General features: G+C 68.9%; 48 protein-coding genes. 35 read left to right on the forward strand and 13 right to left on the reverse strand.

Going from position 1 to position 48,018, the window contains the following annotated elements; translation table 11 throughout:
* Positions 1–126: 126 nt before the first annotated feature.
* The 8 genes from ACTIFJ_RS03180 to ACTIFJ_RS03215 all read left to right on the forward strand — a co-directional run bounded on the left by ACTIFJ_RS03180 (position 127) and on the right by ACTIFJ_RS03215 (position 7,723).
* Positions 127–1,257: a YihY/virulence factor BrkB family protein gene (locus tag ACTIFJ_RS03180; RefSeq protein ID WP_439532638.1), complete on the forward strand. Its 1,131-nt coding sequence runs from the start codon at positions 127–129 to the stop codon at positions 1,255–1,257.
* Positions 1,258–1,301: 44 nt separating this feature from the next.
* Positions 1,302–2,243, forward strand: a complete 942-nt coding sequence (locus ACTIFJ_RS03185) for a cation diffusion facilitator family transporter (RefSeq protein WP_439532639.1) — start codon at positions 1,302–1,304, stop codon at positions 2,241–2,243.
* A gap of 62 nt (positions 2,244–2,305) precedes the next feature.
* Positions 2,306–3,079, forward strand: coding sequence for an enoyl-CoA hydratase-related protein (locus tag ACTIFJ_RS03190; protein WP_439532640.1), 774 nt, complete (start codon positions 2,306–2,308; stop codon positions 3,077–3,079).
* Between the two features lie 60 nt (positions 3,080–3,139).
* Positions 3,140–3,802, forward strand: coding sequence for an ATP phosphoribosyltransferase (hisG, locus tag ACTIFJ_RS03195; RefSeq protein WP_439532641.1), 663 nt, complete (start codon positions 3,140–3,142; stop codon positions 3,800–3,802).
* Positions 3,786–5,072 (forward strand): histidinol dehydrogenase, encoded by a 1,287-nt coding sequence (gene hisD / locus ACTIFJ_RS03200; protein ID WP_439532685.1) that lies wholly within the window; start codon positions 3,786–3,788, stop codon positions 5,070–5,072. The genes hisG and hisD overlap by 17 nt, the downstream gene beginning before the upstream one ends.
* Positions 5,073–5,112: 40 nt before the next feature.
* Positions 5,113–6,027: a hydroxymethylbilane synthase gene (hemC, locus tag ACTIFJ_RS03205; RefSeq protein ID WP_439532642.1), complete on the forward strand. Its 915-nt coding sequence runs from the start codon at positions 5,113–5,115 to the stop codon at positions 6,025–6,027.
* Between the two features lie 4 nt (positions 6,028–6,031).
* Positions 6,032–6,694 (forward strand): uroporphyrinogen-III synthase, encoded by a 663-nt coding sequence (locus ACTIFJ_RS03210; protein ID WP_439532643.1) that lies wholly within the window; start codon positions 6,032–6,034, stop codon positions 6,692–6,694.
* A 9-nt stretch (positions 6,695–6,703) separates the two neighbouring features.
* Positions 6,704–7,723 (forward strand): COG4223 family protein, encoded by a 1,020-nt coding sequence (locus ACTIFJ_RS03215; RefSeq protein WP_439532644.1) that lies wholly within the window; start codon positions 6,704–6,706, stop codon positions 7,721–7,723.
* Between the two features lie 6 nt (positions 7,724–7,729).
* Here the strand turns inward: ACTIFJ_RS03215 and ACTIFJ_RS03220 are convergent, their stop codons facing one another.
* Together ACTIFJ_RS03220 and ACTIFJ_RS03225 are read right to left on the reverse strand one after the other, a co-directional pair.
* Positions 7,730–8,428, reverse strand: a complete 699-nt coding sequence (locus ACTIFJ_RS03220) for a YggS family pyridoxal phosphate-dependent enzyme (protein ID WP_439532645.1) — start codon at positions 8,426–8,428, stop codon at positions 7,730–7,732.
* Complete coding sequence (locus ACTIFJ_RS03225; protein WP_439532646.1) at positions 8,403–9,116, reverse strand: hypothetical protein; 714 nt, start codon at positions 9,114–9,116, stop codon at positions 8,403–8,405. Before ACTIFJ_RS03225 ends, ACTIFJ_RS03220 begins: the two co-directional genes overlap by 26 nt.
* Positions 9,117–9,355: 239 nt before the next feature.
* On the opposite strand from ACTIFJ_RS03225, the gene ACTIFJ_RS03230 reads away from it, so the two are divergent.
* From ACTIFJ_RS03230 to holA, 4 genes are read left to right on the forward strand one after another with little or no spacing between them, the layout of a single operon-like run.
* Complete coding sequence (locus ACTIFJ_RS03230) at positions 9,356–9,793, forward strand: DUF3576 domain-containing protein (protein WP_439532647.1); 438 nt, start codon at positions 9,356–9,358, stop codon at positions 9,791–9,793.
* A 9-nt stretch (positions 9,794–9,802) separates the two neighbouring features.
* Positions 9,803–12,313 (forward strand): leucine--tRNA ligase, encoded by a 2,511-nt coding sequence (gene leuS / locus ACTIFJ_RS03235; RefSeq protein WP_439532648.1) that lies wholly within the window; start codon positions 9,803–9,805, stop codon positions 12,311–12,313.
* Positions 12,303–12,806 carry an LPS assembly lipoprotein LptE gene (lptE, locus tag ACTIFJ_RS03240; protein WP_439532649.1) on the forward strand — a complete coding sequence of 168 codons (504 nt, stop codon included), beginning with the start codon at positions 12,303–12,305 and terminating at the stop codon, positions 12,804–12,806. The genes leuS and lptE overlap by 11 nt, the downstream gene beginning before the upstream one ends.
* A gap of 6 nt (positions 12,807–12,812) precedes the next feature.
* Positions 12,813–13,820, forward strand: a complete 1,008-nt coding sequence (gene holA, locus ACTIFJ_RS03245; RefSeq protein WP_439532650.1) for a DNA polymerase III subunit delta — start codon at positions 12,813–12,815, stop codon at positions 13,818–13,820.
* Here the strand turns inward: holA and ACTIFJ_RS03250 are convergent, their stop codons facing one another.
* From ACTIFJ_RS03250 to ACTIFJ_RS03275, 6 genes are read right to left on the reverse strand one after another with little or no spacing between them, the layout of a single operon-like run.
* Positions 13,821–14,681: a ParB/RepB/Spo0J family partition protein gene (locus tag ACTIFJ_RS03250; protein ID WP_439532651.1), complete on the reverse strand. Its 861-nt coding sequence runs from the start codon at positions 14,679–14,681 to the stop codon at positions 13,821–13,823. It abuts the gene before it with no gap.
* Entirely contained in the window at positions 14,674–15,459 is a 786-nt protein-coding gene (locus tag ACTIFJ_RS03255; protein ID WP_439532652.1) for a ParA family protein, read from the reverse strand. Before ACTIFJ_RS03255 ends, ACTIFJ_RS03250 begins: the two co-directional genes overlap by 8 nt.
* Entirely contained in the window at positions 15,456–16,070 is a 615-nt protein-coding gene (gene rsmG / locus ACTIFJ_RS03260; protein ID WP_439532653.1) for a 16S rRNA (guanine(527)-N(7))-methyltransferase RsmG, read from the reverse strand. Before rsmG ends, ACTIFJ_RS03255 begins: the two co-directional genes overlap by 4 nt.
* The gene (gene mnmG, locus ACTIFJ_RS03265; protein WP_439532654.1) at positions 16,067–17,905 is read right to left on the reverse strand and encodes a tRNA uridine-5-carboxymethylaminomethyl(34) synthesis enzyme MnmG; all 1,839 of its coding nucleotides are present in this window, start codon (positions 17,903–17,905) and stop codon (positions 16,067–16,069) included. The genes rsmG and mnmG overlap by 4 nt, the downstream gene beginning before the upstream one ends.
* Positions 17,906–17,947: 42 nt before the next feature.
* Complete coding sequence (mnmE, locus tag ACTIFJ_RS03270; protein WP_439532655.1) at positions 17,948–19,243, reverse strand: tRNA uridine-5-carboxymethylaminomethyl(34) synthesis GTPase MnmE; 1,296 nt, start codon at positions 19,241–19,243, stop codon at positions 17,948–17,950.
* A gap of 3 nt (positions 19,244–19,246) precedes the next feature.
* A complete protein-coding gene (locus tag ACTIFJ_RS03275) occupies positions 19,247–19,483 on the reverse strand; it encodes a DUF6489 family protein (protein WP_439532656.1) in 237 nt (78 codons plus the stop codon).
* Positions 19,484–19,763: 280 nt separating this feature from the next.
* Here ACTIFJ_RS03275 and ACTIFJ_RS03280 point away from each other — a divergent pair, with 280 nt between their 5' ends.
* The 3 genes from ACTIFJ_RS03280 to ACTIFJ_RS03290 are packed head-to-tail and all read left to right on the forward strand — an operon-like array spanning position 19,764 to position 22,796.
* A complete protein-coding gene (locus tag ACTIFJ_RS03280; RefSeq protein ID WP_439532657.1) occupies positions 19,764–20,732 on the forward strand; it encodes a quinone oxidoreductase family protein in 969 nt (322 codons plus the stop codon).
* A gap of 55 nt (positions 20,733–20,787) precedes the next feature.
* Complete coding sequence (gene tsaD / locus ACTIFJ_RS03285) at positions 20,788–21,825, forward strand: tRNA (adenosine(37)-N6)-threonylcarbamoyltransferase complex transferase subunit TsaD (protein WP_439532658.1); 1,038 nt, start codon at positions 20,788–20,790, stop codon at positions 21,823–21,825.
* The gene (locus tag ACTIFJ_RS03290) at positions 21,822–22,796 is read left to right on the forward strand and encodes an NAD(P)H-dependent glycerol-3-phosphate dehydrogenase (RefSeq protein WP_439532659.1); all 975 of its coding nucleotides are present in this window, start codon (positions 21,822–21,824) and stop codon (positions 22,794–22,796) included. The genes tsaD and ACTIFJ_RS03290 overlap by 4 nt, the downstream gene beginning before the upstream one ends.
* Positions 22,797–22,806: 10 nt before the next feature.
* Here the strand turns inward: ACTIFJ_RS03290 and ACTIFJ_RS03295 are convergent, their stop codons facing one another.
* Positions 22,807–22,968, reverse strand: coding sequence for a DUF1674 domain-containing protein (locus tag ACTIFJ_RS03295; protein ID WP_439532660.1), 162 nt, complete (start codon positions 22,966–22,968; stop codon positions 22,807–22,809).
* 128 nt (positions 22,969–23,096) lie between these two features.
* Here ACTIFJ_RS03295 and ACTIFJ_RS03300 point away from each other — a divergent pair, with 128 nt between their 5' ends.
* The 6 genes from ACTIFJ_RS03300 to ACTIFJ_RS03325 all read left to right on the forward strand — a co-directional run bounded on the left by ACTIFJ_RS03300 (position 23,097) and on the right by ACTIFJ_RS03325 (position 30,632).
* Positions 23,097–24,395 carry an RsmB/NOP family class I SAM-dependent RNA methyltransferase gene (locus ACTIFJ_RS03300; RefSeq protein ID WP_439532686.1) on the forward strand — a complete coding sequence of 433 codons (1,299 nt, stop codon included), beginning with the start codon at positions 23,097–23,099 and terminating at the stop codon, positions 24,393–24,395.
* A complete protein-coding gene (locus ACTIFJ_RS03305; protein WP_439532661.1) occupies positions 24,395–25,030 on the forward strand; it encodes a YoaK family protein in 636 nt (211 codons plus the stop codon). The genes ACTIFJ_RS03300 and ACTIFJ_RS03305 overlap by 1 nt, the downstream gene beginning before the upstream one ends.
* A gap of 68 nt (positions 25,031–25,098) precedes the next feature.
* On the forward strand, positions 25,099–25,758 hold the full coding sequence (rpe, locus tag ACTIFJ_RS03310) for a ribulose-phosphate 3-epimerase (protein ID WP_439532662.1): 660 nt from the start codon (positions 25,099–25,101) through the stop codon (positions 25,756–25,758).
* 2 nt (positions 25,759–25,760) lie between these two features.
* A complete protein-coding gene (locus tag ACTIFJ_RS03315; RefSeq protein ID WP_439532663.1) occupies positions 25,761–27,506 on the forward strand; it encodes a heparinase II/III family protein in 1,746 nt (581 codons plus the stop codon).
* 16 nt (positions 27,507–27,522) lie between these two features.
* Complete coding sequence (gene purH, locus ACTIFJ_RS03320; RefSeq protein ID WP_439532664.1) at positions 27,523–29,112, forward strand: bifunctional phosphoribosylaminoimidazolecarboxamide formyltransferase/IMP cyclohydrolase; 1,590 nt, start codon at positions 27,523–27,525, stop codon at positions 29,110–29,112.
* A 44-nt stretch (positions 29,113–29,156) separates the two neighbouring features.
* Positions 29,157–30,632: a hypothetical protein gene (locus ACTIFJ_RS03325; RefSeq protein WP_439532665.1), complete on the forward strand. Its 1,476-nt coding sequence runs from the start codon at positions 29,157–29,159 to the stop codon at positions 30,630–30,632.
* 97 nt (positions 30,633–30,729) lie between these two features.
* On the opposite strand, the gene ACTIFJ_RS03330 is transcribed toward ACTIFJ_RS03325, so the two are convergent.
* Positions 30,730–32,385 carry an NAD+ synthase gene (locus ACTIFJ_RS03330; protein ID WP_439532666.1) on the reverse strand — a complete coding sequence of 552 codons (1,656 nt, stop codon included), beginning with the start codon at positions 32,383–32,385 and terminating at the stop codon, positions 30,730–30,732.
* A gap of 223 nt (positions 32,386–32,608) precedes the next feature.
* On the opposite strand from ACTIFJ_RS03330, the gene plsY reads away from it, so the two are divergent.
* From plsY to ACTIFJ_RS03400, 14 genes are all read left to right on the forward strand, one after another.
* Positions 32,609–33,196, forward strand: coding sequence for a glycerol-3-phosphate 1-O-acyltransferase PlsY (gene plsY / locus ACTIFJ_RS03335; RefSeq protein WP_439532667.1), 588 nt, complete (start codon positions 32,609–32,611; stop codon positions 33,194–33,196).
* Positions 33,193–34,296: a DNA-processing protein DprA gene (gene dprA, locus ACTIFJ_RS03340; RefSeq protein WP_439532668.1), complete on the forward strand. Its 1,104-nt coding sequence runs from the start codon at positions 33,193–33,195 to the stop codon at positions 34,294–34,296. The genes plsY and dprA overlap by 4 nt, the downstream gene beginning before the upstream one ends.
* A 98-nt stretch (positions 34,297–34,394) precedes the next feature.
* Positions 34,395–36,989, forward strand: coding sequence for a type I DNA topoisomerase (gene topA, locus ACTIFJ_RS03345; RefSeq protein WP_439532669.1), 2,595 nt, complete (start codon positions 34,395–34,397; stop codon positions 36,987–36,989).
* A 284-nt stretch (positions 36,990–37,273) separates the two neighbouring features.
* Positions 37,274–38,113: a helix-turn-helix domain-containing protein gene (locus ACTIFJ_RS03350; RefSeq protein WP_439532670.1), complete on the forward strand. Its 840-nt coding sequence runs from the start codon at positions 37,274–37,276 to the stop codon at positions 38,111–38,113.
* Between the two features lie 72 nt (positions 38,114–38,185).
* Positions 38,186–38,653, forward strand: a complete 468-nt coding sequence (locus tag ACTIFJ_RS03355; RefSeq protein WP_439532671.1) for an SUF system Fe-S cluster assembly regulator — start codon at positions 38,186–38,188, stop codon at positions 38,651–38,653.
* Between the two features lie 5 nt (positions 38,654–38,658).
* A complete protein-coding gene (gene sufB, locus ACTIFJ_RS03360; protein WP_439532687.1) occupies positions 38,659–40,149 on the forward strand; it encodes a Fe-S cluster assembly protein SufB in 1,491 nt (496 codons plus the stop codon).
* Positions 40,149–40,589 (forward strand): hypothetical protein, encoded by a 441-nt coding sequence (locus ACTIFJ_RS03365; RefSeq protein WP_439532672.1) that lies wholly within the window; start codon positions 40,149–40,151, stop codon positions 40,587–40,589. The genes sufB and ACTIFJ_RS03365 overlap by 1 nt, the downstream gene beginning before the upstream one ends.
* Positions 40,590–40,595: 6 nt before the next feature.
* Positions 40,596–41,384: a Fe-S cluster assembly ATPase SufC gene (sufC, locus tag ACTIFJ_RS03370; RefSeq protein WP_439532673.1), complete on the forward strand. Its 789-nt coding sequence runs from the start codon at positions 40,596–40,598 to the stop codon at positions 41,382–41,384.
* The gene (locus tag ACTIFJ_RS03375) at positions 41,381–42,208 is read left to right on the forward strand and encodes a SufD family Fe-S cluster assembly protein (protein WP_439532674.1); all 828 of its coding nucleotides are present in this window, start codon (positions 41,381–41,383) and stop codon (positions 42,206–42,208) included. Before sufC ends, ACTIFJ_RS03375 begins: the two co-directional genes overlap by 4 nt.
* On the forward strand, positions 42,208–43,425 hold the full coding sequence (locus ACTIFJ_RS03380) for an aminotransferase class V-fold PLP-dependent enzyme (protein WP_439532675.1): 1,218 nt from the start codon (positions 42,208–42,210) through the stop codon (positions 43,423–43,425). Before ACTIFJ_RS03375 ends, ACTIFJ_RS03380 begins: the two co-directional genes overlap by 1 nt.
* On the forward strand, positions 43,422–43,880 hold the full coding sequence (locus ACTIFJ_RS03385; protein ID WP_439532676.1) for a DUF59 domain-containing protein: 459 nt from the start codon (positions 43,422–43,424) through the stop codon (positions 43,878–43,880). The genes ACTIFJ_RS03380 and ACTIFJ_RS03385 overlap by 4 nt, the downstream gene beginning before the upstream one ends.
* Complete coding sequence (locus tag ACTIFJ_RS03390) at positions 43,880–44,236, forward strand: HesB/IscA family protein (protein ID WP_439532677.1); 357 nt, start codon at positions 43,880–43,882, stop codon at positions 44,234–44,236. The genes ACTIFJ_RS03385 and ACTIFJ_RS03390 overlap by 1 nt, the downstream gene beginning before the upstream one ends.
* A gap of 11 nt (positions 44,237–44,247) precedes the next feature.
* Positions 44,248–45,423: an FAD-binding domain-containing protein gene (locus ACTIFJ_RS03395; protein WP_439532678.1), complete on the forward strand. Its 1,176-nt coding sequence runs from the start codon at positions 44,248–44,250 to the stop codon at positions 45,421–45,423.
* 23 nt (positions 45,424–45,446) lie between these two features.
* Positions 45,447–45,671 carry a DUF6726 family protein gene (locus ACTIFJ_RS03400; RefSeq protein WP_439532679.1) on the forward strand — a complete coding sequence of 75 codons (225 nt, stop codon included), beginning with the start codon at positions 45,447–45,449 and terminating at the stop codon, positions 45,669–45,671.
* Here ACTIFJ_RS03400 and ACTIFJ_RS03405 read toward each other — a convergent pair.
* From ACTIFJ_RS03405 to ACTIFJ_RS03415, 3 genes are all read right to left on the reverse strand, one after another.
* Positions 45,658–46,248 carry a VOC family protein gene (locus ACTIFJ_RS03405; protein WP_439532680.1) on the reverse strand — a complete coding sequence of 197 codons (591 nt, stop codon included), beginning with the start codon at positions 46,246–46,248 and terminating at the stop codon, positions 45,658–45,660. The genes ACTIFJ_RS03400 and ACTIFJ_RS03405 overlap by 14 nt on opposite strands.
* A gap of 11 nt (positions 46,249–46,259) precedes the next feature.
* Positions 46,260–46,811, reverse strand: a complete 552-nt coding sequence (locus tag ACTIFJ_RS03410; RefSeq protein WP_439532681.1) for a SixA phosphatase family protein — start codon at positions 46,809–46,811, stop codon at positions 46,260–46,262.
* Positions 46,808–48,018 (reverse strand): helicase C-terminal domain-containing protein (locus ACTIFJ_RS03415; protein WP_439532682.1); only part of this gene is annotated, 1,211 nt, incomplete at its 5' end. The genes ACTIFJ_RS03410 and ACTIFJ_RS03415, both read right to left, overlap by 4 nt.

Genomic DNA, 48,018 nt, shown 5'->3' on the forward strand with positions numbered 1-48,018 from the left:
CACCGATGCGCGCGGCTTCACTGCGACCCAGCTCGAGATCGGGCTGACCCGGACCTTGAGCCTGCTCAGCGCGACTGGTTCGTTCGGCGGTTCGAATGTCACGCTGCGCTATTCGCGGGATTATTGATGCGCGGCGTCGACCGTCTCGCAGGCACCCGTCACTCCCGGTCCTGGTGGCAGCGCTTCGGCTGGGTGTTCACCTGGCTGCCGATGCTCATCGCCGTCGCCACCCGGGCATGGCTGAAGGCCGGCGAAAACAACAAGAAACAGCCTCGGGACGATCAGGCTGACGCCCCCCGGAGCCCCGAGGAAACCATCGCGCTGGGCGTGATGGCAGAGTCGCCGATCGATTATTCGCGCGCTGCCTGGATGGCCATTCTCCTTCGCGTCTGGGTCAAGAACGGCGAGCTGAATCTCAGCCTGATGTCGGCGGGCGTGGCCTTTTATGCCTTTCTGTCGTTCGTGCCGCTGCTCGCGGCGCTGGTGCTGAGCTATGGGCTGGTTGCCGATCCCGCCACCGTGTCCCGACACATGGCGACAATCATCGATCTCGTGCCGGAAGAAGCGGCGCGGCTGATCTATGAGCAGCTGGTCGCGCTGACCACGACCGCCGCCAGCCGGAGCGGCTTCGGCCTGCTTCTGGCGCTGGCCGTCTCGATCTACGGCGCATCGCGGGCGTCCCGCGCGATGATCACCGCGCTCAATGTCATCTACCAGCAGCAGGACAAGCGCGGCATCATCCGCACGACGGCCATTTCCACCATCCTGATTATCGGCGCGGTCCTCACCGGCATCGTCGGCGTGCTGGCGGCATCGATGCTCGGCTATGCCCAGGACTTGTTGCGCAGCTTTGGCCCCACGGCGATCACCCTGGGCCGCACCGTCACCTGGCTGATCGCCGGCGGCCTGTGCTGTTTCGCCATCGGCGCCATGTACCGCTTTGCGCCGGATCGGGCCGACGCCAACTGGCGCTGGCTCAGCGTGGGGTCGATCGCCGCCACCTTCCTCTGGCTGGCCGCAACGATCGGCTTCGGCATCTATGCGGCGCGCTTTGGCGATTACAACGCCACCTATGGCTCGCTGGGCGCGGTCGTCATCCTGCTGATGTGGCTGTTCGTCTCCGCCTATGCGATCCTCATCGGCGGGCTGATCAACGCCGAGACGGAACGGCAGACCGCGCGCGACTCCACCACCGGCCTGCCTCGCCCGATGGGGGCTCGCGGTGCGGTCGTCGCCGACATGAGCGCGGCGCAGTAACGCCCGGGTTTTTACCGCGCGCCGATCGATGCTAAGCAGGCCGCATGGGCGGTCACCATCATCATGAGCACGGGCACGGCCACCACGCGCATGCCGCGCTCGATCACGGTGCGGCGTTCCGGATCGGCATCATCCTCAATCTCGGCTATGTCGTGCTGGAGGCGGGCTTCGGCCTGGTCAGCGGCTCCATGGCCTTGCTGGCCGATGCCGGACATAATCTGTCGGACGTGCTCGGCCTGGCGCTGGCCTGGGGCGCCGCCGTAATCTCGAAGCGGCCGCCGAGCGAGCGTTTCACCTTCGGCCTGAAGCGCTCGACGATCCTCGCCGCCCTCGCCAATGCCGCCCTGCTGCTGGTGGCGTGCGGCGCCATCGCCTTTGAGTCGGTGCACCGATTCTTCGATCCGCGTCCGGTGCCGGGCGGCACGGTGATGATCGTCGCCGGGATCGGGGTGGTCATCAACCTTGGAACGGCGCTGCTGTTTGCCCGGGGGCGGCATGGCGACCTCAACATTCGCGGCGCCTATTTGCACATGATGGCCGATGCCGGCATTTCGGCAGCCGTCGTCGTGTCGGGCCTGCTGATCCTGCAGTTCGGCTGGCAATGGCTGGATTCGGTGATCAGCCTGCTTGTCGTTGCGGTGATCCTGCGCGGCACCTGGAACCTGCTGACCGAATCCGTGGCCGCCGCGCTCGACGCCGTGCCTCGCCATATCGATCCGGCCGAGGTCAGTGCGTTTCTCGCCTCCCAGCCCGGCATCGTCGAGGTCCATCACCTGCACATCTGGCAGATGGGCACCACCGATGTCGCCTTGACCGCGCACCTGGTGGCGCCGGCCGGCCATCCCGGCGACGCCGCGCTCCGGACCCTCACCCATCAACTCGAGCACCGCTTCGGTATCGGCCACGCCACGATCCAGATCGAATCGGGCGAGTCCCGGCATTGTCCGTCACCCTGCGCCATCGGTGACGCTGTCTCCGCAAGCTGAGGTGATGCTTGCGGCGACCCGTCGTCTCTGGCACCCCCTGCCGATCAGGAGGACATGCCGACATGACTGAAAAGACCCTCATCATCGAACAGCACGATGCCGTGACGCTGGTGCGCCTCAACCGGCCGCAGGCGCTCAACGCGCTCAACTCGGCCGTCCTGGCCGAGTTGATCGACGCCTTTGCTGCCTATGATGCCGATCCCGCGCAGCGCTGCCTGGTGCTCACCGGCTCGGAAAAGGCCTTTGCCGCCGGCGCCGACATCAAGGAAATGAGCAGCCAGTCGTTCGCCGCCATGTATGGCAGCAACTTCTTCGCCGGCTATGACCGGGTCACCGCCACCCGCAAGCCGTGGATCGCGGCGGTATCCGGCTTCGCGCTGGGCGGCGGCTGCGAGCTGGCGATGATGGCCGATTTCATCATTGCCGCCGATACCGCCAAGTTCGGCCAGCCCGAGATCAAGCTGGCGGTGATGCCCGGCATGGGCGGCTCGCAGCGGCTGGTCCGCGCCATCGGCAAGGCCAAGGCGATGGAGATGTGCCTGACCGGGCGGATGATGGCGGCGGCCGAGGCCGAGGCTGCCGGCCTCGTCGCGCGCGTCGTCCCCGCCGCCGAAATGCTCGACGAAGCGCTGAAGACTGCCGCCACCATCGCCGCCATGGCGCCGCTAGCGGCCATTGCCACCAAGGAATCGGTCAATGCGGCGTTCGAGATGACGCTGGCGGCAGGCATCGGCTATGAGCGGCGCCTGTTTCACTCGCTGTTCGGTTCGGCCGACCAGAAGGAAGGCATGGCCGCGTTCGTCGAGAAAAGGCCTGGCGTCTTCACCGGCCAATAGTTCACAGCCATGTTCGGGCTGCTGGCCAAGCGGTCGCGCCTGCGCTAAGCGCGCGGGGTCATGGCCAGACCGCTCACCCTCGCCCTTCCCAAGGGCCGCATCCTCAAGGAGGCGCTGCCGCTGCTCGCCCGCGCCGGTATCGTCCCCGAGCCCGATTTCTCGGATGAGGGCAGCCGCAAGCTGATGTTCGCCACGTCGCAGCCCGATGTGCGCATCATCCGCGTCCGCAGCTTCGATGCGGCCACCTTTGTCGCCTTCGGCGCCGCGGACATCGGCATCGCCGGCAATGACGTGCTGCTCGAGTTCGATTTTTCGGAGATCTACGCGCCGGTCGATCTCGGCATCGGCCATTGCCGGTTGTCCGTCGCCCAGCCAGCGACGCTGGACCGGGACATGAGCGGCATCTCCGCCGTGCGCGTTGCCACCAAATATCCGGGCCTGACCCGCCGCCACTTCGCCGCGCGCGGCATCCAGGCCGAGTGCGTCAAGCTCAACGGCGCGATGGAGCTGGCACCGCTGACCGGCCTGGCGCCGCGCATCGTCGACCTTGTCTCCACCGGCCGCACACTGGCCGAAAACGGGCTGGTCGAGATCGAGGTGATTGCCCGGATCACCTCGCGGCTGATCGTCAATCGCGCCGCCTGGAAAACGCATGCAGCGGTCGTGCCGCTGGTCGAGCGGCTGCGGGCGCTGGTGGAGACCGACCGTGCCGCTGCGGCTTGACGCCACCGCGGCGGATTTTCCGGCCCGCTTCGCCGCGCTTGTCGCCGATGTCCGCGCCGGCGGCGCCGATGTCGCGGCTGACGTCGCTGCCATCATTGCCCGCGTCCGTGCCGAGGGCGATGCGGCTGTCGCCGACCTGACGCGGCGCTACGACCATGTCGACCTCGACGAGATCGGCTGGGAGATCGAGGCCCCGGCGCTCGACGCCGCGCTTGACGGCCTGCCGGCCGACCTGCGCGCCGCGCTCGACCTTGCGGCGCGCCGCATCCGGGATTTCCATGACCGCCAGAAGCCTGCCAGTAACGACGCCGTCGACGCGCTCGGGGTTCGCACCGGCGTCCGCTGGGGCCCGGTGGATGCCGCCGGCCTTTATGTGCCCGGCGGCCGCGCCGCCTATCCGTCGTCGGTGCTGATGAACGCGATTCCGGCCGTGGTGGCCGGCGTCGAAACGCTGGTGGTGGTCACGCCGACGCCGGGCGGCACCCCCAATCCGCTCGTGCTCGCCGCCGCTCGCCTTGCCGGTGTCGACCGGGTGTTCCGAATCGGCGGCGCCCAGGCGATCGCTGCGCTGGCCTTCGGCACCGCGCGCATCCCCAAGGTCGATGTCATTACCGGCCCCGGCAATGCCTGGGTCGCCGAGGCCAAGCGCCTGCTCTATGGCACGGTGGGCATCGACATGGTCGCCGGCCCGTCCGAAGTGGTGATCCTGTCGGACGGCCGCAACGATCCGGCCTGGCTCGCCGCCGCCCTGCTGGCCCCGGCCGAGCACGCTCCCGTCCCCCAGTCGACCCTCCACCCCCCCCGCGCCGCCGCGGCCGAGGCGGTCATCACTGCCGTCGAGGCGCAGCTGGCAACGTTGTCGACCGCCACCGTGGCCCGCGCCAGCTGGGACCGCTACGGCGCCATCATCCTGGTGCCGGCGCTCGCTGACGCCGTGCCGCTGCTCAACACGCTTGCCGCCGAGCATGCCCAGCTGATGATCGAGGACCCGGAACCGATCTTCGCCCGGCTGCGCCATGCCGGCTCGGTGTTTCTCGGCCGCCACACGCCCGAGGCGGTCGGCGACTATCTCGCCGGCCCCAACCATGTGCTGCCGACCGGCCGCCGCGCCCGCTTCGCCTCGGGCCTGTCGGTCGTCGACTTCATGAAGCGCACTACCTTCCTCGATTGCTCGGCGCAGGGCCTCGCGGCCATCGGCCCGGCCGGCGCGCTGCTGGCCGATACCGAAGGCCTGCCCGCTCACGCCGCCTCGATCCGGTTGCGCCTTTGACAAGCCTTGCGAAACGCCGGGCGCCAGCACAAGGAAGATCATGACTTTCAGGCTTGGAACCCGAGGATCGCCGCTTGCGCTGGCACAGGCCAACATGACCGCGGCCGCGCTCAAGGCCGCGCATGGCTGGGACGATGACGGGGTCGAAATCGTTGTCATCAGCACCCAGGGCGACCGCGTGCTCGATCGACCATTGGCCGAGATCGGCGGCAAGGCGCTGTGGACCAAGGAGCTCGATGCCGCACTTCTGGATGGCCGCATCGATTGCGGCGTCCATTCGATGAAGGATGTCGAGACCCAGCTGCGCGACGGCATTGCGCTGGTCGCCATGCTGCCGCGCGCCGATGTCCGTGAGCGGCTGCTCGGCGCCGCGTCGATTGCCGACCTGCCCGAGGGCGCGATTGTCGGCACCTCCAGCCCGCGCCGGGCCGCCCAGCTGAAGGCGATCCGGCCGGATCTACGCACCGAGGTGCTGCGCGGCAATGTCGCGACGCGTATGGCCAAGGTAGAGAGCGGCGCCATCGACGCGACGCTGCTGGCCGCCGCCGGGCTTGACCGGCTGGGCGTCCGCGCCGGCCATCCGGTGTCGCTGGACGAGATGCTGCCGGCCAGCGCCCAGGGCGCCGTGGGCATTACCGCCCGCGCCGATGATGCCCGGGCCGCCGCGCTGCTGGCAGCGATCGACCACGCTGACACCCATGCGGCGGTGTTGCTCGAACGCGGCTTTCTCGCGGCGCTCAACGGCACCTGCCACAGCCCGGTCGCGGCGCTGGCCCAGTTCGAGGGCGATATCGTCCATTTCCGCGCTGAAATTCTCGCCGAGGATGGCAGCGAACGCTGCGTCGGCGCCCTTGCCGTCCCCCATGCCCATGCCGCCGACGAGATCGCGGCGCTGGCGGCCCGGCTGCTGGGCGAGGCCTCGCCGGCTGTCCGCGCGCTGTTTCAGCCGGCCTGAGGCGATGGCCCGGGTGCTGCTGACCCGGCCGCAGCCCGGCGCCGACGCCACGGCAGCGGCACTGCTGGCTGCCGGCCATGAGCCGGTCGTCTGCCCATTGATGGCCTATGTGCCCTGCCCCTGGTCTCCGCCCGACGCCATGCCGGACGCGGTGCTGCTGACCAGCGCCGCCGCCGTCCGCCATGCCGGCCCGGCTATCTTGCCGTTCCGAGCGCTTCCTGCCCTGTGTGTCGGCGCCCAAACCACGCGCGCCGCGCTGAGCGCCGGCTGGGACCGTGCCGAGACGGCCGGGCCGGATCTGGAAACGCTGTACCGCGCCGTCGCCGCCCGCGCGCCTCTGCGATTGTTACACCTGGCCGGCAAACACCGCGCCAAGGCCGTGGTCCCGGCCGGCTTGTCGATCGACACGCGCACGGTCTACGCGGCGCAACTGCTGCCGCTCGACGATCCCGGCGCCGTCGACGCGGCCATGCTGTTCAGTCCGCGCAGCGCCCGCCACTTTGCCGAGCAATGGGACAGCCTCTCCCGCCCGCGCGCGGCGCTGGCGCTGCTCGCCATCAGCGCCGCCGCGGCCGAGGCCGCCGGCCCGGGCTGGCGCGACGTGATTGTCAGCGACCAGCCCGATGAGGCAGCGCTGCTGGTGGCGCTCGCCCGCCTGTCGCTGTAGAGGATGGCGATGGACCCGAGCTTTGATCGCGGCGAAGTGGATCGCGCCAGCCTGGAGGCGACCGAGCGTCTCCGCCAGCGCCTCGCCGAGGAACGCAAGACCCGCCCCGGCGGCGCCCGCAGCCGGACGATGCTGCCCTGGGTTTTCGTTGGCGGCCTGCTGGTTTTCCTCGCCGGGATGATCGCCAATCCCTGGTTCGAGGCGCGTGTCCGCGACCAGCTGCCCTTCACCCCGTCCGCGCCGCCGGCCCCTGTCGTCGCCGAGGTCGAGGCCTTGCGCGACCGGTTGGCGCTGCTGGAAGCGCGTCCCCAGCCATCCGAGGACGCCCCGCCGCCCAATGAGCGTCTCGCCCGCACCGAAGCCCGGGTCGAGACCAGCACGGACCTGCTGGCCCGGGAGGCCGATCGCATCGACCGGCTGACCGCCGATCTCGCCACCCTGAACGCCCGGCTTGAAGCCGACCGGGTCCGCGACGAAGCCGCCACCACGGCGATCCTGTCGGCGGCCGACCGCGCCGAGGGCATGCTCGCGGTAATGCTCGCCCGGCGCGCCCTCGAAGAAGGCCGGCCGCTCGGCGCCATCGACGCGGCGCTCCGCCGGGCCTTCGAGGTGCGCTATCCGGCCGCCGTCAATGCGCTGGCGGCCTATGGCGCCAACCCTGTTCGTCTGGCGCAGCTGCGCCAGGATCTGGAGACCATGGCCGGCCTGGAGGGCGCGGCCGGAGGCCGTGGCCGCAGCTGGTGGGACATTTTCGGCACCCGCGTTTCGCGGCTGATCAGCCCCGCGGAAGGCCCGGATATCCCGGCATCGCGCAGCGCCGCCGACGCGGCCCTGGCCCGCGGCGATGTCCGTACCGCCGCCGGCCTGCTCCGGCGCCTGCCCGCCCCGCGCCCGGCCGCGCTGCAGCGCTGGCTGGTCGCTGCCGACCGCTATGCCACGGCCGAAGAGGCGCTGCGGACGCTGGAGACCGCCGCCCTCATCCCGCGCGCCTCGATGATCGAACTGGCGCCGTCGCCGCCGGCTTCCTGAGGCGGTTCAGTCGCGCGTGCCGAACAGCGCGCTGCCGATGCGGACCATGGTGCTGCCCAGCTGGATAGCGGTCTCGAAGTCGCCCGACATGCCCATCGAGCATTCACTCAGCCCGAGCGCGCGCGTCATCTTGTGGAGCAGCGCAAAATAGGGTGCCGGATCGAGATCGGCCGGCGGAATCGCCATCAGCCCGCGAATGTCCAGCCCGGCTTCCCGGGCTGTCGCCACCAGCGCCGGCACCTCGGCGATCGCGCAGCCGCCCTTCTGCGGCTCATCGCCGATATTGACCTGGACGAGGCACCATGGCCGCCGGCCCTGCGTATCCATCGCGGCGGCCAGCGCCTTGATCAGCGACGGCCGGTCGACCGTGTGAATCACGTCGAACAGCGCCACCGCCTCGGCCGCCTTGTTGGACTGCAACTGGCCGATCAGGTGAAGCTCCAGATCCGGCGTCGCCTCGCGCAGCGCCGGCCACTTCGCCTGGCTTTCCTGCACCCGGTTCTCGCCGAAACGCCTCTGGCCAGCCGCGATCAGCGGTGCAATGGCATCGGCATCGAAGGTCTTGCTGACGGCGACGAGGCGGGCGCTGCCCGGCGCGCGCCTGGCGCCGGCACAGGCGGCGGCGATGCGGGCCTGCACCTCGGCAAGACGATCAGCGGCGGTCAATGACGGAGATTGATCAGAAGGCGATGTTGGTGCCGACATAGACCGACTGGTCGGCCCGGTCGATATCGACCAGCGACGGCGTTTCGGTGCCGAGACGGTAGCGAACGCCGCCGGTGACCGAAAGGCGAGGCGCGACCATATAAGCGCCGCCCAGCGCCACCGAGTAGCGGCGCTCCAGCGGCGAGAAGGCCAGGACCGAACGGTCCTCGGCAGTGCCCTGCAGGCTGGTCCGCCAGTTCTTGCCACCATAGCTCAGGCCGACATCGACGGCATCGCGCTCGTTGCCGATGATCCCGTTGCCTGTCGCCACTTCCGAATGGCTGAAGGCGGTGTTGAGGGCAAAGCCCTTCCAGCCGACCGACACATCGACATTATAGGCGCGTGGCGTCACCACCATCGGCTCGGTTGAGGCAAGCGTACGGGCACGTTCAGGCGTCGCCGCCGCCACGCGGGTCGCCACGCCCAGCGACAGCGCCTTGCGATTCTCGGTCTGGCCGGACGGGGTGAAGCGGAACGCGCGCTCGACCGTCTGGGTGCGCGCCGAGGCGGCCCCCGCGCCGGGCACGGTGAAGCTGAAATTGGTCGGATCGGTGACACTGGCCTGGAACGGCGACAGTGCCGGCGTCTCGAGCGTGAACTTGGACTTGGCCGGCGCCTTGGCCGCCAGCACCGGCGCGGCGAAGAGGCTGGCGCACAGCAGCACTGCGGCAGGCAAAGCCTGCGCCACAGCGCTCCGGGTAGCGCGCGAATCGCTCTTCCTCGTCATGGAATCGTGACTAGCAGTGGTTTTTGCGACCGCCCACCCTTTTGTGCCCGGCAAACATCTCCAGCCTTTCATAAATTCGGCAGCTGTGTCCTGTTGTGCACACTATCTGCACCCCGGCTGCCGGCAGCGATCAGCAAGGCTTGGCGTTACCCTTCCGGCACGCCTATAAGCAGCGACTATTTCCTGCCGAAAGCTGCAAAATGCGTCGCCTTCCCCATGTCGTGCTCGGACTTGCCCTGTTGGCCTCGCTTGCTGCCTGCAACAAGGGGCGCAAGCCCCGGATGAACATCGTCGAGGCGCCCGCCCGGGTCGCCACCATCGGGGTCAACGCCTATCTGTGGCGCGCCGCGCTCGACACATTGTCGTTCATGCCGATCGCCCAGGTCGATTCGAATGGCGGCGTCATTGTCACGGACTGGTACAGCACGCCGCAGGCACCCAACGAGCGCGTCAAGGTGACCGTCTCGATCCTTGATACCGAGCTTCGTGCCGATGCGCTGCAGGTTGCAACCATCCGCCAGACGCTGGCCGGGTCGGGCTGGATCGATGCCCCGGTGCGCGCCGGCACTGTCCAGAAGCTCGAGGAAGTGATCCTCGGCCGCGCCCGCGACCTGCGCCGCTCGCAACTTTCCGGCTGATCATCGGGCATGACGACAAAATTCGATCACAAGGGCGCCGAACAGCGCTGGCAACAGGCATGGGACAATGCCGGCAGCTTCCGCGCCGATGACAATTCGCCCAAGCCAAAAACCTATGTCCTTGAAATGTTTCCCTATCCCTCGGGCCGCATTCATATCGGCCATGTCCGCAACTACACGATGGGTGATGTCATCGCGCGCACGCGCCGCGCCCAGGGCTTTGAAGTGCTGCACCCGATGGGCTGGGATGCGTTCGGCATGCCGGCCGAAAATGCCGCGATGGAGCGCAACATCCATCCCGGCGACTGGACCCGTGCCAATATCGCCGCGATGCGCGCCCAGCTGCAGCGGCTCGGCTTCGCGCTCGACTGGAGCCGCGAGTTGGCCACCTGCGAGCCCGACTATTATGGCCATGAACAGGCGCTGTTTCTCGACCTGCTGGCCGGGGGCCTCGTCTACCGCAAGGAATCGGCGGTCAACTGGGATCCGGTCGACCATACGGTGCTGGCCAACGAGCAGGTGATCGATGGCCGCGGCTGGCGCTCGGGCGCGCTGGTCGAGCGCCGCCGCCTCAGCCAATGGTTCCTGAAGATAACCGACTTCGCCGAGGCGCTGCTCGACGGCCTGGGCAGCCTTGAGGCCTGGCCCGAGAAGGTCCGGCTGATGCAGGAGAACTGGATCGGCAAGTCGCAGGGGCTGCGCTTCCGCTTCGCCCTCGAAGGCCGGGACGACGGTTTCGACGTCTTCACCACCCGCCCCGACACGCTGTTCGGTGCCAGCTTTGCCGCGATCGCTGCCGAGCATCCGCTGGCGCTGGAACTGGCCGAGACGCGGCCGGAGCTCGCCGCCTTCATCGCCGAATGCCGCGCCGGCGGCACCGCCACGGCCGATATCGAGACCCAGGAGAAGATGGGCTTCGACACCGGCCTGTCGGTCATCCATCCGCTCGATCCGTCGCGCCGCCTGCCGGTGTTCGTCGCCAATTTCGTGTTGATGGACTATGGCACCGGCGCGCTGTTCGGCTGCCCGGCGCATGACCAGCGCGATCTCGATTTCGCCCGCAAATACCAGCTCCCCGTGCCGCGGGTCGTGGCGCCACTGGGCGAAGAGGCCGTGGGCATCGGCGACGAGGCGTATGTCGGCCCCGGCCGGATGATCAATTCGCGCTTCCTCGACGGCCTGTCGAGCGATGAGGCCAGGGTGGCGGTCATCGCCCGCGCCGAGGCCGAGGGCTGGGGTGAGGGCATCACCCAGTACAGGCTGCGGGACTGGGGCGTTTCCCGCCAGCGCTACTGGGGCACACCGATCCCGATCATCCATTGTGAATCCTGCGGAGCCGTGCCGGTGCCACGCGAGGATCTCCCGGTCCGGCTGCCCGAGGATGTCAGCTTCGATGTCCCCGGCAACCCGCTCGACCGTCACCCGACCTGGAAGCATGTCCCCTGCCCCGGTTGCGGCAGCCCGGCCCGGCGCGAGACCGACACGCTTGATACATTCGTCAATTCCTCCTGGTATTTCATCCGATTCGCCAGCGCCCCCGCCGATCGGCCGTTCGACCGCGCTGTGGCCGAGCAATGGCTGCCGGTGGCGCAATATATCGGCGGCGTCGAGCATGCGATCCTGCACCTGCTCTATGCGCGCTTCTGGACCCGGGCGTTGGCCCATATCGGCCATCTGTCGGTAGCCGAGCCCTTTGCCGGGCTGTTCACCCAGGGCATGGTCACCCACGAAACCTACAAGTCCGAGGCTGGCGCCTGGTTGGAGCCGGGCGCCATCGAGCGCCGCGATGGCGGGGTGTTCGAACTGGCCAGCGGCGCGCCGGTGACGCTCGGCCGCGCCGAGAAAATGTCCAAGTCGAAGAAGAACACCATCGACCCGGACATGATCATCGAGCGCTACGGCGCCGACGCCGTGCGCTGGTTCATGCTCTCGGACAGTCCGCCCGAGCGCGATCTGGCCTGGTCGGAAGCCGGCATCGACGGCGCCTGGCGCTTCGTCCAGCGGGTCTGGCGCCTGGCGACCGAGCCGGTCGCGGAAACCGCCGCGCCGGACGAGAAGCTGCTGCGCCTGCTTCACCGCACCATCGCCGCGGTCACCGACGATATCGACCGGCTTCAATTCAACAAGGCGGTTGCCCGCTTCTACGAGCTGGTCAACGCCCTTGAGCGCGCCGAGCCGTCCGCCACCCGCCATGACGCCGTCGAGATACTGCTGCGCCTCGTCGCGCCGATGTGCCCGCACCTCGCCGAGGAAGCCTGGTCGGCGCGGGGCCTGCCCGGCCTGGCCTGCGATGCCGCCTGGCCGGTCGCTGATCCGGCGCTGCTCGTCGATGACCGGGTGACGATCGCCATCCAGATCAATGGCAAGCTCAAGGACAGTTTCGAGACCGAAAAGGGTCGCGACCGCGCCGCGCTTGAACTTGAGGTGCTGGCGCGCGACAAGATTGTCAGGGCGCTGGAAGGCAAGGCGCCCAGAAAGGTGATCGTCGTGCCGGACCGTTTGGTGAACCTTGTCGCCTGAGCGTCCCCTGCTCGTCGCCCTGCTGCTGGCGCTGGCCGGCTGCGGCCTCGCCCCCGTCTATTCCGGCGGCGGCAGCGGCCCGGCCGCCGCGAGCCTGCAGAATATCGCTGTGGCGCCGATTCCCGATCGTTCGGGCTTTCTTGTACGCCAGGCGCTGCTCGATCGGCTCGGCCAGACCGTCGCCAGCCCGCGCTACCGGCTGGAGGTCGAACTCGATGATCAGATCGTCGCCTTCGGCGTGCGCGGCGACAACTCCGCTGCCCGCGAGCGCCGCACGCTGCGTGCCCGCTACCGTCTCGTCGACACCACCAACAATGTCGTGGTGCTCGATGCCACCGCCGGCGCTGATTCGGGCATCGACCGTGTCAGCTCCAACTATGCCGTCGTCGCCGCCGAAGTGACCGCGCTGGAGCGGCTGTCTACCGATATCGCGCGCCAGATCGGCGCCCGTCTCGCGGTTTTCGCACGCGCGGCGCCCGCCACCGCCGGTTGAGGCCGGATGGCCGGGTCACCGCTCGAGGCGCTCGCCCGGCAGTGGCCGGACGGGCTCAGGCTGGTGCTCCTGCATGGCTATGAGCCGGGCCTGACCGCTGATCATGCCGATACGCTGACCCAGGCGCTGGTCGATCCGGCCAACCCCGCCGGGCTGGAGCGCCTCGCTGCCGACCAATTGCTCCATGACCCTCAAGCGCTTGCCGCCGCCGTCTCCAACCGGTCGATTTTCGGCGATCGTATCGTCGTTCGCGTCGATGGCGTGGATGACCGCGCGGCGGCGGCGGTCGGGCCGGTGCTGGACGGACCATGTGGCAACCCGCTGGTCCTGGTCGCCGGCCGGCTCAAGGCGACGGGTGCCCTGCTCACCCTTGTTGCCCGCAACAAATTGGCAACGGTCTTCGAGGTCAAGGCTCCGAATGCAGGCCAAGCGCTTGATATCGTTAAGGATATTGCGGCCTTGCTGAACATGCGCTGTGATCGCCAGACGGCGCAGCTGCTGGTCGAAACCACGGGCGGCGAGCGGTCGCTGCTGCGCCGTGAGCTCGAGAAGTTGGCGCTGTATCTGGACGCCGCCCCGGACCATCCGGCCACGCTCGATGCCGATGCCGTGCTGGCGGTTGCGGCCGGCACCGACTTCTTCGATCATGCCGGCCTGTCGACCGCCGCGATTGCCGGACGGTCGGCCGACGTGGTCTCGCTTCTGTCGCAGATCCCTGCCGGCGAAGGCGTCGTCGCCCTGCGATTCCTCGCCGGCCGTCTGGCGCTGCTAGGTGAAATCAGGGCGAAGATGGACGCCGGCGCGTCGGGGGCGAGCGCTGTTGACGGCCATCGCCCGCCAGTCTTCTACAAGGACAAGCCGGCCTTTCATGAGGCCTTGCAACGCTGGACGTCTCGGGGCCTTGCAGCGGCCTTGCAGGCCGTGCTGACGGCGGAGATGGCGCTCAAGTCGCGCGGTGGTCTCGGCGACCTGGAGGCGCAATCGCTCGTGCTGCGCGTCGCCCGGAAGCGCTGATCAGCCCTGGCCCAGCCTGGCGCACAGCCAGTCGAGCTGATCGAGACTGTCGAAGCGAACGATCAGGCTGCCGCTGCCGGCCTCGCCCCCCATCTGCAGCGCCACCGGCATGCCGATCTGCTCGCTCAGCTGCAATTCCAGGGCATCGATATTGGGGTCGGCCGGGGCGCTCGGGGCCAATGCATGGCGAGGCGCGGCCGCCTTCCGGCCCGCAGCCAGCTTCTCGGTGGCGCGCACGGAGAGGCCACGGTCGATTACCTGCTGGGCGAGCGCCGCCGGATCGGCCGCCCCGGCCAATGCCCGGGCATGGCCCATCGAAAGCTGGTTGGTCTCGACCATGGTCTGCACCTCGACCGGCAGGTCGAGCAGGCGCAGCAGATTGGCGACATGGCTGCGTGATTTGCCGAGAATGGCGCCCAATGCGGCTTGCGTATGGCCGAAATCGGCGATCAGCCGGGAGTAGCCGCGCGCCTCTTCCATGGCATTGAGGTCGCTGCGCTGGATATTTTCGACCAGCGCAAATTCGAACGCAGTCCGGTCATCGAGCGACTTTACCAGCGCCGGGATCTCGTGAAGGCCCGCCGCCTGCGCAGCCCGCCAGCGTCGCTCGCCTGCGACGATTTCATAGCGCCCGCCAGCAATATCGCGAACCAGGATCGGCTGCAGCACGCCATGTGCCTTCACCGACACCACCAACTCGGCCATCGAGTCGTCGGTGAACTGCCGGCGCGGCTGGTTAGGATTGGCGACAATGTCAGCGATCGGCAGCCGCGTGCTGCTGGCCACCGGCGGGTTTGCCGCCTCTTCCAAAAGCGCCGACAGCCCGCGCCCCAATCCCGATACCCGGCGCTTTTCAGCCACTTTCAGTCTCCAGTACAGCCCGGCCGCCAATACGGGCCAGGACTTCGCGGGCCAGCTCGACATAGGCCTCCGACCCCGCGCAACGGCTGTCATAGACGAGGCCCGGCAGGCCATGGCTGGGCGCTTCAGACAGCCGGACGTTGCGCGGGATGCTCGTGTCGAACACCCGCTGGCCGAGCACGGCGCGCACATCATTCGAGACCTGTTCGCTCAGCCTGTTGCGCCGGTCCACCATCGTCAACACCACGCCCAGCAGTTTCAGCCGCGGATTGAGGCCTGACCGCACGCGTTCGATCGTTCCCAGCAACTGGCTCAAGCCTTCCAGCGCAAAGAACTCGGCCTGCAGCGGCACAAGTACGGTGTTGGCAGCCACCAACGCATTGAGCGTCAATAGACCGAGCGACGGCGGACAGTCGATCAGTACATGATCATAGCGGTCAAGGTTGGCCAGGGCGTCGGCAAGGCGGTGGCTGCGTCGATCAAGATCGACCAGCTCCACTTCGGCGCCCGATAGTGCCGCGGTCGACGGAATGATGTCCAGCCCGGGTATGGTTGTCGAGACCACAGCCTCTTCAGCGACGGCATGGCCGACCAGCACATCATAAATGCTCGCCTTGCGCTTTTTGCGCTCAATGCCGAGCCCGGTCGACGCATTGCCTTGCGGGTCTGAGTCGATGATAAGCACTGAGTGGCCCGCTGCTACCATGGCCGTGGCCAGATTGATCGCCGTGGTAGTCTTCCCCACCCCACCCTTCTGGTTGGCCACGGCAATGATCATTTGCGAGCCACCCCCGTCGCCCGGACGATTCGGGCTTCATCCGATGTTCTACTGGCTATCAGTGTATGTTGGAAGCGATAGCGCCGTTCGGCTGCCTCAATCTCCTCGGCATGACGCGCGCCCTTGGGTAGAAGCCATAATGTTTCGGCTGAGGCATGGGGCAGGCCCCAGGTGAAAAGTTGCGAAAGTTGTGCCAAGGCGCGTGCTGTAATGATATCGGCCTGCTGCGGCGGGACATGCTCGATCCGCGCATTGACCACCTCGACCTGCGCCTCGAGACCAAGGCGGCGGCTCACTTCCTCAAGAAAACGGCACTTCTTGGCGATCGATTCGACCAGCTTCACGCGCGCCGAGGGGTCGCTGAGGGCGATGACCAGCCCGGGAAAGCCGGCCCCTGCCCCTAGGTCGAGCCAGAATGCGCCTTTTGGGGCAAGGTCCAGCAACTGGGCTGAATCGGCAAAATGTCGATCCCAGATATGGTCCAGCGTCGCCGGCCCAACAAGATTCATCTGCTCCTGCCACTCGATAAGAAGTGCGGCGTAAAGATCGAGCTTTTCCAATGTTTCACGTGGAACATTGAAGAGAGCAGCGAAGGTGGTCCGATCGATCACGCGGCGCGCCGGGTGAAGGGCAGCAGCGCGACGAGGGCGGCGGGGGTCACGCCCGCTATGCGGCTGGCTGCCCCGAGGGTTTCGGGGCGGGCTTTTGATAACCGTTCGATCATCTCGGTGCTCAATCCAGGCACGGTCGCGAAGTCCAGGGTTGCCGGCAGCGACAAGCCTTCGTCTCTGCGGAAGCTGGCGAGGTCATCTTCCTGTCGCGTGACATAAGCAGCATAGGACGCATCGACAGCCAGCGTCTCCATCAGGGCGATGTCCACGGCCTGCAGCTCGGGCCAGATCCGGCGGGCCTCTGCTGCGCCCAGCAGAGGGTAGCGGAGCCATTCGAACGCTGTCCGGATCACGCCGTCCTGGCGAACAGCGATGCCGTGCCTAGCGACATCGTGCGGAGACGCCGTCAGTCGATGTAGCAGCGCCAGTCCGTGCGAACGCTCGGCTTGCGCTTTCTGGTGGGTCGCAGCGCGATAGGTGTCGATCAGCCCGGCGTCAATCGCCACGCCGGTCAGACGTTCGGCGGCGTTGTCAGTGCGCAGCCGAAGGCGATATTCGGCGCGGGACGTGAACATGCGATAGGGCTCGGTGACGCCCTGCGATGTCAGGTCATCGACCATGACCCCGATATAGGCCTGGTCCCGGCCGAGCCGCAGCGGCGGCAAGCCAAGCGCCTGGCTGGCCGCGTTGGCACCGGCGATAAGCCCCTGGGCAGCGGCTTCTTCATAGCCTGTGGTGCCGTTGATCTGCCCTGCGAGGAAAAGTCCTTCGATTGCGTGGCAGGCGAGCCGTGTGTCGAGCGCCCTTGGGTCGACATGATCATATTCGATGGCATAGCCGGGCTTGAGGATCTCGCACCGCTCAAGGCCCGGGATCGTCTGGATGAAGGCGGCCTGGATGTCGGCCGGCAGCGATGTAGACAGGCCATTGGGATAGACGGTGATGTCGTCATAGCCCTCGGGTTCGAGAAAGATCTGATGGCTGTCCCGGTCAGCGAAGCGGACGACCTTGTCCTCGATCGACGGACAATAGCGCGGACCGACCGAATGGATGTGGCCGCCATAGAGCGCCGACTGGGCCAGATTGTCGGCGATGATCCGGTGCGTCTCGGCAGTGGTACGGGTGATCCCGCACGGTAAGGAGGGCGTCGTAGACGACGGAGCTGCGGAAAATTGCGGTTCGTCGGCATCGCCATATTGAAGATCGAGGGCGGCCCAGTCGATGGTCCGGCCATCGAGGCGCGGCGGCGTGCCCGTCTTAAGCCGGGCGACGGGCAGGCCGAGCGCCCTTAGCGCGTCGCCTAGCGTTGAGGCGGGCGCGTCGACGCGACCGCCGGGGCTGCGTTGCTCACCGCGATGCATCATGCCGCCGAGAAACGTGCCGGTCGTCAGCACGACGCTCGGCGCTTCGATCAGGCCGTGCGCGGTGTCGACGCCGACTACCCTGCCCGCCACCAGGCGCAGCTGTTCGGCATGGCCGACGACGATGCGCAGATTTTCATAGGCTGCGAGGCTGGCCGACATCGCGGCGCGATAGCGACGACGGTCGACCTGGGCGCGCGGCCCGTGGACCGCCGGCCCTTTGGAACGATTGAGAATTCGCGCCTGCAACCGGGCTACGTCGGCTACCCGGCCCATTACGCCGCCCAACGCTTCGATCTCGCAGACCAGATGGCCCTTGCCGATGCCGCCGATGGCAGGGTTGCACGATAGCGTGCCCGGGTCATCAGCGCTCAGCGTCAGCAAAATGGTGCGGGCACCGCGCCGCGCCGCCGCGGCCGCGGCTTCACATCCGGCATGGCCGGCGCCGACGACAAGAACATCACAGGTGATCACAGCCTCGCTTTACCGCTTGCGCAGCCAGTGTTCCACGTGAAACTATTTGCCGATGCAGAAGCGTGAGAAAATCACGTCGAGCAGATCATCGACATCGACGCGGCCGGCGATCCGGCCAAATGCGCGCGCCGCCAGCCGCAGCGCCTCGGCGCGCAGCTCAGGCAGCGGGGCCTCGGCCGCATCGCGAAGCGCCGCGCCGGCGTCGGCAAAAGCCTGCCGATGCCTGGCATGGGACAGCAAGGCCGGCTCACCTGGACGCAGCACCCCGAACGCCCAGCGGCCGAGATGCTGCCGTAACGCCGCAACCCCCTCGCCATGTTGTGCCGATATCGAAAAGCCGCCTGCTGGCGCTGTTGCCCGATGAATGTCCACCTTGTTCAACACCGGCAGGCCGCCCTCGGGCCATCGGGCATCCGGATTATCGGAGACATGCAAAACCAGATCAGCCGCTGCCGCCCGCGCCCGCGCCCGTCTTATTCCTTCAGCCTCGACCGGATCGTCGGTTTCGCGCAGGCCCGCCGTATCGATCAATGTTGCCGCCAGCCCGTCAAGATTGACTTGGACTTCAAGCGCGTCCCGCGTGGTTCCCGGGAGAGCGGTGACGATGGCGACATCGCGGTTCGAGAGGGCGTTGATCAGGCTCGATTTGCCGACGTTCGGCGCGCCGCTGACGACGATTGTCAGACCCTCCCGGATGCGCGCCGCGCGCGCGTGATCGGCAATCTGCGCCTCCAGCTCGGCGGCCATTGCGACCAAGGCGGCCGCCGCCTTCTCGTCGAGCCTGTTCGCCACATCGGCCTCGTCTTCGGCAAAGTCGAGCCCGGCCTCGGCTTCGGCTAATACATCCAGGCAGCGGGTCCGCCAAGCGTCGGCCAGTCGCGCCAGGGCACCCCCGCTCAGCGCCAGCGCCTGGTCGCGCTGCGCGCTGGTCTCGGCGCTGACCAGATCGCCAAGCCCCTCGACCTCGTCGAGGGTCATCCGTCCATTGGCAAAGGCCCGCCGTGTGAATTCGCCGGGCTCGGCCAGGCGCATGTCCGGCAGCCGCAGCAAGGCCGCCAATACGCCGTCGATCACCGCCGGCCCACCATGAAGATGCAGCTCGGCCATGTCCTCGCCGCTCGGACTGGCCGGGCCGGCGAACCAGACGACCAGCGCCTGATCGAGCAAGGTGTGGGCCTCTGGGTCCGTTAGCGGACGCAGCGACAGTCGCCGTACTTCGGGTAACGGCCCGGCGGTCAGGCGCTGCAATGCCGCCAGTGATGCCGGCCCGGACAGGCGCAGGACAGCAATGGCGGATGGCGGGCGCCCCGTGGCCAGTGCCACGATCGTCTGCGCCATCTGCTATTGCGGGGTCTTGGGGATGGCCGACAGCATCAGCTGGCGCCACTGTTCGAAGCCATCGGCAAAGCCTGGCATCCAGCTGCGCGCCACCTTCTCGAAATCGGCCGGCGTCAGCCCATCCACCATCATCGATTTCATCTTGTCGACATAGGCATCATGGACAGGCGCGAGATCGGGAAGCCCGAAAAATGCCCTCGCCTCTTCGGGCGTACATTCGATTTCGAAATGGACCTTCATGCCGTTCAACCTCGATCACCGCGTTCGACGTTGCCGTCTTGGCAGGCCGAGAGGGGAAGTCTAGCTTGCCGATGTCCGGTCCGGCAAGCTGTCGGGCATCGCTACCGCGGAGAAGACGATCAGCCGTTAGTACCAACCTGTTTTCATCGCATCAACCACCGTGACAGGTCACCGGATGGCCATGAGGCTGAGATTAGAGTTTTCATATATTTTTTAACGATAAAAGATACTTACCGCGCAGCACGAAAAATCGCAGAGACAGATTTTCAAGGAGATCATCATGCAGTCAGTCACGATCACCAGCGCTGGCGGGCCGGACGTCCTCGCGCTGTCGCCGCTCGCCCTTGCGGACCCTGGGCTCGGTGAGGTCCGGATTCGCCATACCGCCATTGGTCTCAATTTCATCGACACCTATCATCGCTCCGGCCTTTATCCGCTATCCTTGCCAACAGGGCTCGGCATCGAGGCGGCCGGCGTGGTCGAGGCGCTGGGGCCGGGAGTCGATCATCTCACCATCGGTGAAAGGGTCGGCTATTGCTGGGGGCCGCCCGGGGCCTATGCCACACATCGGCTGATCGCGGCGGCCCGGGTCCTGACGCTGCCTGACTCGGTCTCGGACGACGTGGCGGCGGCGGGCCTGCTCAAGGGCTGCACGGCTGAATTCCTCATCGAGCGCTGCGCCCGGGTCGAGGCCGGTCAGACCGTGCTCGTCCATGCGGCGGCCGGCGGCGTCGGGCTGCTGCTCGTGCAATGGTTGAAGCACATCGGCGCCATGGTCATTGCCGTCGCCGGATCACCAGCCAAGGTCGCCATTGCGATGGCGGCGGGCGCCGACCATGGCATCGTCCAGACGGCGGACCTGGCGCAATCGGTCCGCGATCTTACCGATGGCCGCGGCGTTGATGTGGTGCTCGACGGCATCGGCCGCGACACCTTCGAGGCGTCGCTGGACAGTCTCCGGAAGCGCGGGCTTTATGTCAGCTATGGCAATGCCTCGGGGCCTGTCGGCGAGGTCGATTTCGGCATCCTGGCGCGCAAAGGCTCGCTATTCGCCACCCGGCCGACGCTGTTCGACTATTACATCACGCGCGACGACATGGAGACCTATGGCGGCCGGGTGCTGTCGCTGATGGCCTCGGGCGTGCTGACGCTGACCATTGGCCAGCGCTATGCACTTGCCGACATTGCTCAGGCGCACAAGGATCTCGAGGGGCGCAAGACGACGGGGTCGACGGTGATCCTGCCCTGAGGGCGATGGGGGATCGTGAGTCGACCCTGGAGGGGGCGCCGGCTATGGGAGGGCGATGATCGTCCTGGGCCTTGAATCAAGCTGTGATGAAACCGCGGTGGCGCTGGTGGGCGATGACCGCCTGATCCTCGCCAGCCGCATCGCCAGCCAGGACGAGTCGCATCGCCCGTTCGGCGGCGTCGTTCCCGAGCTTGCCGCCCGCGCCCATGTCGAGCGGCTGACGCCGATGGTCGCCGAGGTCCTCGGTGAAGCCGGGCTGGGGCTCGACGATGTCGATGCCATCGCCGCCACGGCCGGTCCCGGACTGATCGGCGGTGTCATGGTCGGGCTGGTCACCGGCAAGGCGCTGGCGATGGCCAGCGGCAAGCCGCTGTTGGCGATCAATCATCTCGAAGGCCATGCCCTGTCCCCGCGGCTGGCCGATGCCGATCTCGAATTTCCCTATCTGCTGCTGCTGGTGTCCGGCGGGCATTGCCAGCTTCTCGCCGTGGAGGGCGTCGGCCGCTATCGCCGGCTTGCCACGACGATTGACGATGCGATCGGCGAAGCCTTTGACAAGACGTCGAAAACGCTAGGGCTCGGCTTTCCCGGCGGCCCGGCTGTCGAGCGGGCGGCGCGGGTGGGTACGGCGGCGCGGTTTCCGCTGCCGCGTCCCCTGCTGGGGGCCGACGAGCCGCATTTCAGCTTCGCCGGGCTCAAGTCCGCCGTGCTGCGCAGCTGGCAGCAGCTGGCGGTGCAGGACGATGCCGCCCGGTCCGACATGGCTGCGGCCTTTCAGACCGCGGCCACCGATTGCCTTGTCGACCGCACCGCGCGGGCGCTGGCCCTTGCCGATGGGCCTTTGGTGGTCGCGGGCGGGGTAGCCTCCAACCAGCATATCCGCGCCGCGCTTGCCGCGCTGGCCGGTCGCCATGGCCGCCGTTTCGTGGCGCCGCCGCCGTGGCTGTGCACCGACAATGCGGCGATGATCGCCTGGGCCGGGGTCGAGCGGCTGGGTCTCGGGCTGGTCGACACGCTGGAGGCGCCGGCCCGTGCCCGCTGGCCGCTCGATCCGGGTGCGGCGACGGTGCGCGGTGCGGGGGTAAGGGCATGAGCGGCACGAGGATCGGCGTGATCGGCGGTGGCGCCTGGGGCACGGCGCTGGCGCAGGTGATGGCGGCGCAGGACGATGTCCTGCTCTGGGCGCGCGAGCCCGAGGTGGTGGCGGCCGTCAATGCCGGCGAGAACAGCCTTTTCCTGCCCGGCGTGCGGCTGCACGAGCGGGTGCGGGCGACGACCGACCTTGCCGACCTCGCCAGCGCGGATCTCTGGCTCGTCGTTGCGCCGGCGCAGCATCTGCGTGCCGTGCTGGCCGCCGCGCCCGATCCGGCGGGCCGCACGCTGGTGCTGTGCGCCAAGGGCATTGAGGCCGGCAGCCACAAGCTGATGGCCGATGTTGCCGCCGAGGCCGGGGCGGAGCGGATCGCCGTGCTGTCCGGGCCGACCTTTGCCGGCGAGGTGGCGCGCGGGCTGCCGACGGCCGTCACCCTGGCCTGCCGTGACAGTGCGGCCGGCGCGGCGCTGGTGCAGCGGCTCGTCCGTCCGGGCTTTCGGCTTTATCTGTCGGACGATGTCACCGGCGCCGAGATCGGCGGTGCGGTCAAGAATGTGCTGGCCATCGGCTGCGGTGTCGTCGAGGGCGCCGGACTGGGTCTCAATGCGCGGGCCGCGCTGATCGCCCGGGGCTTCGCCGAGATGACCCGCTTCGGTGTGGCGCGCGGGGCGCGGCCGGAGACGCTGGCCGGCCTGTCCGGGCTCGGCGATCTGGTGCTGACCTGCACCTCCACCAACAGCCGCAATTTCACGCTGGGCGTTGGCCTCGGGCGCGGCGAGCGCGCCGCCGATCTGCTGGCGGCGACATCCTCGGTGGCGGAGGGCGCTGCCACGGCGCCGGTGCTGGCGGCGGCGGCGCGGGAACTGGGCGTCGACATGCCGATCTGTGCCGCCGTTGCCGCGCTGATCGACGGGGCGCCGCTGGCCGCAACCGTGACTGCGCTGATGACCCGGCCGCTGAAGGGCGAGTAGCGCCGGCGGGTCAGAAGTCGACGGCGATCCCGCCCTTTTCCCAGTCACCGTAGCGAACTGGATCGGGCCCGCCGCGGCCGCCGATTTCCTTCGACGGCGTGGGCTTCGACTCGGGGTTGGGCGCGGCCGGGGGCGGCGTCGGGTCGGCGGTTGGCTTGTCTTTGTCGATCATGGGGCAAGTCTAGGCCCTTCCCGGAAGTCGCGAAAGGGGGGCGCGACCATCGGCGCGGGCCGGACGCTTGCGCGGGGAGTTCCCCAAACGCCGATTCCGGGGCATGGGAGCCTTTTTGGGAGGCGGTCATCGTCAAATCTGATCAGGCTCCGGTACAGGCAACGGCCGGCGTTCCCGCCCGCCGGGCGGCGCTCAAGCTGTTGATGGCGGTGCTCGGCCGTGGCACGCCGCTCGAACTGGCGCTGGATACCGCGCTTGCCGAGGTCCGCCTGTCCAACGACCGGGCGCTGGCACGGCACCTGGCGGCCACCGTGCTGCGCTGGCTGCCGGACCTCGACGCGCTGATCGATTCGGCCACCCCCAAGCCGCTGCCCGAGGATGCGCGTGCGCGGATGGTGCTGCGCGTCGCGCTGGCCGGCTGGCTGAAGCTGGGCACGCCGCCGCATGCCGTCGTCGCCACGGCGCTGCCGCTGGTCGAAGGCGGGCCGCGCCGGCTTGTGCACGGCGTGCTCGGCAGTCTGATCCGCGCCAATGCCACCCTGCCCGAGGCGCCGCACCTGCCTGATCTGTTCGCCATCCGCTGGGCGATGGACTGGGGGCCGGAGGTCGCCGAGGCGGCCGCGGCTGCGCTGGCCGAGGAGCCTGCTACCGACCTGACCCTGCGCGACGCCGCCGAGACGGACCGTTGGGCCGAGGCGCTGGGCGGCACCAGCCTTGCCCCCGGCCATGTCCGGGTGCCACGCAGCAAGAGCCTGGGCGGCGATCTCACCGAATGGCCGGGCTTCGCCGAAGGGGCGTGGTGGGTGCAGGATTTCGCCGCATCGCTGCCGGCCCGGCTGCTTGGTGCGCAACCCGGCGATTCGGTGCTCGACATGTGCGCCGCCCCGGGCGGGAAGACCTTGCAGATCGCCGCTGCCGGCGCCGATGTCATTGCGCTGGATGTCTCCGACACCAGGCTTGAGCGGGTGCGGGAGAATCTTGCCCGCACCGGGCTGGCGGCGACGCTGGCGGCCGGCGACGCGCTGCGCTGGGAGCCCGGCCGGTTGTTCGACCGCATCCTCCTTGATGCCCCCTGCTCGGCGACCGGCATCTACCGCCGCCATCCCGACGTCCTGCATTTGAAGGGCGCGCGCGATCTTGCGCCGCTGACCTTGCTGCAGGCGGCGCTGCTGCGCCGGGCGGCCGGCTGGCTCAAGCCCGGCGGCACGTTGGTCTATGCCACCTGCTCGCTCGATCCGCGCGAGGGCGAGCGCATCGCCGAACGGATCATCGCCGGCCTGCCGCGGGCGCCGATCGAGGCGGCCGAACTGCCGGCGTCGCTTGCCCCCACCGGTGAGGGCTGGGTGCGGACGCTGCCGGGCCAGATCGCCGACCAGGGCGGGTTGGACGGATTCTTCATCGCCCGTTTCCGCAAGCTCGCGGCATGATGCAGGATCGGCGCGCGCGTATTTTCGCCGCCATCCTGTCCGGCACCGCCGGCTATATCGACGCGGTCGGCTGGCTGACCTCGGGCGGCCTGTTCGTTTCGTTCATGAGCGGCAATGTCACCAAGCTCGGCCTCAGCCTGTCCGGCCAGCTCGAAGCGGCGGCGCTCGGTGCCGGCCTGATCAGTGCCTTTGTCGGCGGCGTCGTCATCGGCTCGCTGGTCGGTCGGGCGGCGGGGCCGAGGCAGCCGCGCCGCGTGCTGGCGCTGGTGACGATGATCCTCGCCGCCGCCACCGCCTGCCTCGAATCGGGGCTGCTGGTCCCCGCCGTGCTCGGCCTCGCCGCCGCCATGGGCGCCAAGAACACGGTTTTTGCCGAGAAGGGCGAGGTCAAGATCGGCCTCACCTACATGACCGGCGCGCTGGTCCGCATGGGCAAGCGCATCGCCACGGCGCTGACCGGCGGCGACCGCTACAGCTGGCTGGAGCCACTGGCGCTGTTCTCCAGCATGTTGTCGGGGGCGTTCCTCGGTGCCATGGCCCAGGCCGGGCTCGGCGCCCGCGCCATGTGGGTGGCGACCCTGGTGTCGCTGGCGCTCACTCTTTACGCAAGGCGCCTGCAAACCCCCGACAGATGAGAGGGGACGGGGCCAAATTCAGCCGACATGGTCTACCCTGCACGGCGCGCCGCTGCTAGAGCGGGGCCATGCAACAGCCGGTCCGCATCGCCCCCTCCATCCTCTCCGCCGATTTCGCCCGTCTCGGCGAGGAGGTCCGCGCCATCGAGGCCGCCGGCGCCGATTATGTCCATGTCGATGTGATGGACGGCCATTTCGTCCCCAACATCACCATCGGCCCGATGGTGGTGAAGGCGTTGCGCGCCCACACCAGCCTGCCGTTCGACGTCCATCTGATGATTTCGCCCGCCGACCCCTATCTCGATGCCTTTGCCGAGGCCGGTGCCGACATTCTCACCGTCCATCCCGAGGCCGGGCCGCACCTGCACCGCTCGGTCCAACGGATCAAGGCGCTCGGCAAGAAAGCCGGCGTCTCGCTCAATCCCGCCACGCCGGCCAAGATGCTCGATTATGTGCTGGAGGATCTCGACCTGGTGCTGGTGATGAGCGTCAACCCCGGTTTCGGCGGCCAGAGCTTTATCGACAGCCAGCTTCGCAAGATCGAGGCGATCCGCAAGGCGATCGACAAGACCGGCAAGACCATCGACCTTGAGGTCGATGGTGGCATCGATGGCGTCACGGCGCGGGCCGCCATCGATGCCGGCGCTGATGTGCTGGTTGCCGGCACCGCCACCTTCCGGGGCGGGGCGGCGAACTATGCCGCCAACATCGCCGCCCTGCGTGGCTGAGAATGGCCAGATCCCCGGAGCCTCCCGCCGATAACCCCGAAACGGAAAGCCGCCAGACCCTGCGCCGGCTCGGCGGCGACAAGGGGCTGTCGCTGACCGAACGGCTGTCGACCAATGTCGCGGCCCGGCTCTATGCCACGCCGCTCCATGCCATGCGGCTGCGTGGCCGCTATCCGCTCAAGCTGCTCGGCGTCGCCGCCGATCCGGTGCCCGGCGACCCCGCCATCGGCGAGCGCATCGCCGCTGGCCGGCTGATCCACGCCGGCCATACGGCGTTCGTGCGCGACCTGGATTTCGCCGCCGCCCATCATCCGGCGCGCTGGCGGGAATGGGCCGATGGCTGGTGCTGGCTGCGCGATCTTGCTGCCCATGTCCCCGATGTCCGCGCCGCCACCGCGCTCGCCGAACCGCTGGCGGCGCGCTGGCTGGGCCGGTTCGCGGCGTTCGAGCCCGTTGCCTGGCGGGCCGACATCACCGGCCAGCGGCTGCTGATGGCGCTCAGCCACGCGCCGCTGATCCTGTCGTCGCCGGATCAGGTCTATCGCTCGCTGGTGCTCTCAGGCATCGCCACCTGGGCCCGGCATCTCGACCGCGCCGCCTTCCGCCTGCCGGAAGGGCTGGGCCGCGCCCTGGCGCTGGCCGGCCTCTGGGCCGCCGGCCTGTTGCTGCCCGGCGGCGAGACCCGCGCCGCCCGGGCGCTGGCCGGGCTTGAGTCGCTGCTGCCCGAGCTGGTGCTGCCCGATGGCGGCATCTACAGCCGCGCGCCGATCGATGCGCTGCACCTGGCCGAGTTGCTGCTCCATGCCGGCGGCGCCGCCGAGGCGCTGGAGAAGCGCCCGCCGCTGGCCTTTGCCGAGGCGCTGGGCCGGCTGGTGCCGGCGCTGCGCGGCATGGCGCTCGGCGACGGCATCGTCGGCGCCTGGGCCGGTAGCGCGGCGCTGCCCGCCGCGGCGCTCGCCCGGCTGTCGTCCCAGGTTGCCAGCGGCACCGCGCTCAGCAAGGGCGGCGGCCATTCGGGCTATCATCGGCTCGGTGCCGGCAAGACCATCGTCCTCGTCGATGCCGGTCCGCCGGCGCTGGCGCGGATGGCGCCCGAGGGTCATGCCGGCACCTTGGCCTTCGAGATGAGCGATGGCCCGCAGCGGCTGATCGTCAATTGCGGCGGCCAGCGCGGCCTTGCCGCTCCGCTCCCGGCCGCGCTGGCCGACGGGCTGCGCACCACCGCCGCCCACAGCACGCTGACGATCGAGAATACCAACAGCACCCGCATCCGCGATGACGGCTCGCTCGGCCTCGGCGTCGAGACCGTCGATGTCGAGAGCCGGGCGAGCAGCGAGGGCTTCTGGCTGGAGGCCAGCCATGATGGCTATGCCCGGCGCTTCGGCCTCACCGTCCGCCGCCGGCTTTGGCTGTCGCCCGATGGCCTCGACCTGCGCGGCGAGGACGCGCTGGAGCCGGCACCTGTCGGCGCGCTCAAGCGGCGCGGCCCGCGCCCTTTCGACATCCGCTTCCATCTCGGCCCCGATGTCGCGGCGACGCCGACCGTCGATGGCTCGGGCGCGCTGCTCAAACTGCCGGGTGGCCGCCTCTGGCAGATGAAGGCGCGCGGCGGCGCGCTGGCAATCGAGCCGTCATTATGGGTTGATCCGGCCGGCCAGTTGCACAAGACGAGCCAGCTCGTCATTTCCGGCACCACCGACAAGGGCGCCGCCACCATTGGCTGGAGCCTCAAGCGGGCCGGTCGCTGAACCACAAGAGGTACGCATGAGTGAATTGATCCCCGTCCGCCGCGCCCTGCTCTCGGTGTCGGACAAGACCGGCCTCGCCGAGCTTGCCGGCGCGCTGGTCCGCCATGGTGTCGAGCTGGTCTCCACCGGCGGTACCGCCGCAGCGCTGCGCGCCATGGGTCACGACGTCCTCGACGTCGCCGAGCTGACCGGCAGCCCCGAGATGCTCGACGGCCGGGTCAAGACGCTCCATCCCCGGGTCCATGGCGGCCTGCTCGGCGTGCGCGATAACCCCGAGCATGTCGCTGCCATGGCCGAGCATGGCATCGGCGCCATCGATCTGGCGGTGATCAACCTCTATCCGTTTGCCGCCACCGTCGCGCGCGGCGGTACGCGCGACGAGATCATCGAGAACATCGATATCGGCGGCCCCGCCATGGTCCGGTCCTCGGCCAAGAACCATGATTTCGTCGCCGTGCTGACCGCGCCGGACCAGTATCAGGCGCTGGTCGAGGCGCTCGATGTCCATGCCGGCTCCACGGACCTGGCGCTACGCCGCCGGCTTGCCGCCGCCGCCTTCGCCCATACTGCTGCCTATGATGCCGCCGTGGCGGACTGGTTCGGCCGCGTCGACCAGGGCGCCCAGTTTCCGCCGCTGCTGCCGCTGGCGCTCGAGCGCGTCGAAACGCTGCGCTACGGCGAGAACCCGCACCAGTCGGCGGCGCTTTACCGTCCGGTCGGCGCCACCGGCGGCGTCGCGGCCGCCCGCCAGGTCCAGGGCAAGGAGCTCAGCTACAACAACCTCAACGATGCCGATGGTGCCCTTGAGCTGATCGCTGAATTCCGTGATTCCGGCCCCGCCTGCGCCATCATCAAGCACGCCAACCCCTGCGGCGTTGCCCAGGGCGCCAGCCTCGCCGAGGCCTATCAGGCGGCTTTCGCCTGCGATCCGGTCTCGGCCTTCGGCGGCATCATCGCCGTCAATCGGCGGCTGGACGGCGCCACCGCCGCCGCCATCACCGGCATCTTCACCGAAGTCGTGATCGCGCCGGACGCCGATGAGGACGCACTGGCGCTGTTCGCCGCCAAGAAGAATCTCCGGCTGCTGCTCACCGGCGACCTTCCCGATCCGCGCCGCGCCGGGCTGGTGCTCCGCCAGATCGGTGGCGGCATGCTGGTCCAGACGCGCGACAATGGCGCGGTCGGCCGGGAGGACTGCAAGGTCGTCACCCGCCGCGCCCCCACCGACACCGAATGGGCCGACATGCTGTTCGCCTGGACGGTCGCCCGCCACGTCAAATCGAACGCCATCGTCTATGCTCAGGGCGGCGCCACCGCCGGCATCGGTGCCGGCCAGATGAGCCGCCTCGATTCGACCCGCATCGCTGCGCAGAAGGCACAGGATGCCGCCGAGACCGCCGGCTGGGCGCAGCCCCGCACTATCGGCTCGGCCGTCGCCTCGGATGCCTTCTTCCCGTTCCCGGACGGGCTGCTCGCTGCCGCCGATGCCGGCGCCACGGCGATCATCCAGCCCGGCGGCTCGATCAAGGACGCCGAGGTCATCGCCGCCGCCGACGCGCGCGGGCTGGCGATGGTGCTGACCGGCCAGCGCCACTTCCGGCATTAAGCTTCGCCTGTCCCCGCCGTTGTCCTCCTGAAACGGAGGCAAGGATGCGGATCGGCGAACTGCTGGTGGCGGCCGGGCTTGTCGGCGAGGCCGATGTCGCCCGCGCCATGGCCCGGCAGCGCGATGAGGGCGGCCGGCTTGGGCCAAACCTCGTCGCCACCGGCGCCATCGACGCGGCGACGCTCGATGCCTTTTGCGCCGGCATTCCGCCCGAGCCGGCGACGCTGTCCGAGACCGGCCTCGACGAGAAGACCCTGCTCGAGCTGATGCTCAAGCTGCTGTTCGCCGGCCCGGCGGAGACCGTCGACGCGCTGGCCAGCGCGCTGTGCCTGTCCCCCAAGCTGGTCGTCGACCTGGTCGAGGCGGCGGTGCGCGGCCAGCTGCTGTCGGCGCTCGGCGCCGGTCCCGACGCGCTCGGCGGTGCGCTGTCGATCCGCTACGCCCTTACCGATGCCGGCAAGGCCCGGGCCCGCGAGGCGATGGCACGCTCCAGCTACGCCGGGCCGGCGCCGATCTCGCTGGACGCCTATGTCCATTGGCTCGATCGGCAGAAGGTCACCAACGAGGTCATCAACGAGCCGGTGATGCGTCGCGCCTTCGAGGGCCTCGAAGTGCCCGATACGCTGGTCCGGCAGCTCGGCCCGGCGGTCAGCTCGGGCCGGGCGCTGCTGATGTACGGGCCGCCCGGCAACGGCAAGACCTCGGTCGCGCAGCGGCTCGACCGGGTGTTCCGCAACATCATCTACATCCCCCACGCCGTGCTCGTGGAGGGCCAGCTGATGACCGTGTTCGATGCCGATGTGCATCGGCCGGTCGATCCTTCGGCGCTCGGCCGCCCCCGCCTCGTCACCTCGCTCTATCGCGACGAGCCCGATGCCCGCTTCGTCGCCTGTTGGCGCCCCTTCATCGTCACCGGCGGCGAGCTGACCATGGAGATGCTCGACCTCAAGCACGAGCCCGGCGGCAATTTCTATGTCGCCCCGCTGCACATGAAGGCCGCCGGCGGCTGCCTGCTGATCGACGATTTCGGCCGCCAGATGGTCTCCCCCACCGCGCTGCTCAACCGCTGGATCGTGCCGCTGGAAAACCGCATCGATTACCTCAAGCTGCAGACCGGCAAGAGCTTCCGCGTGCCCTTCGAGACTGTGGTGATCTTCTCCACCAACCTGGCCCCCGCCGACCTGATGGACCCGGCTTTCCTCCGCCGCATCCCCTACAAGCTGGAGATCGGCCCGCCGTCCGCTGCCGGCTGGAAGCGCATCTTCGCCGCCGCCGCCGCCGCCCAGGGCCTGGCCGCGTCCGACACCGAGCTCGACCATCTCGCCCACGCCCTCACCGCCACCCACGGCCTCGATCTCGCCGCCTTCCAGCCGCGCTTCCTGATCGACCAGATCATCGCCGCCTGCCGCTTCACCGGCCTGCCCCGCGCGCTGCACCCGGAGCTGGTCGAGCTCGCCATCGGGAACCTCACCGTCGGCCGGGCGCGGGGTGAGACGGCGACGCTGGCGAAGGTAGCTTAGAAGGGCCTCCGGCAGCTGGGGACGAGGCCCCCAGACGCCTCAACTGGGCCGGGACCCGTTTTTGGGGTCCGGGGGCGAGCCCCCGGCCGCCGGAGGCTCACGCCGTTCGGAAACTATGGGTGATCGGATAGCGGCGATCGCGGCCGAAGTTGCGGTGGCCGATCTTTACACCCGGCGGGGCCTGCCGGCGTTTGTATTCGGCAAGGTGCAGCAGCCGCTCGATCCGCGCGATCACCGCCGGGTCGATACCCTGCGCGGCGAGGTCGGCGGCCGATTGCTCATTCTCGACCAGCCCGATCAGGATGCGGTCGAGCAGGTCATAGGGCGGCAGGCTGTCCTCGTCCTTCTGGTCGGGGCGCAGCTCGGCGGACGGCGGGCGGGAGATGGTGCGCTCGGGGATGACCACGCCGGCCGGCCCCAGCGCCAGCCGCGGCCGATGCGCGTTGCGCCAGCGCGCCAGCTTGAACACCGTGGTCTTGTAGACGTCCTTCAGCACCGAATAGCCGCCAGCCATGTCGCCATAGATGGTCGCATAGCCGACCGACATCTCGGATTTGTTGCCCGTCGTCACCAGCATCGGCCCGAATTTGTTGGACAGCGCCATCAGCGCCAGCCCGCGGATGCGCGACTGGATATTCTCCTCGGCGGTGTCCGGCGCCCGGCCGGCAAAGCTCTCGGCCAGCATCGTCTCGAAGGCCTGCATCGCCGGTGCGATGGGAATGCTGTCGAGCCGCGTCCCCAGCAGCCGCGCCGTTTCGCCCGCTTCCTCGAGGCTGAGGTCGGCGGTGTAGGGCGAGGGCAGCATCACGCACCACACCCGGTCCGCCCCCAGCGCGTCCACCGCCACCGCCGCCGTCACCGCTGAATCGATCCCGCCGGACAGCCCCAGCACCACACCCGGAAAGCCATTGCGGTTCACATAGTCGCGCAGCGACAGCAGCATCGCATGCCAGATATCGGCCGGGTCCTCGTCGAGCCGCGCCCGCGCGCCCGGTGCGCAGCGAAACGCCTCGCCCGGCGCCCCGCGTGACCAATGGGTGATCGCCACCGCCTCCTCCCAGTCCGGCATCTGCACGGCCGGCACCAGGTCGGCGTTGAGCACGAAGCTCGCCCCGTCGAACACCAGCTCGTCCTGCCCGCCGACGCGGTTCAGATAGGCCATGCCCAGCCCGCTCTCGCGGATCCGCGCCACGGCGATCGACAGCCGCTTGTCGACCTTCCCCAGCTCATAGGGCGAGCCATTGGGCACGATCAGCATCTCGGCCCCGGTCTCCGCCAGGCACTCGGTCACCTCGGGCGTCCAGATGTCCTCGCACACCGCCACCCCCAGCCGCGCGCCGCGAAACGCCAGCGGCCCCGGCAACGGCCCCGGCCGGAACACCCGCGCTTCGTCGAACGTCCCGTAATTGGGCAGCAGATGCTTGAACGACAGCTGCACCCGGCCTCCATCCACCAGCGCCGCCGCATTGTGCAGCCGCCCCTCGCGCGCCACCGGCAGGCCCACCAGCAGCGCCGGCCCGCCATCCTCGCTCACCAGCCGCAGCCGCTCCAGCGCCGCCGCCGCCGCCTCGATCAGCGCCGGCTTCAGCACCAGATCCTCGGGCGGATAGCCGACCAGCGAGAGTTCTGGCGTCACCACCAGGTCCGCGCCCGGCACCCCCGCCCGCGCCGCCAGGATCGCATCGGCATTGCCCGCCAGGTCGCCGACGCGGGCGTTCAGCTGGGCCAGGGCAATGGAAAGATCAAGCGTCATGGCCTCCGCTTTAGAGAGGCCGGGGAGAGGAAGGAAGAGCCTCCGGCGTTAAGAAAAGGCCTCCGGCGGCTGGGGCCGCAGGCCCCAGACCCCAAATATATGGTTGATCCCGCAGGACGTTCTGCCGTCGTCTTGCGAAGGCTGGACTATCGGGGTCTGGGGCCTGCGGCCCCAGCCGCCGGAGGCCCTTCCTTCTTCTCCCCCATATCGCTAGCGTCCCGCCATGGGGCTCGATCTTCTGCCGGCGCTGGCGCTGGGCTATCTTCTTGGCAGCATCCCGTTCGGATGGTTGATGACGCGTGCGGCCGGGATCGACATCCGCGCCGTTGGCTCGGGCAATATCGGCACCACCAATGTGTTGCGGACCGGCCGCAAGGGGCTGGCGGTGGCGACGTTGCTGCTCGATGCCGGCAAGGCGGTGGCGGCGGTGCTGCTGGCGCGGCATTTTTGGGGCGAGGGCGCGGCGCAGGCGGCGGCGGCGGCGGCATTTGTGGGCCATCTCTGGCCGGTGTGGCTGGGCTTTCGTGGTGGCAAGGGCGTGGCGACGCTGCTCGGGCTGGCTTTGGCGGCGGTGCCGCTGGCGGGTGTGGCGGCGTTGCTGGCCTGGGTCGGCGGGGCGCTGGCGACGCGCTATTCGAGCGTCGGCGGCATGCTCAGTGCGGTGGCGGCGCCGGTGGCGGCGCTGTTGCTGGGCCAGCCTGGATGGGCGCTGCTGATGGCGGCGCTGGCGCTGGCGCTGATCTCGAAGCATCGGGACAATATCGCCCGGCTGCGCAGCGGCACCGAGAGCCGGATCGGCCAGAAGGGATGACCGCCGATGCCGTCGCCCGGCTGCGGCTGATCCGCACGCCTTCGATCGGCCCGGTTACCTATCGCCAGCTGGTCACCCGCTTCGGCACAGCGGCGGCGGCGCTCGCGGCGCTGCCGGACCTGGCGCGTCGCGGTGGGCGGCAGCTGGACATTGCCCCGGCGGCGCTGGCCGAGCACGAGCTGGCGGCGCTCGATCGTCTCGGCGCTGTACCGCTGTTCATCGGGACGTCCGGCTATCCCGCGCTGCTCGCTGCCACCGAGACGGCGCCGCCGATGCTGGCGGCACGGGGCCGGCTGGCGCTGCTCGACCAGCCGGCGCTGGCGATGGTCGGCGCGCGCAATGCCAGCGCCGCCGGCACGCGGCTGGCGCGCGGCTGGGCCGAGGGGCTGGCGGCCGAGGGGCTGGTGATTGTCTCCGGGCTGGCGCGCGGGATCGATTCGGCTGCCCATAGGGGCGCGATGGCGGGCGGCACCATTGCCGTCATCGCCGGCGGCGTTGATGTGGTCTATCCGCCCGAGAATGCGGCGTTGATGGACGAGATCGCCACACAGGGACTGGTGCTGGCCGAGCAGCCGCCGGGCGTGGAGCCGCAGGCCCGGCACTTCCCCCGCCGCAACCGCATCATCGCCGGCATCGCCGCGGCGACGCTGGTGGTGGAGGCGGCGCCGCGCTCCGGTTCACTGATCACGGCGCGGCTGGCGGCGGAGTTCGGCCGCGATGTGCTGGCCGTGCCCGGCTCGCCGCTCGATCCGCGCGCCCAGGGCTGCAACCAGCTGATCCGCGAGGGTGCGACGCTGGTGCAGACGGTCGCCGACGTGATGGAGGCGCTGTCTGCCTTCGATGCCGATGGCGCCGGCCAGACGCTTGGCCAGCGTTACCAGCTGGCCGAGCCGCTGCCGCCGCCGATCGCCGCCGCGGCGCCGGAGGAGGCGCGGGCGCGGGTGCTGTCGCTGCTGTCCCCGACCCCGGTGGGGGTGGATGAGCTGGTCCGCCAGTCGGGCCTTGCCGCTGCCGATGTGGGTTGCGTTCTGCTCGATCTGGAGCTTGAAGGCGCCATGGAGCGTCATGCCGGTGGCCGTGTGGCCCGGGTTGCGGCATGAGAGCCCGTCATTCGCCTGTCATGCAGAGATGCTTGACGAACCTGCCCGGCGCTCGTCACCCTCGCGCGTACGTATGAGAGAAAGCGCCTGACCCGTTTATGCAACTCGTGATCGTCGAATCGCCGGCCAAGGCGAAAACCATCAACAAGTATCTCGGCGCCGATTACGAGGTGCTGGCGAGCTTCGGCCATGTCCGCGATCTCGCGGTGCGCGAAGGCTCGGTCGATCCGGCCAATGACTTTGCCATGGACTGGGAGGTCTCGGCCGATCGCAGCCGCCAGCTGAAGGAAATCGGCGACGCTGCCAAGCGTGCCGACCGCGTCATCCTCGCCACCGATCCTGATCGCGAGGGCGAGGCTATTTCCTGGCACCTGTCCGAATGGCTTTCGAAGAAGAAGCTGATGCCGAAGGGCGGCGCCGAGCGCGTCACCTTCAACGCCATCACTCGCGATGCCGTCACGACGGCCATGGCCCGGCCGCGGGCGCTCGACATGGCGCTGATCGATGCCTATCGGGCGCGCCGCGCGTTGGATTATCTCGTCGGCTTCACCCTGTCGCCGGTGCTCTGGCGCAAGCTGCCGGGCGCCCGCAGCGCCGGCCGCGTCCAGTCGGTGGCGCTGCGGCTGGTCTGCGAGCGCGAGTCCGAGATCGAGGCGCATCGCCCGCGCGAATACTGGACCGTCACGGCGCAGCTGGAAGCCCCCGGCGGCAGCTTCACCGCCCGTCTCGCCGTCCTCGATGGCCGCAAGCTCGACCAGTTCGACCTGCCCGACGAGGCCCGCGCCGAGGCCGCCCGCGCCCGTGTGGAGGCGGCAAAGGTCAGCATCACCAGCATCGAGACCAAGCCGGCCAGCCGCAATCCCTATGCCCCCTTCACCACCTCGACGCTCCAGCAGGAGGCCTCGCGCAAGATCGGCCTGTCGGCGGACCAGACCATGCGCCTCGCCCAGCAGCTCTACGAGGCCGGCCGCATCACCTATATGCGGACCGATGGCGTCCAGATGGCGCCCGAGGCCATCGCCGCCGTCCGCGCCGTCATTGCCGAGGATTATGGCAGCGGCCCGGACGTGCTGCCCGAGAAGCCCCGCCACTATGCCACCAAGGCCAAGAACGCCCAGGAAGCGCATGAGGCGATCCGGCCCACCGAGCTGTCCGCCCGCCCGGCCCGCAGCCCGTCGGACGACAGCGAGCGCCTCTATGCGCTGATCTGGAAGCGCACTGTTGCCAGCCAGATGGCCAGCGCCCGGCTGGAGCGCACCAGCGTGGTGCTGGAGGATGCCGGCCGCACGCTCGGTCTGCGCGCCACCGGCCAGGTCGTGGTCAGCCCGGGCTTTCTCGCTGTCTACACCGAGACCCGCGAGGACGAGTCCGATGGCGGCGATGATGACGATGATCGCCGCCTGCCCCGCCTCAAGGACGGAGAGGCCTGCACGACCAAGGCCGCCGACGCCAAGCAGAGCTTCACCCAGCCGCCGCCGCGCTATTCGGAAGCCAGCCTGGTCAAGCGGATGGAGGAGCTCGGCATTGGCCGCCCGTCGACCTATGCGTCGATCCTGCAGGTGCTGAAGGACCGGTCCTATGTCCGGCTGGAGTCCAAGCGCTTCTTCGCCGAGGAAAAGGGCCGGCTGCTGACCGCCTTTCTCGAGCGCTTCTTCAACACCTATGTCGGCTATGACTATACCGCCGGCCTCGAGGGCCAGCTCGACGAAGTCTCCGCTGGCGGCCGTGACTATCTCGCGCTGCTGCGCGATTTCTGGGCCGATTTCGAGGCCCGGACCAAGGATGTGCTGGAGATCCGGCCTTCGGACGTCACCAAGGCGCTCGACGAATGGCTGGAGCCGATGCTGTTTCCGCCGCGCGAGGACGGTGCCGATGTCCGCGCCTGCCCGTCGTGCGAGGGCGGCCGCCTCGGCCTCAAGACCGGCAAGTTCGGCGCCTTTGTCGGCTGCTCCAACTATCCCGAATGCCGCTATACCCGCCAGTTCGGCAGCGAAGGCGGCGCCAAGGAGAGCAACGGGCCGGTGCTGCTCGGCATCGATCCGGCCAGCGGCGAGCCGGTGACGCTGCGCGACGGCCGTTTCGGCGCCTATGTCCAGATCGGCGAGGAGGCCAAGCCGCCGCGCGCCAGCATCCCCAAGGACATGCCGGTGACCGGCCCCGAGGACCTGGACACCGCGCTCAAGCTGCTGTCGCTGCCGCGCACCATCGGCGCGCATCCGGAGACCGGCGAGCCGATCACCGCCTCGATCGGGCGCTACGGCCCCTATCTTGCCCATGCCGGCAAATATGCCCGGCTGACCAGCTCGGCCGAGGTTTTTGAGACCGGCATGAACGCCGCCGTCGTCAAGCTGGCCGAGGCGGCTGCCAATGGCGGTCGCCCGGCGCGGGGCAGCACTGCGCCGCTGAAGGAACTCGGCGACCATCCGGTCAGCGGCGCCCCGATCAAGCTGCTGTCCGGCCGATTCGGGCCTTATGTCTCGGACGGCACGACCAATGCCAATGTCCCCAAAGGCAGCGACGGCCTGGCGCTGACACTCGAGGAGGCGACCGTGCTGATCGATGCCCGCGCCGCTGCCGGGCCGTCGAAAGGCCGCAAGAAGCCGGCGCGCAAGGCCGCTGCCGCCAAGAAATCGGCCGCGAAAAAGCCTGCGGCCAAAAAGCCGGCGGCAAAGAAGAAGGCCGCCGCGACTTGAGGCAAGACCGGCTGTTCTGTCGGAATCTTACAATCCGCGCAGCACGGGCCTTGCTACCAGCATCGACGCGACCCGGGGCGAGTCGCGGCAGGGGCAATCGGCCCGGCAGCGCCATCGCCTGAACTTTACGGCCCGGCGACTGACCGCATTGCGGGCAGGACCGGGCCGATTTTTTCCTGTCGCCGCGCATCTGTCCCTCGCAAAATACCGTATTTGATGCTGTTTGATGAACGGTCATTCGGCGCAGCCGACCGACTGGCGGGGCAGAGCAATGGGGCAGGGGCATGGTCAGCATCAGATATTTCGCGCCGGCGCCAGCGCTGCGGCCCTATATTTCGTCTTACTATTCGTTCCGGTGCAGCCGCCCGCTGCTTGATGACCTGATGCGCGCCGAGTTGCCGCAGATCCGCTTCGTCCTGCAGGGCCGCGGCAGCAACCATTATGGCGACGGCAGCATCGTCGGCGGCCTGCAAACGCTGCTCCAGGGGCCGACGTCCTGCCCCGTGCATTTTGTCGCCGAGGGGCCGCTGCACGTCTTCGGCATCGGGCTTCTGCCGCAGGGCTGGGCCACGCTGATCGAAGAGCCGGCCGATCGTCTGGCCGATACCGCCATCGATCTGGCCGCCTTGCTCGGCCGCGCGGCCGACGACCTGTACGAGGCGCTGATCCTGGCGGGCGACGATGCCATGCGGGTGGCGATCACCGATGGCTTCCTGCTGGCCCGCCTGTCCGTGGACGCCGCGCCGACATGGTTCACCCGCCTCGCCGATGACTGGCTGCTCGCCTCCCCTGCCCCGCAGGTCGATACGCTGGTCAAGGCGTCGGGCATGTCGCAACGCACGGTCGAGCGCATGTGCCAGCGGCTTTATGGCGCCGGCCCCAAACTGCTGGCCCGCAAGTATCGGGCGCTGGGCGCGGCCGTCCGGCTCGGCACGGGCGAAGCGGCAGACTGGACCGAGACCAGCGAGGGCTTTTATGATCAGGCCCATTTCATCCGCGAGTTCAAGCATTTCGTCGGCCTGACCCCCAGCCATTTCCTCGATGAAGGCGCGCAGGTCATGCGTCTTACCATCGCCCGCAAGACGCTGATCCCGCATCTGCCCAGGCTGGCGATCGCCAGCTAGCAAGGCCTTCCGCCGGTTGACATCGGACGCCGGCACGACCATCTAAGCCGGACTGTTTTGCTCCACATTGAGGTGCACGAGCCGGTGATCCGCCTGACCAACCTTGCCGATTATGCCGTGGTGCTGATGACCGCGGCCGCCCGCGAGCCCGAGCAGCGGCTGTCGGCGGCGCGTGCCGCCGAGGCCACCGGCATCCCCGCCCCCACCGTCGCCAAGCTGATGGGCGCGCTCGCCCGCAGCGGCCTGCTGGTGGCGAGTCGCGGCGTCGCGGGCGGCTTTGCGCTGGCCCGCCCGGCGCTCGCCATCTCGGTGGCGGACATCGTCGAGGCCGTTGACGGTCCGATTGCGCTGACCGCCTGCGTTACCGGCGAGACCCATGAATGTGCGATCGAGGGTGTCTGCGGCGTTCGCGGCCATTGGGGTCCGATCAATGCCGCCGTAAGGGCCGCACTCCACCAGGTGACACTCGCCGACCTGCTCAAGCCCGCCCAGACACTCCGGGCCGGGTCGAAGGTGCAGCCCCAGCAGGTGCCGGCATGAACGGGATGAACGAACAGATGCCCGATATCGAGGTCCAGGACGCTGCCGCCCGCGCCGCCGTCGATGATCTGTCGACCTACAAATGGGGTTTTTCGTCCGATATCGAGCAGGATTTTGCCCCGAAAGGCCTGTCCGAGGACACGGTCCGCTTTATTTCGGCCAAGAAGGGCGAGCCTGAATGGCTGCTCGAATGGCGGCTCAAGGCCTATCGCCGCTGGCTGACCATGGAGAGCCCCGACTGGGCCAAGCTCGATATCGCGCCGATCGACTATCAGGACGCCTATTATTACGCCGCTCCCAAGGCGCGGCCGACGCTGGCCTCGCTCGATGAGCTCGATCCCGAAATCCGCCGCACCTATGAGAAGCTCGGCATCCCGATCGAGGAGCAGAAGATGCTCGCCGGCGTCGAAGGCGCGCGCCGCGTTGCCGTCGATGCGGTGTTCGATTCGGTCAGCGTCGCCACCACCTTCCGCGCCGAGCTCGAAAAGGCCGGCGTCATCTTCCGCTCGATCTCGGAGGCCGTGAAGGAATATCCGGAGCTGGTCAGGAAGTGGCTGGGCACCGTCGTCCCGGCGCATGACAATTACTTCGCTTGCCTCAACAGTGCGGTCTTCTCGGACGGCACCTTCGTCTACATTCCCGAGGGCGTCCGCTGCCCGATGGAACTCAGCACATATTTCCGCATCAACGCCGCCAACACCGGCCAGTTCGAGCGGACGCTGATCATCGCCGACAAGGGTAGCCATGTCTCCTATCTGGAAGGCTGCACCGCGCCGATGCGCGACGAGAACCAGCTGCACGCCGCCGTCGTCGAGCTGGTCACGCTCGACGATGCCGAGATCAAATATTCCACCGTCCAGAACTGGTATCCGGGCGATGCCGAGGGCAACGGCGGCATCTACAATTTCGTCACCAAGCGCGCCAACTGCCTCGGCGCCCGCTCGAAGGTCAGCTGGACCCAGGTCGAGACCGGCAGCGCCATCACCTGGAAATATCCGAGCTGCGTGCTGTCCGGCGACCATTCGGTCGGCGAATTCTATTCGGTCGCGGTCACCAACAACCGCCAGCAGGCCGATACCGGCACCAAGATGATCCATCTCGGCCGCGGCACTCGCTCGACGATCGTCTCCAAGGGCATTTCGGCCGGCCGCTCGAACGGCACTTATCGCGGGCTGGTGCGCATCGCCGCCACTGCCGAGGGCGCGCGCAACCATACCCAGTGTGATTCGCTCCTGCTCGGCGCCCGCTGTGGCGCGCACACCGTCCCCTATATCGAGGTGCGCAACCCCAGCGCCCAGGTCGAGCATGAGGCCACCACCTCCAAGATCAGTGAAGACCAGCTCTTCTATGCCCAGTCACGCGGGCTGGATGCGGAAGCGGCGGTGGGCCTGATCGTCAACGGATTTTGCAAGGAAGTGCTGCAACAGCTGCCGATGGAGTTTGCCGTCGAAGCCCAGAAGCTGCTCGGCATCTCGCTCGAAGGGAGTGTCGGATAATGCGCCTGCTGATCGCCATGGCCGGCGCCGGCCTCCTGCTCGCAAGTTGCGGAGACGCTACGGTCCAGCAGCGGCCGGAGACTGAGGGCAGCGCCGCCCGCACCGAGATGGACGCCGCCACCAAGGTCTATGCCGAATGCGTCTCCAGCCAGGCCGAGACCATGCCGGTCGCCGACGAGGCCGCCGGCACCCTTGCGCTCAACGCGATGGCCGTCTGCAAGGGCAGCCGTGACGTGCTGGTGGAGAAAGTCGCCGCCTTCAACGCAATCGGCTACCCCGAGCGCACGCCGCAACAGCTGGACACCGTCGCCGAGGCGTCGGTGAAACTGCTCGATGACGAGGCCCGCCAGGCCGCTGTCGTCACCATCGTCCGCCGCCAGACCGAAACCACCGACACCTCCGGCACAGGCCCCACGCCGCCGCCGGCCACCAAGGGCTGATCCTCCGTGCTTGAAATCAAGTCGCTCCGCGCCGCTATCGACGGCAAGACCATTCTCGACGGGCTGACGCTCAGCATCGGCGACGGTGAGGTCCATGCCATCATGGGGCCGAACGGCTCGGGCAAGTCGACGCTGTCCTATGTGCTCGCCGGGCGCGCCGGCTATGCGGTGACCGGCGGTTCGGTGACCTTCAACGGCGCCGACCTGCTGGCGATGGCCCCTCATCAGCGCGCCGCCGCCGGCGTCTTCCTCGGCTTCCAGTATCCTGTCGAGATTCCCGGCGTCTCCAACCTGCTGTTCCTGCGCACCGCGCTCAATGCCCAGCGCGCGCTGCGCGGCGAGGCCGATGCGTCCGGCGCCGAGTTCATGAAGGCCGCCAAGGTCGCCGCCGCCGACATGGGCCTCGACTTCGAGATGATGAAGCGCAGCGTCAACCAGGGCTTCTCGGGCGGCGAGAAGAAGCGCAACGAGATGATCCAGATGGCCCTGCTCCAGCCCCGGCTGGCGGTGCTGGACGAGACTGATTCGGGCCTCGACATCGATGCCCTGCGCGTCGTCGCCGACGGCATCAACCGCCTGCGCTCGCCGGACCGCTCGACGCTGCTGATCACCCATTACCAGCGGCTGCTCGACCATGTGAAGCCGGACCATGTCCATGTGCTGATGGCCGGCCGCATCGTGCTGTCGGGTGGCCCCGAGCTGGCGTTGCGGCTGGAAGCGGAGGGCTATGCCCGCATCGCCGCCGAGGCCGGCGTCACCAACATCACCGACGCGCCGATGGAATCGGCGGCATGACAGCGCTGCCCACCCGCAGGGACGAGGCGTGGCGCTATGCCGACCTCGCCCGGCTGGCACCGCTGTGGCCGGCGCGCGATCCCGTGCGCCGTCGCCTCGAAGGCGCCGACCTCAGCCTCGACGAGCGGATCGACGGCGACGGCTGGCACGATGCTGAAATCGATGTCGCCGTCAGCGAAGGTGGCCGGCTGATCGGCACCATCGAGCAGGTCGCCGGTGCCGACGCCACGGTGACGGTGTTGTACCGGATCACGCTGGCTGCTCATGCCCGCGCCACGTTGACGCTGCTCAGCCACGGCGCCGCCTATGGCCGGCTGGCGCTGGATATCAGCCTCGCCGAGGGCGCGGTGCTGGATCTCGGCGGCGCCATTGTCGGCGGCGGCAGCCAGACGCTGGAGATCATCACCACTGTCCGCCACATCGGCCCCGGCGCCACCAGCCGCCAGACGATCCGGGCCGTCGCCGCGGGGCGCGCCGTCGCCTCCTATCTCGGCCAGGTCGCGGTCAGCCGCGAGGGCCAGCAGACCGACGCCGCCCAGAGCTTCAAGGCGCTGCTGCTCGATCGCGGCGCCACCGCCAACGCCAAGCCCGAGCTGGAAATCTTCGCTGACGACGTGAAGTGCGCGCACGGCGCCAGCGTGGGCGAACTCGACGCCCAGGCGCTGTTCTACATGGCCAGCCGCGGCATCGCCCCGGCCGACGCCGAGGCCTTGCTGGCCCGTGCTTTCGTAGACGATGCCCTCGCCGCCCTGCCCGAAGGCCCGGCGCGCGAGGCGCTCGGTGCCCAACTGCAGGCGCTCGTCGCCAGGCGAGGCGAGGGCTGATGGCCACTGCCCCCCTGCTGGCGCCGGCGTCGCTGCGCGCCGATTTCCCCGGCCTTGCCGGCAACTGGGCCTATCTGGATACCGCCGCCACCGCGCAGAAGCCGCAGGCGGTGATCGATGCCGTGGTCCGCGCCATGGGCACCGATTATGCCACCGTCCACCGCGGCGTCTACGCCCGCTCGGCCGAGATGACCCGCGCCTATGAGGCCGCCCGCCAGAGCGTCGCCCGCTTCATGGGCGCCGCCAGTCCCGAGGAGGTGGTGTTCGTGCGCGGCGCCACCGAGGGCATCAACCTCGTCGCCCAGAGCTGGGGCGACCGGCTCCAGCCCGGCGACCGCATCCTGCTGTCCGAGCTCGAGCATCACAGCAACATCGTGCCCTGGCAGCTGCTCGCCGAGCGGCGCGGCCTCGTCCTCGATGTCGCCCCGCTGACCGAAGACGGCCGCATCGACGAGGACGCCGCCATTGCCCTGATCGGCCCGCAGACGCGGCTGGTGGCGCTCGCCCATGTCTCCAACGTGCTCGGCTCGGTGCTCGATGTGAAGCGCCTGGCCGACGCCGCCCATGCTGAGGGCGCGCTGCTGCTGGTCGACGGCTGCCAGGCGGCGCCGCACATGGCCATCGACATGGCGGCGCTCGATTGCGATTTCTACGTCTGGTCGGGCCACAAGCTCTATGGCCCCACTGGCATCGGCGTGCTCTGGGCGCGCGGCTCCATTCTCGCCTCGATGCCGCCCTGGCAGGGCGGCGGTGCGATGATCGAGACCGTCAGCTTCGAACGCACCACCTATGCGCCGCCGCCGCAACGCTTTGAGGCCGGCACGCCGCATATCACCGGAGCCATCGGCCTGGCCGCCGCCATCGACTATGTCGAGTCGGTCGGCCTGTCCGCTATCCGCGGCCATGAGGCGACGCTGCTGCGCGCCGCCCGCGAGGCGCTGGGCCGGATCAACTCGGTGCGGCTGTTCGGCCCGGAAAATTCCGCCGGTATCCTGTCCTTCGCCGTCGACGGGGTGCATCCGCACGATGTCGGCACCATATTGGACGAAGCGGGCGTGGCGATCCGCGCCGGCCATCATTGCGCCCAGCCGCTGATGGCGCAGCTTGGCGTGCCCGCCACCGCCCGTGCCAGTTTCGGGCTGTACAATGACATGCAGGATGTCGAGCGCCTTGCCGACGGCATTGCCCGGGTCACACGAATTTTCGGGGTGAAATGATGGAAGACAGACGCATCGAGACCGAAGAAGTCACCGAGGCGCGCGCCGTGCCCAAGGCGCCGCCGCTGCGTGCCGTGCTGGAACACCAGCCCGACTATCTGGAGGGCTTTCTCGCCCCCCAGAAGCCGGCGGCCGAGCCCTTGGAGGCGTCCGCCGGCGGCCTCGAGGAGGAGATCGTTGCCGCGCTGCGCCAGATTTTCGATCCCGAGATCCCGGTCAATATCTATGATCTGGGCCTGATCTATGCGGTCGAGGTCGCAGACGGCCATGCCGTCGTCACCATGACACTGACCACCCCGCACTGCCCGGTCGCCGAGACCATGCCCGGCGAGGTCGAGACCCGGGTGCTCACAGTCCCTGGCATCCAGTCGGCCGATATCAACCTCGTCTGGGACCCGCCCTGGGACCCCGGCAAGATGAGCGACGAAGCCAAGCTCGAGATGGGAATGCTCTGATGGAGACCACCCTCCGCCGCCCGCGCCCGGCGCCGATCACCGTCAGCGAGGCCGCCTCGGCGCGCATCGCCGATATCCTCGCCAAGGCGCCGGCGGATGCCATTGGCGTCCGCCTGACCACGCCCAAGCGCGGCTGCTCGGGGCTGGCCTATGATCTCGCCTATGTCACCGAGGCCAAGCCCGGCGACGAGAAGGTGGAGACGCCCGGCGGCCTGCTGTTCATCGACGGCGGCTCGCTGATGTACCTGATCGGTAGCCGCATGGACTGGCGCGAGGATGATTTCTCCGCCGCCTTCGTCTTCGATAATCCCAACGCCAAGGGTGCCTGCGGCTGCGGCGAATCCTTCATGGTCTGAGCCGCGCCGCCGTGTTCCCCGCCACCCGCGCCGATGCGCTGGCGCAGCTGGAGGCCTTCCTGCCGCGCGCCGGCCGTGCCTATGCCGCGCACCGCAACCATGATGCCGGCCCCGGCACCGAGCGCACCACCTCGCTGCTCTCGCCGGCCATCCGCCGCCGGCTGGTCTCGGAAGCCGAGGTCTGCGCCCGCGCCCTCTCCACCCAGGGCTATGCGGCGTCGGAAAAGTTCATCCAGGAAGTCTGTTGGCGCACTTATTGGGTCGGCTGGCTCGAACAGCGGCCCGCGGTCTGGCGCGCCTATCAGGCGGAACTCGCCGAACTCAAGGCCCGCATCCCGCTCGATCGCCCGCCGCAGCGCCGCTATGCCAGCGCCGTTGCCGGGGACACCGGCATCGACGCCTTCGATGCTTGGGCCAAGGAATTGGTCGAAACCGGCTGGATGCACAATCACGCCCGGATGAACTTCGCCAGCATCTGGCTCTTCACCCTCAAGCTGCCCTGGCAACTCGGCGCCGACTTCTTCTACCGCCATCTGCTCGATGCCTGCCCCGCCGCCAACACGCTGTCGTGGCGCTGGGTCGCCGGCATCCAGACGCCGGGCAAGACCTATCTGGCCAACCCCGCCCGCATCCGCACCGCGCACGGCAACCGCTTCAGTCTCGACGCCCCGCTGGCCCGCGAGGCCGCGCCCCTTGCCTATCCGCCGCCGCCCCCGCCGCAGCCGATCCGCGCCGCCGATCAGATCGATCCCGCCCGCCGCACCGGCCTGTTCCTCACCACCGCCGACTTGTCGGTCGAAACCCGGCCGCTGCCGCCGATCATCGCCGTCGCCGCCACGTCGCGCATCGGCGGCGACCCGGCGCCGGGCAAGCGCGCGCATGCCGAGACGGCGCTCGCCGATGGCCTCGCCCGCGCCGCCGCCTCCGCCGGGGTTGCCCCTGAACGACTCGACGAGGACAATGCTGTTGCGGCGATGCGTGACTGGATGGCCCGCCATGATCTCGAGCAGATCGTCACCGGCGAGGCGCCTGTCGGCCCCGAAGCCAACCGGCTCGCGGCGCTAATCGCCGCCGGCCTGCCGATTGTCCGCCTCCGCCGGGCGTGGGACGAGACCGCCTGGCCGCTGGCGACCGGGGGTTTCTTCGCCTTCAAGGCTGCGATCCCGAAATTGCTCGCGCTTTCGTAACGCGACTCTGCCAGGCTGCGCCGATGCGTAGCTTGTTGCTTCTCCTGTTCCTCACCGGTTGCCTCGGCACGGCCGCCAAGGTGGTTACCGCCCCGGTCCGTGTCGTCGGTGCCGGCATTGATGCCGTCACCACCAGCCAGGAGGAGGCCGATCGTAACCGCGGCCGCGCCATCCGCAAGCAGGAGGAGGCCGACGCCAAGGCCGCCCGAAAGGCCGAGAAGGAACGCCGCCGGGCTATTGAGCGATGATCTGGTTCATCTCGATCATCGTGCCGTCGGGATCGAAGAAATTGCAGCCCATCACCTTGATGTCCGGCCCGCCGTTCCGCCCCGGATAGACCTGCAGCCGCGGTTCGGCGGTGAAGTGGACGCCGGGCACGTTTTTCGCCATCCCGCAGCGCTTCACCGCATCATCGACATCGAGAATCAGCACATGGCCGCCGGCCTTGAGTCGCTTGGGATAGGGGTCGGAGGCCTCCAGCGGCGGGTCCGAATATTCCATCAGCCCGATCCAGCCGATGAAAGGGTCATTGCCGTTGAGCAGCACGAGGCGCACCGGGTTGCCGGGCTGTCCGGCCGGCAGCGACACGCCGGAGACCGTCAGTTTCTGGTCGTAGTTGATGGTCAGGCCCATCACGTCCCGGTACAGCTTGAGGCTGTTCTCCATGTTGCGCACCAGGATCGTCAGCCGCCTGACTTCGGTGGGCACGCGGGTGGCGGGCTTTGCCACGCCGGCGGCCGCGGTGGCCTTTTCCGGCCCGCTGGCCGTCTGCGCACAGGCCGGCGCGGCGAGAGCCGCCGCAAGCATCAGGGTGGCAAGGCGCATGTGACGTCTCCTCAGTCGTCAGGCCCCAGGCTCGGGTCCAGATCACGCGGGCGGATGAAATGCGCCAGCCGGGCGCGCCCGCCATCGACCTGCGCCCAACGCTCGATGTCGAGATCGAGCCGTGCCAGCGTTGCGGTCGGATATTTGGCCTCGGCCTCGTCGCGGAGCGGTGTCGAGCCCTGCGGCACCAGCTCGAGCAGCAGGTCCTCCAGCGCCGGGTTGTGGCCGATCAGCAACGCATGGTCATGCTCGGCCGGAAAGCCGGCGATCAGCTCCACCAGCGTCGCCGAGGAGCACAGGTAGATCCGCTTTTCATAGAGCGGCGCCAGCGGGCTGCCGAGCCCTTCCTCCACGCCCTCGATCGTCTGGCGGCAACGCACCGCCGGCGAGGCAATGACGGTGTCAAAATCCGGCATTTCGCCCTTCTTCCGCGCCTTGCGCAGCCACTGGCCCATCGTCACCGCGGCGCGACGGCCCCGCGCATTCAACGGCCGGTCGTAATCGCGCAGCAGCGGATCATCATAGCCCGACTTGGCATGACGCAACAACGAAAGCGTCTTCACTCCGGCTCCTCGAACACCATCTCGGGGCCACCATGGCGCGACAGGGCCGGTGGGGGCAAGCCGTCTCGTGCCGCCGCCACAATCGCCACCGCCTCGGCCAGCGTCACCCGGTCGATCGGCGTGCCTTCGGGAAAAGCGGCGTGCAGCCGCGACGGCACGGCCGCACCGATCAGCACGAAATGGCCGCGATCATCGGCGCGGCGGATCAGCCGGCCGAAGGCCTGGGCCAGCCGCCCCATCGTCAGCCGGTCGTCATGGGCCTGCGGCCCGTCCTCGGCCGCCAGCCGCCGCGCCTTGTGCAGCATCGTCGGGCGCGGCCAGGGCACGCCCTCCATCACCACCAGCCGCAGCGATTGCCCGGGCACGTCGACGCCGTCCCGCAGCGCATCGGTGCCGAGCAGCGAGGCGCGCGGCTCGTCCCGGAAGATGTCGACCAGCGTGCCGGTATCGATCGGGTCGACATGCTGGGCATAGAGCGGGAGCCCGGCGCGGGCGAGCGGGTCGGCGATCCGCTTCATCACTTCGCGCAGCCGGCTGATCGCCGTGAACAGCCCCAGCGTGCCGCCGCCCGCCGCCTCGATCAGCGCCCGATAGGCCTGCGCCAGCCCTGACAGGTCCTTGGCGCGAATGTCGGTGACGATCAACACACGGGCATTGGCGGCATAGTCGAACGGGCTGGCAATGGCGAAATGTGCCGGCGGTCGCGCCATGTGACGAGCGCCGGTCTGCCGCTCGGCCTCGGCCCAGCGCGCGTCCTCGTCGCCGGCCCGGCCGCGCAGCGTCGCCGAGGTGATCAGTGCCCCGTGCAGCGGTGCCAGCACCTGCTCGGCAAAGGGCCGCATCGGATCGAGCCAATGGCGGTGCAGCCCGATATCGAAGTCCCGCCCCTCGCTGCGCGCCAGCGCCAGCCAGTCGACCTTGTCGGCATCGCCTACCGTGCCGATCCGCGCCAGCAGCTTGCCCCAGCCATCGAGCATTGCCGCGCGCTCGGTAAGCCCGCGTACCGCGCCCTCCACCCGCGCCCGGCTCGGCACGTCGAGCCAATCCGGCGGGTCGTCGAGCACGGTCAGCAGCAGCGCCGCCAGCGCCGTCATCGGCCCGGCCAGCGTCGCCAGCGCCGTGCCGGCGGCATGCGCGGCATCGAGCAGCGCCGGCAGTGGCTCGGTCAGGTCGCTCTCCAGCCCATGGCCGGCATCGGCCTGCGGAT

Source organism: Polymorphobacter sp., from assembly GCF_051860865.1.
Classification (GTDB): domain Bacteria; phylum Pseudomonadota; class Alphaproteobacteria; order Sphingomonadales; family Sphingomonadaceae; genus Sandarakinorhabdus.

Excerpts from the sequence above, each read along its gene's own strand:
- ACTIFJ_RS03275 (WP_439532656.1), bottom strand. The coding sequence starts at position 19,483 with ATGAAGGTCCATTTCGAAATCGAATGTACGCCCGAAGAGGCGAGGGCA.
- ACTIFJ_RS03400 (WP_439532679.1), top strand. The coding sequence starts at position 45,447 with ATGCGTAGCTTGTTGCTTCTCCTGTTCCTCACCGGTTGCCTCGGCACG.
- mnmE (WP_439532655.1), bottom strand. The coding sequence starts at position 19,243 with ATGGCGCAGACGATCGTGGCACTGGCCACGGGGCGCCCGCCATCCGCC.
- hisG (WP_439532641.1), top strand. The coding sequence starts at position 3,140 with ATGGCCAGACCGCTCACCCTCGCCCTTCCCAAGGGCCGCATCCTCAAG.
- ACTIFJ_RS03215 (WP_439532644.1), top strand. The coding sequence starts at position 6,704 with ATGGACCCGAGCTTTGATCGCGGCGAAGTGGATCGCGCCAGCCTGGAG.
- plsY (WP_439532667.1), top strand. The coding sequence starts at position 32,609 with ATGGGGCTCGATCTTCTGCCGGCGCTGGCGCTGGGCTATCTTCTTGGC.
- ACTIFJ_RS03220 (WP_439532645.1), bottom strand. The coding sequence starts at position 8,428 with ATGTCGGCACCAACATCGCCTTCTGATCAATCTCCGTCATTGACCGCC.
- ACTIFJ_RS03255 (WP_439532652.1), bottom strand. The coding sequence starts at position 15,459 with ATGATCATTGCCGTGGCCAACCAGAAGGGTGGGGTGGGGAAGACTACC.
- sufB (WP_439532687.1), top strand. The coding sequence starts at position 38,659 with ATGAACGAACAGATGCCCGATATCGAGGTCCAGGACGCTGCCGCCCGC.
- hemC (WP_439532642.1), top strand. The coding sequence starts at position 5,113 with ATGACTTTCAGGCTTGGAACCCGAGGATCGCCGCTTGCGCTGGCACAG.
- ACTIFJ_RS03185 (WP_439532639.1), top strand. The coding sequence starts at position 1,302 with ATGGGCGGTCACCATCATCATGAGCACGGGCACGGCCACCACGCGCAT.
- tsaD (WP_439532658.1), top strand. The coding sequence starts at position 20,788 with ATGATCGTCCTGGGCCTTGAATCAAGCTGTGATGAAACCGCGGTGGCG.
- purH (WP_439532664.1), top strand. The coding sequence starts at position 27,523 with ATGAGTGAATTGATCCCCGTCCGCCGCGCCCTGCTCTCGGTGTCGGAC.
- rpe (WP_439532662.1), top strand. The coding sequence starts at position 25,099 with ATGCAACAGCCGGTCCGCATCGCCCCCTCCATCCTCTCCGCCGATTTC.
- dprA (WP_439532668.1), top strand. The coding sequence starts at position 33,193 with ATGACCGCCGATGCCGTCGCCCGGCTGCGGCTGATCCGCACGCCTTCG.
- topA (WP_439532669.1), top strand. The coding sequence starts at position 34,395 with ATGCAACTCGTGATCGTCGAATCGCCGGCCAAGGCGAAAACCATCAAC.
- ACTIFJ_RS03380 (WP_439532675.1), top strand. The coding sequence starts at position 42,208 with ATGGCCACTGCCCCCCTGCTGGCGCCGGCGTCGCTGCGCGCCGATTTC.
- ACTIFJ_RS03230 (WP_439532647.1), top strand. The coding sequence starts at position 9,356 with ATGCGTCGCCTTCCCCATGTCGTGCTCGGACTTGCCCTGTTGGCCTCG.
- ACTIFJ_RS03385 (WP_439532676.1), top strand. The coding sequence starts at position 43,422 with ATGATGGAAGACAGACGCATCGAGACCGAAGAAGTCACCGAGGCGCGC.
- ACTIFJ_RS03295 (WP_439532660.1), bottom strand. The coding sequence starts at position 22,968 with ATGATCGACAAAGACAAGCCAACCGCCGACCCGACGCCGCCCCCGGCC.
- ACTIFJ_RS03325 (WP_439532665.1), top strand. The coding sequence starts at position 29,157 with ATGCGGATCGGCGAACTGCTGGTGGCGGCCGGGCTTGTCGGCGAGGCC.
- ACTIFJ_RS03305 (WP_439532661.1), top strand. The coding sequence starts at position 24,395 with ATGCAGGATCGGCGCGCGCGTATTTTCGCCGCCATCCTGTCCGGCACC.
- ACTIFJ_RS03315 (WP_439532663.1), top strand. The coding sequence starts at position 25,761 with ATGGCCAGATCCCCGGAGCCTCCCGCCGATAACCCCGAAACGGAAAGC.
- ACTIFJ_RS03390 (WP_439532677.1), top strand. The coding sequence starts at position 43,880 with ATGGAGACCACCCTCCGCCGCCCGCGCCCGGCGCCGATCACCGTCAGC.
- ACTIFJ_RS03180 (WP_439532638.1), top strand. The coding sequence starts at position 127 with ATGCGCGGCGTCGACCGTCTCGCAGGCACCCGTCACTCCCGGTCCTGG.
- ACTIFJ_RS03190 (WP_439532640.1), top strand. The coding sequence starts at position 2,306 with ATGACTGAAAAGACCCTCATCATCGAACAGCACGATGCCGTGACGCTG.
- leuS (WP_439532648.1), top strand. The coding sequence starts at position 9,803 with ATGACGACAAAATTCGATCACAAGGGCGCCGAACAGCGCTGGCAACAG.
- ACTIFJ_RS03290 (WP_439532659.1), top strand. The coding sequence starts at position 21,822 with ATGAGCGGCACGAGGATCGGCGTGATCGGCGGTGGCGCCTGGGGCACG.
- ACTIFJ_RS03330 (WP_439532666.1), bottom strand. The coding sequence starts at position 32,385 with ATGACGCTTGATCTTTCCATTGCCCTGGCCCAGCTGAACGCCCGCGTC.
- ACTIFJ_RS03405 (WP_439532680.1), bottom strand. The coding sequence starts at position 46,248 with ATGCGCCTTGCCACCCTGATGCTTGCGGCGGCTCTCGCCGCGCCGGCC.
- ACTIFJ_RS03375 (WP_439532674.1), top strand. The coding sequence starts at position 41,381 with ATGACAGCGCTGCCCACCCGCAGGGACGAGGCGTGGCGCTATGCCGAC.
- ACTIFJ_RS03210 (WP_439532643.1), top strand. The coding sequence starts at position 6,032 with ATGGCCCGGGTGCTGCTGACCCGGCCGCAGCCCGGCGCCGACGCCACG.
- ACTIFJ_RS03350 (WP_439532670.1), top strand. The coding sequence starts at position 37,274 with ATGGTCAGCATCAGATATTTCGCGCCGGCGCCAGCGCTGCGGCCCTAT.
- holA (WP_439532650.1), top strand. The coding sequence starts at position 12,813 with ATGGCCGGGTCACCGCTCGAGGCGCTCGCCCGGCAGTGGCCGGACGGG.
- ACTIFJ_RS03365 (WP_439532672.1), top strand. The coding sequence starts at position 40,149 with ATGCGCCTGCTGATCGCCATGGCCGGCGCCGGCCTCCTGCTCGCAAGT.
- ACTIFJ_RS03280 (WP_439532657.1), top strand. The coding sequence starts at position 19,764 with ATGCAGTCAGTCACGATCACCAGCGCTGGCGGGCCGGACGTCCTCGCG.